The organism is Bacillus sp. H1a (genome assembly GCF_000633475.1).
Lineage (GTDB): Bacteria > Bacillota > Bacilli > Bacillales > Bacillaceae_G > Bacillus_A > Bacillus_A paramycoides.
In genome coordinates, this window is record NZ_AYMH01000070.1 from 1 (window position 1) to 57,671 (window position 57,671).

General features: G+C 35.0%; 62 protein-coding genes, 4 pseudogenes and 2 riboswitches (1 of these 68 running past the window's edge). Of the genes and pseudogenes, 16 read left to right on the forward strand and 50 right to left on the reverse strand.

Translation table 11 applies throughout. The features are described 5' to 3' along the window. Nucleotides 1-21 precede the first annotated feature (21 nt). Entirely contained in the window at nucleotides 22-1,116 is a 1,095-nt protein-coding gene (locus tag U860_RS0126825) for a nitronate monooxygenase (RefSeq protein ID WP_025150944.1), read from the reverse strand. Between the two features lie 112 nt (nucleotides 1,117-1,228). Here U860_RS0126825 and U860_RS0126830 point away from each other — a divergent pair, with 112 nt between their 5' ends. Beyond that, nucleotides 1,229-2,146: an LD-carboxypeptidase gene (locus U860_RS0126830; RefSeq protein WP_025150945.1), complete on the forward strand. Its 918-nt coding sequence runs from the start codon at nucleotides 1,229-1,231 to the stop codon at nucleotides 2,144-2,146. Nucleotides 2,147-2,173: 27 nt separating this feature from the next. Here the strand turns inward: U860_RS0126830 and U860_RS0126835 are convergent, their stop codons facing one another. The 3 genes from U860_RS0126835 to U860_RS0126845 form a co-directional block, all read right to left on the reverse strand. Next, nucleotides 2,174-2,572 carry an SseB family protein gene (locus U860_RS0126835; RefSeq protein WP_025150946.1) on the reverse strand — a complete coding sequence of 133 codons (399 nt, stop codon included), beginning with the start codon at nucleotides 2,570-2,572 and terminating at the stop codon, nucleotides 2,174-2,176. A gap of 79 nt (nucleotides 2,573-2,651) precedes the next feature. Further along, a complete protein-coding gene (locus U860_RS0126840; protein WP_025150947.1) occupies nucleotides 2,652-3,215 on the reverse strand; it encodes a cysteine hydrolase family protein in 564 nt (187 codons plus the stop codon). A 13-nt stretch (nucleotides 3,216-3,228) separates the two neighbouring features. Further along, the gene (locus U860_RS0126845) at nucleotides 3,229-3,639 is read right to left on the reverse strand and encodes a carboxymuconolactone decarboxylase family protein (protein WP_025150948.1); all 411 of its coding nucleotides are present in this window, start codon (nucleotides 3,637-3,639) and stop codon (nucleotides 3,229-3,231) included. A gap of 126 nt (nucleotides 3,640-3,765) precedes the next feature. On the opposite strand from U860_RS0126845, the gene U860_RS0126850 reads away from it, so the two are divergent. Together U860_RS0126850 and U860_RS0126855 are read left to right on the forward strand one after the other, a co-directional pair. Further along, entirely contained in the window at nucleotides 3,766-4,218 is a 453-nt protein-coding gene (locus tag U860_RS0126850) for an Lrp/AsnC family transcriptional regulator (RefSeq protein WP_025150949.1), read from the forward strand. Between the two features lie 101 nt (nucleotides 4,219-4,319). Further along, entirely contained in the window at nucleotides 4,320-4,502 is a 183-nt protein-coding gene (locus tag U860_RS0126855; protein WP_025150950.1) for a DUF3913 family protein, read from the forward strand. 29 nt (nucleotides 4,503-4,531) lie between these two features. Here the strand turns inward: U860_RS0126855 and U860_RS0126860 are convergent, their stop codons facing one another. The 19 genes and pseudogenes from U860_RS0126860 to U860_RS0126950 form a co-directional block, all read right to left on the reverse strand. Continuing rightward, nucleotides 4,532-5,545: a CPBP family intramembrane glutamic endopeptidase gene (locus U860_RS0126860; RefSeq protein ID WP_025150951.1), complete on the reverse strand. Its 1,014-nt coding sequence runs from the start codon at nucleotides 5,543-5,545 to the stop codon at nucleotides 4,532-4,534. A gap of 266 nt (nucleotides 5,546-5,811) precedes the next feature. Further along, the gene (locus U860_RS0126865) at nucleotides 5,812-6,588 is read right to left on the reverse strand and encodes an ABC transporter permease (RefSeq protein ID WP_025150952.1); all 777 of its coding nucleotides are present in this window, start codon (nucleotides 6,586-6,588) and stop codon (nucleotides 5,812-5,814) included. After that, on the reverse strand, nucleotides 6,588-7,490 hold the full coding sequence (locus tag U860_RS0126870; protein ID WP_025150953.1) for an ABC transporter ATP-binding protein: 903 nt from the start codon (nucleotides 7,488-7,490) through the stop codon (nucleotides 6,588-6,590). The genes U860_RS0126865 and U860_RS0126870 overlap by 1 nt, the downstream gene beginning before the upstream one ends. A gap of 14 nt (nucleotides 7,491-7,504) precedes the next feature. Further along, entirely contained in the window at nucleotides 7,505-8,296 is a 792-nt protein-coding gene (locus U860_RS0126875; RefSeq protein ID WP_025150954.1) for a hypothetical protein, read from the reverse strand. Next, the gene (locus U860_RS0126880; RefSeq protein WP_025150955.1) at nucleotides 8,293-8,991 is read right to left on the reverse strand and encodes an ABC transporter ATP-binding protein; all 699 of its coding nucleotides are present in this window, start codon (nucleotides 8,989-8,991) and stop codon (nucleotides 8,293-8,295) included. Before U860_RS0126880 ends, U860_RS0126875 begins: the two co-directional genes overlap by 4 nt. Continuing rightward, complete coding sequence (locus tag U860_RS0126885) at nucleotides 8,988-9,368, reverse strand: GntR family transcriptional regulator (protein WP_025150956.1); 381 nt, start codon at nucleotides 9,366-9,368, stop codon at nucleotides 8,988-8,990. Before U860_RS0126885 ends, U860_RS0126880 begins: the two co-directional genes overlap by 4 nt. Nucleotides 9,369-9,559: 191 nt before the next feature. Then, the gene (locus U860_RS0126890; RefSeq protein WP_025150957.1) at nucleotides 9,560-10,942 is read right to left on the reverse strand and encodes a putrescine aminotransferase; all 1,383 of its coding nucleotides are present in this window, start codon (nucleotides 10,940-10,942) and stop codon (nucleotides 9,560-9,562) included. Beyond that, a complete protein-coding gene (locus U860_RS0126895) occupies nucleotides 10,943-12,436 on the reverse strand; it encodes an aldehyde dehydrogenase family protein (RefSeq protein WP_025150958.1) in 1,494 nt (497 codons plus the stop codon). A 245-nt stretch (nucleotides 12,437-12,681) separates the two neighbouring features. Next, nucleotides 12,682-14,811 (reverse strand): sigma 54-interacting transcriptional regulator, encoded by a 2,130-nt coding sequence (locus U860_RS0126900; protein WP_025150959.1) that lies wholly within the window; start codon nucleotides 14,809-14,811, stop codon nucleotides 12,682-12,684. Nucleotides 14,812-14,963: 152 nt separating this feature from the next. Then, nucleotides 14,964-15,212: a hypothetical protein gene (locus U860_RS0126905; protein WP_025150960.1), complete on the reverse strand. Its 249-nt coding sequence runs from the start codon at nucleotides 15,210-15,212 to the stop codon at nucleotides 14,964-14,966. 27 nt (nucleotides 15,213-15,239) lie between these two features. Next, the gene (locus U860_RS0126910; protein ID WP_025150961.1) at nucleotides 15,240-15,530 is read right to left on the reverse strand and encodes an SAV0927 family protein; all 291 of its coding nucleotides are present in this window, start codon (nucleotides 15,528-15,530) and stop codon (nucleotides 15,240-15,242) included. A gap of 17 nt (nucleotides 15,531-15,547) precedes the next feature. Then, nucleotides 15,548-16,828 (reverse strand): Glu/Leu/Phe/Val dehydrogenase, encoded by a 1,281-nt coding sequence (locus U860_RS0126915; RefSeq protein WP_025150962.1) that lies wholly within the window; start codon nucleotides 16,826-16,828, stop codon nucleotides 15,548-15,550. Between the two features lie 130 nt (nucleotides 16,829-16,958). Beyond that, nucleotides 16,959-18,308 carry an APC family permease gene (locus tag U860_RS0126920; RefSeq protein WP_025150963.1) on the reverse strand — a complete coding sequence of 450 codons (1,350 nt, stop codon included), beginning with the start codon at nucleotides 18,306-18,308 and terminating at the stop codon, nucleotides 16,959-16,961. A 431-nt stretch (nucleotides 18,309-18,739) separates the two neighbouring features. Beyond that, complete coding sequence (gene nrdF, locus U860_RS0126925; protein WP_025150964.1) at nucleotides 18,740-19,708, reverse strand: class 1b ribonucleoside-diphosphate reductase subunit beta; 969 nt, start codon at nucleotides 19,706-19,708, stop codon at nucleotides 18,740-18,742. A gap of 97 nt (nucleotides 19,709-19,805) precedes the next feature. After that, a pseudogene (locus U860_RS0126930) lies at nucleotides 19,806-21,206 on the reverse strand (ribonucleoside-diphosphate reductase subunit alpha); the annotation flags it as partial. A 386-nt stretch (nucleotides 21,207-21,592) separates the two neighbouring features. Continuing rightward, a pseudogene (locus U860_RS0126935) lies at nucleotides 21,593-22,291 on the reverse strand (ribonucleotide reductase N-terminal alpha domain-containing protein); the annotation flags it as partial. Further along, a complete protein-coding gene (nrdI, locus tag U860_RS0126940; RefSeq protein ID WP_002170995.1) occupies nucleotides 22,278-22,637 on the reverse strand; it encodes a class Ib ribonucleoside-diphosphate reductase assembly flavoprotein NrdI in 360 nt (119 codons plus the stop codon). The pseudogene U860_RS0126935 and the gene nrdI, both read right to left, overlap by 14 nt. 486 nt (nucleotides 22,638-23,123) lie before the next feature. Then, nucleotides 23,124-23,441, reverse strand: a complete 318-nt coding sequence (locus U860_RS0126945) for a hypothetical protein (RefSeq protein ID WP_002170994.1) — start codon at nucleotides 23,439-23,441, stop codon at nucleotides 23,124-23,126. Nucleotides 23,442-23,466: 25 nt separating this feature from the next. Then, the gene (locus U860_RS0126950) at nucleotides 23,467-23,661 is read right to left on the reverse strand and encodes a hypothetical protein (protein WP_025150965.1); all 195 of its coding nucleotides are present in this window, start codon (nucleotides 23,659-23,661) and stop codon (nucleotides 23,467-23,469) included. Between the two features lie 261 nt (nucleotides 23,662-23,922). On the opposite strand from U860_RS0126950, the gene U860_RS0126955 reads away from it, so the two are divergent. Further along, complete coding sequence (locus tag U860_RS0126955; protein ID WP_025150966.1) at nucleotides 23,923-24,501, forward strand: GNAT family N-acetyltransferase; 579 nt, start codon at nucleotides 23,923-23,925, stop codon at nucleotides 24,499-24,501. 54 nt (nucleotides 24,502-24,555) lie between these two features. Here U860_RS0126955 and U860_RS0126960 read toward each other — a convergent pair whose 3' ends face one another. Next, nucleotides 24,556-25,158 (reverse strand): histidine phosphatase family protein, encoded by a 603-nt coding sequence (locus tag U860_RS0126960; protein WP_025150967.1) that lies wholly within the window; start codon nucleotides 25,156-25,158, stop codon nucleotides 24,556-24,558. A gap of 91 nt (nucleotides 25,159-25,249) precedes the next feature. After that, nucleotides 25,250-25,432, reverse strand: coding sequence for a hypothetical protein (locus U860_RS35705; protein ID WP_081806944.1), 183 nt, complete (start codon nucleotides 25,430-25,432; stop codon nucleotides 25,250-25,252). A 229-nt stretch (nucleotides 25,433-25,661) separates the two neighbouring features. Here U860_RS35705 and U860_RS0126975 point away from each other — a divergent pair, with 229 nt between their 5' ends. Continuing rightward, nucleotides 25,662-25,847, forward strand: coding sequence for a DUF2187 family protein (locus tag U860_RS0126975; protein ID WP_025150969.1), 186 nt, complete (start codon nucleotides 25,662-25,664; stop codon nucleotides 25,845-25,847). 54 nt (nucleotides 25,848-25,901) lie between these two features. On the opposite strand, the gene queF is transcribed toward U860_RS0126975, so the two are convergent. Genes queF through queC form a run of 4 tightly spaced genes read right to left on the reverse strand, consistent with a single transcriptional unit; the run spans nucleotide 25,902 to nucleotide 28,280 of the window. Continuing rightward, nucleotides 25,902-26,399, reverse strand: a complete 498-nt coding sequence (queF, locus tag U860_RS0126980) for a preQ(1) synthase (RefSeq protein ID WP_025150970.1) — start codon at nucleotides 26,397-26,399, stop codon at nucleotides 25,902-25,904. Nucleotides 26,400-26,417: 18 nt separating this feature from the next. Further along, complete coding sequence (gene queE / locus U860_RS0126985; protein WP_025150971.1) at nucleotides 26,418-27,134, reverse strand: 7-carboxy-7-deazaguanine synthase QueE; 717 nt, start codon at nucleotides 27,132-27,134, stop codon at nucleotides 26,418-26,420. Further along, nucleotides 27,127-27,618, reverse strand: a complete 492-nt coding sequence (gene queD, locus U860_RS0126990; RefSeq protein WP_025150972.1) for a 6-carboxytetrahydropterin synthase QueD — start codon at nucleotides 27,616-27,618, stop codon at nucleotides 27,127-27,129. The genes queE and queD overlap by 8 nt, the downstream gene beginning before the upstream one ends. After that, nucleotides 27,618-28,280, reverse strand: coding sequence for a 7-cyano-7-deazaguanine synthase QueC (queC, locus tag U860_RS0126995; RefSeq protein WP_025150973.1), 663 nt, complete (start codon nucleotides 28,278-28,280; stop codon nucleotides 27,618-27,620). Before queC ends, queD begins: the two co-directional genes overlap by 1 nt. Before the next feature lie 93 nt (nucleotides 28,281-28,373). Beyond that, nucleotides 28,374-28,417, reverse strand: a riboswitch (PreQ1 riboswitch). A 207-nt stretch (nucleotides 28,418-28,624) separates the two neighbouring features. On the opposite strand from queC, the gene U860_RS0127000 reads away from it, so the two are divergent. Further along, the gene (locus U860_RS0127000) at nucleotides 28,625-29,833 is read left to right on the forward strand and encodes an ATP-binding protein (RefSeq protein WP_025150974.1); all 1,209 of its coding nucleotides are present in this window, start codon (nucleotides 28,625-28,627) and stop codon (nucleotides 29,831-29,833) included. A gap of 9 nt (nucleotides 29,834-29,842) precedes the next feature. Here U860_RS0127000 and U860_RS36655 read toward each other — a convergent pair whose 3' ends face one another. The 4 genes from U860_RS36655 to U860_RS0127020 form a co-directional block, all read right to left on the reverse strand. Then, entirely contained in the window at nucleotides 29,843-29,959 is a 117-nt protein-coding gene (locus U860_RS36655) for a DUF6254 family protein (RefSeq protein WP_002170983.1), read from the reverse strand. A gap of 239 nt (nucleotides 29,960-30,198) precedes the next feature. Continuing rightward, nucleotides 30,199-30,732, reverse strand: a complete 534-nt coding sequence (locus U860_RS0127010) for a DinB family protein (RefSeq protein WP_025150975.1) — start codon at nucleotides 30,730-30,732, stop codon at nucleotides 30,199-30,201. Nucleotides 30,733-30,871: 139 nt separating this feature from the next. Further along, the gene (locus U860_RS0127015) at nucleotides 30,872-32,566 is read right to left on the reverse strand and encodes a M3 family oligoendopeptidase (protein ID WP_025150976.1); all 1,695 of its coding nucleotides are present in this window, start codon (nucleotides 32,564-32,566) and stop codon (nucleotides 30,872-30,874) included. 160 nt (nucleotides 32,567-32,726) lie between these two features. Further along, nucleotides 32,727-33,173 carry a MarR family transcriptional regulator gene (locus U860_RS0127020; RefSeq protein WP_002170980.1) on the reverse strand — a complete coding sequence of 149 codons (447 nt, stop codon included), beginning with the start codon at nucleotides 33,171-33,173 and terminating at the stop codon, nucleotides 32,727-32,729. 193 nt (nucleotides 33,174-33,366) lie between these two features. Between U860_RS0127020 and U860_RS0127025 the strand changes: the two genes are divergently transcribed. Next, nucleotides 33,367-34,863, forward strand: coding sequence for an ATP-binding protein (locus U860_RS0127025; protein WP_025150977.1), 1,497 nt, complete (start codon nucleotides 33,367-33,369; stop codon nucleotides 34,861-34,863). 29 nt (nucleotides 34,864-34,892) lie between these two features. Here the strand turns inward: U860_RS0127025 and U860_RS0127030 are convergent, their stop codons facing one another. Beyond that, nucleotides 34,893-35,174 carry an aspartyl-phosphate phosphatase Spo0E family protein gene (locus tag U860_RS0127030; RefSeq protein ID WP_025150978.1) on the reverse strand — a complete coding sequence of 94 codons (282 nt, stop codon included), beginning with the start codon at nucleotides 35,172-35,174 and terminating at the stop codon, nucleotides 34,893-34,895. A 337-nt stretch (nucleotides 35,175-35,511) separates the two neighbouring features. Here U860_RS0127030 and U860_RS0127035 point away from each other — a divergent pair, with 337 nt between their 5' ends. After that, nucleotides 35,512-36,282 (forward strand): divergent polysaccharide deacetylase family protein, encoded by a 771-nt coding sequence (locus tag U860_RS0127035; protein WP_025150979.1) that lies wholly within the window; start codon nucleotides 35,512-35,514, stop codon nucleotides 36,280-36,282. Nucleotides 36,283-36,346: 64 nt separating this feature from the next. Here the strand turns inward: U860_RS0127035 and cbpA are convergent, their stop codons facing one another. The 11 genes and pseudogenes from cbpA to U860_RS36090 form a co-directional block, all read right to left on the reverse strand. Beyond that, complete coding sequence (gene cbpA, locus U860_RS0127040) at nucleotides 36,347-36,970, reverse strand: cyclic di-AMP binding protein CbpA (protein WP_025150980.1); 624 nt, start codon at nucleotides 36,968-36,970, stop codon at nucleotides 36,347-36,349. A 124-nt stretch (nucleotides 36,971-37,094) separates the two neighbouring features. Further along, entirely contained in the window at nucleotides 37,095-37,724 is a 630-nt protein-coding gene (locus U860_RS0127045; protein WP_025150981.1) for a class II aldolase/adducin family protein, read from the reverse strand. A 241-nt stretch (nucleotides 37,725-37,965) separates the two neighbouring features. Next, nucleotides 37,966-38,199: pseudogene (locus U860_RS34350) on the reverse strand (leucine-rich repeat domain-containing protein); the annotation flags it as partial. Nucleotides 38,200-38,535: 336 nt separating this feature from the next. Beyond that, nucleotides 38,536-39,318: a DeoR/GlpR family DNA-binding transcription regulator gene (locus U860_RS0127055; protein WP_025150982.1), complete on the reverse strand. Its 783-nt coding sequence runs from the start codon at nucleotides 39,316-39,318 to the stop codon at nucleotides 38,536-38,538. Nucleotides 39,319-39,358: 40 nt separating this feature from the next. Next, nucleotides 39,359-40,542 (reverse strand): annotated as a pseudogene (locus tag U860_RS32090) (saccharopine dehydrogenase C-terminal domain-containing protein). Continuing rightward, complete coding sequence (gene phnW / locus U860_RS0127065; RefSeq protein WP_025150983.1) at nucleotides 40,539-41,636, reverse strand: 2-aminoethylphosphonate--pyruvate transaminase; 1,098 nt, start codon at nucleotides 41,634-41,636, stop codon at nucleotides 40,539-40,541. Before phnW ends, U860_RS32090 begins: the two are co-directional and overlap by 4 nt. A gap of 15 nt (nucleotides 41,637-41,651) precedes the next feature. Continuing rightward, nucleotides 41,652-42,446, reverse strand: coding sequence for a phosphonoacetaldehyde hydrolase (gene phnX / locus U860_RS0127070; protein WP_025150984.1), 795 nt, complete (start codon nucleotides 42,444-42,446; stop codon nucleotides 41,652-41,654). 21 nt (nucleotides 42,447-42,467) lie between these two features. Continuing rightward, nucleotides 42,468-44,225 carry a putative 2-aminoethylphosphonate ABC transporter permease subunit gene (locus tag U860_RS0127075; protein WP_025150985.1) on the reverse strand — a complete coding sequence of 586 codons (1,758 nt, stop codon included), beginning with the start codon at nucleotides 44,223-44,225 and terminating at the stop codon, nucleotides 42,468-42,470. Further along, nucleotides 44,226-45,227 carry a putative 2-aminoethylphosphonate ABC transporter ATP-binding protein gene (locus tag U860_RS0127080; protein WP_025150986.1) on the reverse strand — a complete coding sequence of 334 codons (1,002 nt, stop codon included), beginning with the start codon at nucleotides 45,225-45,227 and terminating at the stop codon, nucleotides 44,226-44,228. It lies immediately after the preceding gene. Nucleotides 45,228-45,246: 19 nt separating this feature from the next. Beyond that, nucleotides 45,247-46,323, reverse strand: coding sequence for a putative 2-aminoethylphosphonate ABC transporter substrate-binding protein (locus tag U860_RS0127085; RefSeq protein WP_025150987.1), 1,077 nt, complete (start codon nucleotides 46,321-46,323; stop codon nucleotides 45,247-45,249). Nucleotides 46,324-46,552: 229 nt separating this feature from the next. Further along, nucleotides 46,553-46,705: a hypothetical protein gene (locus U860_RS36090; protein ID WP_000240799.1), complete on the reverse strand. Its 153-nt coding sequence runs from the start codon at nucleotides 46,703-46,705 to the stop codon at nucleotides 46,553-46,555. A 100-nt stretch (nucleotides 46,706-46,805) separates the two neighbouring features. On the opposite strand from U860_RS36090, the gene U860_RS0127095 reads away from it, so the two are divergent. Next, nucleotides 46,806-47,189, forward strand: coding sequence for a DUF3905 domain-containing protein (locus U860_RS0127095; protein WP_050447513.1), 384 nt, complete (start codon nucleotides 46,806-46,808; stop codon nucleotides 47,187-47,189). A gap of 38 nt (nucleotides 47,190-47,227) precedes the next feature. Here the strand turns inward: U860_RS0127095 and U860_RS0127100 are convergent, their stop codons facing one another. From U860_RS0127100 to phaR, 5 genes are all read right to left on the reverse strand, one after another. Then, nucleotides 47,228-48,577, reverse strand: coding sequence for a TrkH family potassium uptake protein (locus U860_RS0127100; RefSeq protein ID WP_025150989.1), 1,350 nt, complete (start codon nucleotides 48,575-48,577; stop codon nucleotides 47,228-47,230). A 24-nt stretch (nucleotides 48,578-48,601) separates the two neighbouring features. Beyond that, nucleotides 48,602-49,795 carry an FAD-dependent oxidoreductase gene (locus U860_RS0127105; protein ID WP_025150990.1) on the reverse strand — a complete coding sequence of 398 codons (1,194 nt, stop codon included), beginning with the start codon at nucleotides 49,793-49,795 and terminating at the stop codon, nucleotides 48,602-48,604. A gap of 94 nt (nucleotides 49,796-49,889) precedes the next feature. Next, nucleotides 49,890-50,975, reverse strand: coding sequence for a class III poly(R)-hydroxyalkanoic acid synthase subunit PhaC (gene phaC / locus U860_RS0127110; RefSeq protein WP_002170962.1), 1,086 nt, complete (start codon nucleotides 50,973-50,975; stop codon nucleotides 49,890-49,892). An 82-nt stretch (nucleotides 50,976-51,057) separates the two neighbouring features. Further along, a complete protein-coding gene (locus U860_RS0127115) occupies nucleotides 51,058-51,801 on the reverse strand; it encodes an acetoacetyl-CoA reductase (RefSeq protein ID WP_000250412.1) in 744 nt (247 codons plus the stop codon). A gap of 153 nt (nucleotides 51,802-51,954) precedes the next feature. After that, nucleotides 51,955-52,437 (reverse strand): polyhydroxyalkanoic acid synthase subunit PhaR, encoded by a 483-nt coding sequence (phaR, locus tag U860_RS0127120; protein ID WP_025150991.1) that lies wholly within the window; start codon nucleotides 52,435-52,437, stop codon nucleotides 51,955-51,957. 198 nt (nucleotides 52,438-52,635) lie between these two features. Here phaR and phaQ point away from each other — a divergent pair, with 198 nt between their 5' ends. From phaQ to U860_RS0127160, 7 genes are all read left to right on the forward strand, one after another. Next, a complete protein-coding gene (gene phaQ, locus U860_RS0127125) occupies nucleotides 52,636-53,091 on the forward strand; it encodes a poly-beta-hydroxybutyrate-responsive repressor (RefSeq protein WP_025150992.1) in 456 nt (151 codons plus the stop codon). Nucleotides 53,092-53,133: 42 nt separating this feature from the next. After that, the gene (gene phaP, locus U860_RS0127130; RefSeq protein ID WP_025150993.1) at nucleotides 53,134-53,658 is read left to right on the forward strand and encodes a polyhydroxyalkanoic acid inclusion protein PhaP; all 525 of its coding nucleotides are present in this window, start codon (nucleotides 53,134-53,136) and stop codon (nucleotides 53,656-53,658) included. A gap of 101 nt (nucleotides 53,659-53,759) precedes the next feature. After that, the gene (locus U860_RS0127135) at nucleotides 53,760-54,203 is read left to right on the forward strand and encodes a MaoC family dehydratase (RefSeq protein WP_001067911.1); all 444 of its coding nucleotides are present in this window, start codon (nucleotides 53,760-53,762) and stop codon (nucleotides 54,201-54,203) included. A 240-nt stretch (nucleotides 54,204-54,443) separates the two neighbouring features. Continuing rightward, a complete protein-coding gene (locus U860_RS0127140) occupies nucleotides 54,444-54,629 on the forward strand; it encodes an alpha/beta-type small acid-soluble spore protein (protein ID WP_000241212.1) in 186 nt (61 codons plus the stop codon). A gap of 113 nt (nucleotides 54,630-54,742) precedes the next feature. Next, nucleotides 54,743-56,062 carry a TrkH family potassium uptake protein gene (locus U860_RS0127150; protein WP_025150994.1) on the forward strand — a complete coding sequence of 440 codons (1,320 nt, stop codon included), beginning with the start codon at nucleotides 54,743-54,745 and terminating at the stop codon, nucleotides 56,060-56,062. A 38-nt stretch (nucleotides 56,063-56,100) separates the two neighbouring features. Beyond that, a riboswitch (yybP-ykoY riboswitch) is annotated at nucleotides 56,101-56,274 on the forward strand. Between the two features lie 79 nt (nucleotides 56,275-56,353). Further along, nucleotides 56,354-57,148, forward strand: coding sequence for a TerC family protein (locus U860_RS0127155; protein WP_025150995.1), 795 nt, complete (start codon nucleotides 56,354-56,356; stop codon nucleotides 57,146-57,148). 209 nt (nucleotides 57,149-57,357) lie between these two features. Then, nucleotides 57,358-57,671, forward strand: partial view of a formate/nitrite transporter family protein gene (locus U860_RS0127160; protein ID WP_025150996.1) — the 5' portion only. It continues 538 nt past the right edge of the window; the window shows 314 of its 852 coding nt (coding positions 1-314); the start codon lies at nucleotides 57,358-57,360; the stop codon falls past the right edge of the window.

The following is a 57,671-nucleotide window of genomic DNA, read 5'->3' on the forward strand; positions in this document are numbered from 1 at the left end:
ACTTGACAGGGATAAGACCAATTACTCAAGTGGTCTTTTTCTATATACATTTTGTAATTGTTCAATTACGTTCTTCGCTTCTTTCATGACTCGCTCCACTACATGCCGGGCTGATTCTATTCGCGCCAATGATGATGCTTGTCCAGCCCAAAGAGACATATATTCTCCCTTATTTTGCTTCGCTGATTCTTGACGTATTTTTGAAGTTAATATGTTTTGCACTGGATACATAGGTAAGTTTCCTTCTTTCCCTTCGTGCTTTTCGATAAATGAATTACGAATCCCTCTTGCATATTTTCCAGAGAATGCTCTTGTTACCGTCGTGCTCGTATCTGTACTTTGTAACACTGCCTCTTTATATGCATCATGTGTAATGCTTTCTTCACTCGTTAAAAAAGCTGATCCCATTTGAACAGCTTCTGCCCCTAATGCAAATGCCGCAACAATGCCTTGTCCGTTCATCACGCCACCAGCTGCTACAATTGGGATATTTGGTATTGCTGCTACTAATTGCGGAATTAACGCAAACGTGCCAATCATTGCATCTTGTTCTTTACCGATAAACGTTCCTCTATGCCCACCAGCTTCACTGCCTTGTCCGACAATAATATCTACTTCTAATTCTGCGAGTGCTTTCGCCTCTACAACATGAGTAGCTGTTCCGATGACCTTTATTCCTTCCCTTTTTAGAGCATCTATTTCTTCTTTTTCTAACATTTGAAATGCAAAACTAACGACTGGTACTTTTTCTTCTAGTAATACTTGTAATTGCGCTTTATAGCTTTTCGGCAGCTTTAGCGCCTGTTCTTCCTCTATACCCAATTCTTTATTCACCGCCGCAAGTAATGCTTTCGCCTCTTTTATCTTTTCTTCTTCTATCTTCAACTCTTTTGTTAAAAGTAAATTAACACCAAATGGTTTATCCGTTAACTCCCTTATCTTATAAATAGCTTCACGAATTTGTTCTGGACTCATATAGCCAGCTCCAAGTGTTCCTAATCCTCCGCTATTACTTACAGCTGCAACGAGTTCTGGCGTCGTAATGGCACCGGCCATCCCCGCTTGAATGATAGGATACTTCACTTGCAATATATCTGTAACTCGGCTTGTAAACATCGTTTTCCCTCCTACTCTCCTTATACCTTCTTTATATCACATGAATTCCCCTTCTTTTACAAGGATTGAATCTTCATCGCTCGAATATATTGAAAGAGAAGGAGGGAAGACAATGATCTATCCAAATGCATTAAAACAAGGTGACACAGTAATGATTATTGCTCCATCAGGACCACCAACAATCGAAAATATTTTAAAAGGAGTGCAAGTATTAAAGGAACTGGGGTTATCTGTCCTAATTGGTAAGAGCGTATACGAGAAGTATGGCTATTTAGCTGGAAATGATCAAGTTCGTCTTGATGATATACATGAGGCATTTTCACGTCCTGACGTAAAGGGAATTTTTTGTGCACGAGGTGGTTATGGAAGCGCTCGTCTCCTCCCCCATATTCAATACGAACTTATTCGAATGAATCCGAAAGTCTTTTGGGGATATAGTGATATTACTGCTTTACATATTGCTTTTTCACGTCGCGCGGGGCTTGTAATTTTTCATGGGCCGATGATTGAAGAACTAGGAAAAGGTGTCGACTCCCTTTCTCTTTCTTCTTTTCATCAACTGTTTTCTCCGTATTCATCTATTTTATCTGCCTCAGAATGCATTGTAGCATCTGATTGTATAGTGACAGGTCCATTAGTTGGAGGGAATTTAACAGTTCTAACTAGTACAATTGGATCACCATATGAAATAAACATAGACAATAACATTTTATTAATCGAAGATATTGGAGAAGAGCCATACCGAATTGATCGTATGCTAAATCAGTTGCGTTTATCAGGAAAGTTCAATACATGCACTGGTGTTATTTTTACTAGCTGTCATGATTGTATGCCCTCAAAGCCTTCTCAATCCCTTCAATCAATCTTGTATGAATATTTCGCACCGTATAACATTCCTGTACTATTCGGTTTACCAATTGGACATATAAACCCAAATATCGGCATCCCTCTTGGTGTTCCGGCGACAATTAATACAAACAATAATACCGTTTCTATTTCTTCTGGCATAGCAATACCTTGCACAAATTAAAAAGGAAAAGCTATTTAGCTTTTCCTTTTACTTATAATAATTAAAAATCCGCCCAGATGCGATGTCTGCAATCTCTTCTGGAATAAATGTTTTAGTAATATCCGTACCGACATTTAATACTGCTGTTGCATCTTTATCGATGCTTTCAAATAATTCTTGACCACGGATCGTAATAAGGGGAGTTCCCTCTGGCAACACATCTTTTACAAATTCCAATTGTGTAAAGAACGGAACGATCCATCTACCCTCTCCTTGGAAATGGCGTAAACGAAGTGTCCCTTCTGTCGCCGCATCCTCTGCCTCTACCGATCCAGCAACATAAAATTGAGTTGTTAAGAGCAATTCATAAAATTCCTTTTGCTTTTGTTTATCGTTTTCTGCTAAAACAAGTACCGTTTCTATTTTCTTCACTGGAATTTGCTCCATATGCTGCCACCCCTATTTTCAAAATAATTATACTTAGATTATACGAAATATTCTTATTTTTTTCTACATAATTCTGCAATTATTTTATCGAAATAGTTTTTAACACTTCTTTCGTCGTAACGATGGTAGCAAATTCATCATGCAAGTTCACAAGCGTCATATTATGAATATCTTCTGCACTATATTCTTTACCATCTAATCCTTTACGGTTAAAAGTAGCCGTCGCATCACTCACTAAATATGTTGAAAAACCTAAATTACCTGCCATCCGTGTTGTCGTCTCTACACAATGATTTGTCGTTAATCCTACAATCACTACAGATTTGCAGCCTTTCTCTCGTAATTGCTCTTCTAAATTTGTCCCGATGAACGCGCTATTAACAGACTTTTGTATAATGATTTCACCTAGTATTGGCCTCACTTCTTCTTTAAAACGGACTGTTTTTGCATCTGGATGAAGCATTGACTCCACATTTTCTTTATTCACATGCTGAATATGAATAACTGGTAATTCCTTTCTTCTCCATTCTTCTAACAAACTTCTCATATTATCTTCCGCAAAAAGGGTATTTCTCATGCCCCAGTATGGCAAGTTGAATGCTTCTTGTACATCAATGATTATAAGTGCTACTTGATTAAGCATACTATCCTCCTAGTTAATTGGGCTGTAATTGAAACAGAAAACCCAGTTGCTGTGACGCAGTAATAAAACAAATATAAGCACAAAGCTCTACAATTTCTTTTTCTGTCCAATATTGTTTTAATACATGAAACATATTATCATCTATCGCCTTTCGGTCATGGACAAATGTATGCGAAAAGGTAACTGCTACACTAATCTCCTCTGCCTTTTGCACATCATCAGGTCTTCCCTTTGCCATGCAGTACGGACATTCATTCCCATACGCTAATGTTCTTCTCACTTGCTCCTTCAACTCTGCCGAAAGAGTCCCTGTATGATACAACGTCTCCTCTAACGTACTCCATGAATGTAATATATCTGGATTATGACCTAATAACTTTTGAAACTTTGTATCCCCTACATTTGATAATGAAATTCTCTCCATCATTTCCCCTCCTATTTCCTTCTATTTTATTGTAAAATAAATGAAGTTCACTTTACATTCCATATGAATCTTAATTCATATTTTTTCTTTACAAAAATCATCATTTTACTGGAGGTATACTTACAAATGCAACTAGATCGTGTAGATCGTAAAATTTTAAATGAATTATATAATGATAGTCGCCTTTCCATGCGTGAATTAGCGAAACGAGTAAACTTATCCGCTCCTTCTACTACAGAACGTGTTCGCAAGCTGGAAAATGAAGGTGTCATTCAGAAATATACAATTGATATTGATTATAAAAAAGCAGGCCTTGTATTAGACTGTATTTTAGAAATCACTTTAAAAAATGGTGATACAACACGTATGCAACAATTTATTCAGTCTTATCCATCTGCAGGTTTTTGTTACCGGGTAACAGGGAGCTTATGTTACATCGTTAAAATTTCTGTCCCTTCGCTCGTTGAACTTGAAGAATTTATCAATGATGTTTCTTCATATGCAACAACGGTTTCTCATATCGTATTATCAGAAGTATCTCTTACTCCTGATATTGAACATATTTTCCCAGAAGAGTAATTTTATTTTTATTCAAAATAACTTTAAAAACCCCTTACAAAAAGAATAAAAATGATTTATTATGTATTAAAATACATAAAGTTCGAGAAAGGGGCCTTACATTGAAAATCTGGTTTTATGAAAAAACAACACAATTAGATGATTTGCTTGGTATTTGGGACAATGTTCCGACCATCCCTCGAATTGGTGAAAAAGTTGAACTTCTAAAAACGGTTCGGATCGTTACAGATATTAAATATGTAAAGAACGGTAATAATTTTCGTGTAGAGATTATTACAAATTAAAAAGTAGCTCTTTAGGAGCTACTTTTTAATTATCTATTATGCGCTTTTTTTATAACAACTTTATCTTCCTCTACAGAAACTGTTACATAATCATTTTCTTCTAACCGAAGCTTATTTACAGCTTCATCAGGCAGTTCTACAGCCATCAATCTATCTGTTACTATCACTTGGCTATATGTTTCATTTTCTTCTGATGTATTCACTACTTTTTCTTCATTTATGAAACGAAGCGGTGGCACACCAATTTCTTTTACTGTACGCCATTGTTTCCAAATGTAAGGGATTAACCAAAGTAACCCGACAATCGCAAGCCCAATGCCCATCCATAAATTACTTTGTGCCTGCAATTCCGTAATAAAGATTGCGTCACTTCCATCTTCACCTACAAATTGCATACTCGTTGCAATCAAATTATTTAGAGCATGCACAGCAATATTCGTCCATATATTTTTTGTCTTTATGTATAGAAGGCACATAATAACACCGAACGTGAAAGCACCGATAACATCAAAATGCCCTAGTCCAAAAATAAGAGAGGATATAATAACCGCTCGTTTAATCCCCCATTTGTATGCCATTCGCTGTAAGAAAAACCCTCTAAAAATAACCTCTTCCATTATTGGGGCTAATACACATGCTGAAATGAAAGTAAATATCGTCATGTATATATTACTCGTATTAATTACATTTCCATCTTCTAACATGGTAACTAAGAAATTAGGTAAAGTATGTGCTAAAATATAAAATTGAATTTGGGATATACCGACTGAAAAAATCATTCCCATTATCGTTGCTAATACAATTAACCCCCAATGTAAACGTCTGGGCTTATCAAAAAAACTTTTAAAAACAACATTATTTTTACTTGTTTTTAAATATAGCCACAATAGTGGAAATACGAAAAATATTGATATTTGTGACAAGAACTCTATCGTATTGTCAGAAGCACCTGATAAACTTAATGGAATCATCGTTAGGAAAATCCCTATAATCATCCATCCAAAAAAACTACGTAACCTTATACGTGAAAATGCATATTGCATATTGAACACCTCCAGGGATGATATAAAGTGAAACTTTATTCATTGTTTTATGGGCAGCCCTTCTCCCACAAATGGCCGAATAACTAAATTATAATATGAATATAGTTGAAAATCTTCCTATTTTTCTCAAATGATTTCAAACAACATATCTCTTAAAATATATAGTGCATTTTATTTAAAATACCGTATCAATGTTCTTCCAGTTGAAATCTAGGAGAACGTTATGTAATAAAAATCCCCGTTTTTACAAGCGGGGATTTCTTTTATTATAATACGTCACGTTTTTGGAATAATACAGTTGATGCTACAAGTAATACAGCAAAGTATGCAACTACAAGTAATAATGAGGTTGTAAACGTAAATTCTGTAAATGGTGGTTCCATTCCACTGCTTACTAATTTATTGCTATCGTAAACACTTAAATTCAAATGGAAAAATACTACAAATTTCGCTACACCTTTTGCAAACATCATTAGTACCATATTAATTGCTCCTTGTAAGAAAAATAGGAACATCGTAATAATTAATGGTAATACAGACTTTCTAAATACGTTTGCTAAGAAAAATGCAAGCGTTGCAAAGAAAAATGGTGATAAAAGTTGATATAAAATTGTTTTCAATACAACCCCTAATGTTAATTCTGTTTTACCGCCGTTCATTACAATCCCGCCAATAATCATTACAGCCAACGTACTCGCAAATACGATAAATAGTATCGCTAATAACACCGTAATATATTTAGAAAATAAAACTGTAAGTCGTTTTCTTGGACGAATTAATAATTGTTTAATCGTTCCTTTTTGAAATTCATCTGTAATTGTACGAGATGCTGTTGTGATTCCAAAAATCGTTGCGAATATCATAATTAAGCCGACATCTGAACTTACAAAATCTAAGTAAGATCCACTCAAACTACCAGCTTCACCCCATTTTGCCATTACTACGGCCCCTAAAATCTCCAATAATGCGATCACACCGATTAAAATATACATCCCTTTTTTCGCATGTAACTTCAAAAATTCATTTTGAATTAATTTAAACATTACGCTTTCACTCCCCCAGTAATCGCTAAGAACTCATCCTCTAACGTTTTATTTTGAACAGTAACGCCATATACAAGCACATCATCATGCACAAGTTTTTTTACAAGTTGCGGAATTTCTTCTTTCATTACAGATGTCACAATTACATTCCCTTTTTCCTTACCTTTAATAATTTCATTTGCTTTCTGTACTTGGTCTACTTCAAATGCCACAACTACCGTTTCATCATGATTCGCTTGTTCATGTAAGTTATACTCTTGTACAAACTCACCTTGTTTAATAATAACAACGCGATCACACATTAATTCAATCTCACTTAATAAATGGCTCGATACGATTACCGCAATATTCTCTTCTTTCGCTAATCGTTGTAAATAATCACGAATTTGACGAATACCAGCTGGATCTAATCCATTTGTCGGTTCATCTAAAATTAATATTTTTGGCTGATGAAGTAACGCCTGTGCAATTCCTAAACGTTGTTTCATACCAAGTGAATATGTTTTCACCTTTTTATGAATCGCATGCTCTAATTCAACAAGCTTTACAATTTCAGCGATGCGCTCTTTACTAATAGGTGTAATTGCCATGTTTGCAAAATGCTTCAAGTTTTGCATACCAGTCATATAATCATATAGTTCAGGATTCTCTACAATCGCTCCAATTTGTTCTAACGCCTTTTCACGCTCTGTACGAATACTATGACCACAAATTGTAATATCGCCTTCTGTCATTGAAATAAGACCTGTCATCATACGAATTGTCGTCGTCTTACCGCTTCCGTTCGGTCCAAGGAACCCGTACACTTCCCCTTCACGAACCTCAAATGATAAGCCACGAATAATTTCTGTTCTACCGATCTTTTTTCGGACATTTTCTAATTTCACTACTACATTTCCCAATGATGATTCCTCCTTTAAACTTCTAGTTTTTTGTCGATTATGCGCCCCGTAACTACTATTAATACAACTAATAATAAAATGTTAAAACATAGATTAAGAGCTGTAATACCTTCACCAGAATAAAATGATGTATTTAAATAGCCATGTTGATCTATAAATCCAATATTCTTTATAGCAAACACATACTTTTCTATTTCCTGAAAAATATACGTCATCCCACCATAAAACGCACTCAAAGCAATAAATAAAACTATAAATACAATCTTACTTACTGATGATTTCACATTGAATAGTTTTATAATAACTATAATAAAATAGACAGAAACTAACATACTCATAAAATCTAGTCCCCATAAGAAAGTAGATAATATATGATGTAATATTCCATAATCATATAAACTATGGATCGCTTGCTGAACTCCTAAATCCGTCTTTCCGTTATAAATAGTTAACGAAAAGTAGTATAAGAATACAATTCCTATTCCTAACAAAACAATAAATAATAGTACAAAAAATAAAATATTTGCACATATATATTTTTGAGACGAAATAGCTGTGTAGCGAAGCATAGAGTTCTTGAGCATTTTTCGAAAAGATGATACGCCTGTTAGCAGTAGTGAAAATCCAGATATACTAAGTACGATTAAGAATATTATTATGATAATATCCTGCCTATCTGAAATTCTCACTCCGGAAATCCCTTTCATATTAAAGAAAAGAATTAGCGAAATAGTTATAAAGCCAAAGTAAATAATTGCTATCTTCTTCTTATTACAATTAAACAAATATCGAAAAAGCTGACTCATTTCTTATAGGCCTCCTTAAACAGCTCATGTACCGCCTTCCCCCTTTGAAATCGTAGTTCTTCTACATTTTCATACAAAATCATTTCTCCATCTTTCAAAAAAATCACTTCATCAAATATATTCTCGATTTCTTCTATTAAATGAGTTGAGATAAGCATCGTGCAATCTTCTCTGTAAAATTTAAGGATAAGTTCCAATACATGTTCTCTAGAAACAAGATCTATACCACCGAGTGGCTCGTCTAGAACATACAACTTAGCTTTTCGTGAAAATGTTAATATAATTTGCAGCTTCTCAATCATTCCTTTTGATAATGCTGTAATTCTTTCTTCTAGCGGTATTTTAAATTCAACTATCGTATCTACCGCTTTTTGAATATCAAATTCTTTATAAAAATCCCGATAGAAAAATAAAGCATCTTTTACAGTCATCCATTCTTCAAATATCGGCTTATCTGGCATAAATGAAACGATTTCTTTCGTCTCTAACCCAACTTTTTTACCGTTAATGGTAATGCTACCTTCAGAAGGATGTTGTAAGCCCGCAATCATTTTCAATAACGTCGTTTTCCCGCTCCCGTTATCTCCAACGAGCCCAATAATTTTCCCTTCTGTAATCTCTATATTTAACTCACGGATTACTGCTTTCAATCCATATTTCTTCCATAATTCTTCTATTTTTAATAGCTCTGTCATTCGCTCTCCTCCCTTTTCTCACTTAATGAAGAACGAAGAATCGAAAGAATTTCTTCTTCTGAAAAACCTAAATTGTCCATTCCATCTATAAAAGAATGAAGCAATTCTTTCGCCATATCTTTGCGCAGCTCCATAATTTTCTCCCCTTCATTCGTTACATATCGTCCCATTCCTCTACGTGTAACAACAACCCCATCCCGTTCTAGCTCTTGAAATGTACGCTGAATCGTATTCGGATTCACTTGTAATTCACTCGCTAATTCACGTACAGAGGGAATTTTATCACCAGGCAATAAATGTCCTGTTACAATTTCTTTTTTTATGTATTCCATTACTTGAATGTAAATTGGTGTATTTGGAGAAAACTCTATTTTCATTTCTTCCCTCCTGTCTTAGTGTATTAGTTAAATAGTACACTAAGACAAATTATATGTAAATACTTACAATATAAAATGTAATAAAAAGGCAGTGTAACTTTCGTTACACTGCCTTCCTTTAATAAAATATCAGTAAATCTATTCAATGATAGTTTCACTCGTTTGAATTCACATATAACCTTATGCGAAAATTATTTTACTTTCACTTGAGTTAGCACAGATTTAAACGTATTAATAACTGTATCTACTTCTTCATAACTAATTGTAAGAGATGGTTCAATACGAATTGTTTTTGAGTTAATTAATGTTCCAGCAACAAGAATACCTTGATCGAACATTGCCTTTGACACTTCATAGCCAATCTCGTCTTTATGGAATTCAATACCAATCATTAAACCTTGACCACGAATTTCAAAGATTTTATCATCGTGTCCTTCTGCTGCTTGTTTCAATCCTTTTAAGAAATACTCCCCAACTTCCGCAGCTCGTTCTGGTAATTTCTCTTCTAATAATACATGGATTGTTGCAATTGCAGCAGCACATGCAAGAGGATTTCCTCCAAATGTCGTTGTATGCATAAATGGATTTTCAAACCAACTTTGGAACACTTTTTCTTTCGCAACGATAGCTCCTGCAGGCATTACACCCCCACCAAACGCCTTCGCAAGACAAATAATATCCGGCACAACATCATATAATTCTGCAGCAAACATTTTTCCTGTACGTCCCATTCCAGTTTGCACTTCATCAAAAATAAGGAGTGATCCAAACTCATCACAAAGCTCTCGCACTTGTTTCAAATAATTTTCTGGAGGTAAAATAATACCGCCCTCTCCTTGAATTGGTTCTAAAATAACTGCTGCAACATCTTCTCCCACTAATGCACATGTCTCAAATGTTTTTCTCATCATATCAATATCGCCAAATGGAACGTGGCGGAAACCAGGAATTAATGGTAAGAATGGCTTACGGAACATTCCTTTTGCCGTTCCAGATAGGGCACCAAGACTCTTACCATGGAAGGCACGAGTTGTAGAAATGAAAGTTGTTCTTTCACTATACATTTTTGCTAGTTTTAACGCTGCCTCCACACTTTCTGTACCACTGTTTGTAAAGAAGGCGTATTTCAAATCACCAGGTGTAATCTCTGCTAAAATCTTTGCAAGAATTGCTCGAAGTGGATCTAATAAATCCTGACTGTGCAATGCTTGACGTTTTAATTGATCTGTCACAGCTTTTACTACTTTCGGATTACGATGACCAACATTGTAAATTCCGAATCCACCTAAACAGTCGATATACTTTTTACCATTAATATCCATAAAACAAGATCCTTCATCAGACCATTCTACTGCTGCAAATTGTCCATCTTTTGTTACTGTTTTTCTATAAGCAAGAAAACCAGGATTTACATGCTCTCTAAATCCATCTACTGTTTCTTTTTGAATCCAATTCGCCTCTTCTTCCGAGACTTTTTCTTTTTCAATTAACTGTAGTACTTTCGTAATATACTCATTTACATTTGAATCTTTTACATCTTGCTCATTCAATTTATTTTTCACGTTCGTTTCCATCTAATTCACCCCTACATTTTTTTTATTTGCAAACCAGCCAATAGGTTCTACTTCTAGATTTATATTAATCTGTTTAATTTCTTGGAATTCTTCTAAACCAAACGTTCCTAAGCTACGCCCAATACCACTTTGCTTATATCCACCCCAAGGTGCCTCATTGTATGTTGGATGATAACTATTAACCCACGTAATTCCTGCGCGAAGTTTACGAATCACGCGCATCGCTTTTGCACCATCAACTGTAAATACCCCTCCAGCCAAGCCATAATCTGTACCATTTGCCAACTCAATTGCTTCCTGTTCACCTTTAAACTTTTGAATTACTACAACAGGACCGAAAATTTCTTCTTGTACAATACGCATCTCCGGTTTTACATTGACAAAGACCGTTGGTTCAATAAAGAAACCATCGCCTTTTCCATCCTCTGTTATCCGTCTACCACCGCAAGCAATGTCTGCGCCTTCGTCTTTCCCAATTTCAATGTAGCTTAATACTTTTTCCATATGTTCTTGACTTACAAGTGGACCCATTTCTGATTCTGGATTATCACCAGGTCCAACGTTAATTTGCTGTGCTCGCTCTACAAAACTATTAACAAATTTATCGTAAATATTTTCTTCTACGAGGATTCTTGATCCTGCTGAACATACTTGTCCGCTACCTGCATAAATACCAAACAAAGCATAATCAATAGCAGTCTCAAAATCTGCATCTGCAAAAATAATATTTGGGGATTTCCCTCCAAGTTCTAACGAAATCTTTTTCATATTATCTGCCGCTGTTCTCATAATGTGTTTACCTGTTTTTGTTCCACCCGTAAAGGAAATCATATCCACTTTATGACTCGTTGCAATTTCATTTCCTACTATCGGACCTGCCCCCATTACCATATTGGCAACACCTTTTGGTAGCCCTACTTTTTCAAGAATTTCGAATAGCTTTGTTGCAGTAATTGGTGTTACTTCAGAAGGTTTAAACACAATTGTATTTCCAGCTGCTAAAGCAGGTGCAATTTTCCATACACTCATCAATAGCGGATAATTCCATGGAACAATTAATCCACAAACACCAACTGGTTCTCTTACAACCATCGCTTGTATCGGATCGGCTACATGATATGTTTGCCCATCTGGTTTTGTAATCAAGCCTGCGTAATAGCGAAAACAAGCCGCTGCATCTCCAATATCTCCTTCTGCCTCACGGTATGTTTTTCCATTATCCATTGTTTCAAGATACGCTAATTCTTCCATATTTTTATCAATTTCATCTGCTATTTTAAATAAATATGATGCCCTTTCAGCAGCGGATGTTTCTGACCAAATTCCGCTATCAAAAGTCTCTCTTGCCACTTCGATCGCGTATTTTGCATCCTCAATTGTTCCCTCAGGTGCATATGCTATACCCTTGCCATTCGCAGGGTTAATAATCGTTCTTTTCTCTTGATTACTAGACTCTCTCCATTCACCGTTTACATACATTTTTAAATCTAGCACTGTATTGAATCCCCCTTTATCGATCGTTTATATATTTATAAGCAATTTTCATGCCAATATATAAAGTGCACCAAAATCATACACAGACTGACTATTTTCTTAAAATCAACAAAAAATTTATGCATTTTCGCATACGTTATTCTATTTTGCATAAAACAGAACATTAATCACTTCTACTACCCACAAATATCAAAATTGCTCTACAAATTAACAAAAAGGAGAAGTCTATGTGACTTTCTCCTTTTTTAGGAATAAGAGATTATATCAGCCTCTATCCCTTTTTCGCTAACAATTTTTTGATATTTACGACTCACTGAAGATTGGCTGATTCCAAGAGCTTTTGCAGCCTTGGTCGTTGTTTTATACTGCTTCATTGCAAGTAAAATCAATTGTTCTTCTACAGAATGTAGTGCTTCTTGTAATGGTAATACTCTTGTAATAACTGGTTTTGATTTTTTAAAATCATAACCAGGTGTTAAAAACTTACTAACAAACTCCGCTTCAATTACTGGATCGTCTGCTGATACTACTAAACGTTCAATCATATTTTGTAATTCACGTACATTTCCTGGCCATGAGTAAAACTCTAGTAAGTTAAGCGCATCCGGAGTTAAATGATAATTTTTATTATACTTTTCATTTAACTGTTGCAAGAAATGAAAGGCAAGTACCGGAACATCTTCCATTCGCTCTCGTAGAGGAGGAACTTGCAATGGAATTACATTTAAGCGATAAAATAAATCTTCACGGAACGTTCCTGCCTCTACCATTTTTTCAAGACTCTTATTTGTAGCGGCAATAATTTGTACATTTATTTTCGTAGGTATTGTACTTCCAATAGGGATTACTTCTTGTTCCTGCAGAACTCTAAGCAATTTCACTTGCAAATGTAGGGGCATTTCTCCAATTTCATCTAAAAATAAAATACCTTGATCAGCTCGCTTAAAATATCCTTCTTTTCCATTTTTATCTGCTCCTGTAAAAGCACCTTTCGTATAACCAAATAGTTCACTTTCTAACAAAGTTTCTGGAATTGCACCACAATTTAATTTTAAAAATGGCTTTGCAGATCGCTTTCCAAGTTGATGAATTGCTTGGGCAATTACTTCCTTTCCGACGCCCGATTCTCCAGAAATAAGAACATTGGAAGAAAAATCTGCTATTTTTTTAGCTTGGTTAATAATTTGTTCCATTTTAGGACTACAGTAAATAAGCTTCTTAAGAAAACGATCTTTATTTTTAAAGTCATCTAACTCCTTCTTATATTGCTCTGATATCTTCTTTATTTCATGTAATTCCGTCTTCAACCTCGTTGCTTCGGTAATATCCCTTGAGGCAATAATAATTCTATGAAGCTCTCCGCTTTCATTAAATACAGGATTTCCGACCGCCAATATTTTCCTTCCAATTTTTGTTTCTTGTACAACTGATACCTTTTTTTGTTGTTCCAATACTAATCGTGTAACAGATGGACTAAATAATCCTTTCTTCTCTAAGTCTAAAAGATTTTTTCCTAAAAGATCTTTCAAATTACTCCCCCAAAAATCATTGATGACGGTTTCACTGTAACGAATTAATTCTCCTTTATGATTAACAACTAATATTTCATCATAAATACTAGACAAGATTGCATGTAAATCTTTATTTAAATCCTTTATATATTCAATTTCCATCGCCATGTCCTCAACCATCGGCAAATCTTGTACAATAATAACCATTCCTTCGATACTCTGATCAAAGTTTGGAATAGGACTATAGTCAACTAATACGCCCATCTCGTTTGTGATTTGTAATTGATTCAAAATCGTTTTTCCCGTTGCAAATACGTTATTAATATGTTCTTCATTAAAAATCTGTTCTGCTGATACATTCATAACTTTTTCAGGAGTCGATTTAATCATTTTCAAACCAGATTCATTGCAATTTACAATTTTTCTTTCACGGTCTACTACAAAAATCCCCATTGGAATAGACGTTAAAATAATTTTCAGTATATCAACACTCTGATTTTCTTGTTTAAATAGTTCTGCAAAAACATCCTCTCTTCTTATATATCCTGTTAACTCATCCATTTCATTTTTCACTATGGCAATCGGCGCTCCAATAATTTGAAAAAGAGCTGTTAAAGAAATATCTTTACTAAGATGACATATTGTATCTAGCGAAACAGCATTTGAAAGCAGTGCCTTGGAAGTTAACCCTTTACTGTTTGATAGCAGATCTTTAACGTGAACGTATGCAAATAATTTCTCTCCTCTTTTTAAAAATAGAAAAGATTCTTTTATATTTTCAAAATCTATATTCCATTCCTTTTCAGATTGATCGATAGGTAGAGAAACAATAGGTCTAATTTTTTTATGAGCAATGGAAAACATTCTGCTATTCCTCCTTTGAACTACTTAACTTGTATTGTATCATTAAATACTGATTTTTTTAATTAATCTGAAAATAAAACATTTCTTCCTTTGTTTAAAAAAAAAAAGGAAGATGAACGCTTCCATCTTCCTCATTGTTCTATCATTAATCATTAATCACTACCACTAACGAAAAGGTCTTCTTGAATATAAGCTAATACCATACCTGGAATTACTTTATCTCCTGCTTCTACTTCTAAAGATTGAACTTCTCCACTACATCCCATCTTAATTACTTCCAGTTTACCATTCATATCTTTAATAGAAAATAATGGCTCCCATTCATAAACTCGAGAATCCTTATCAATAGACACTTTTTCAATTGTTCCATAGCATGGGCTCGTAATAATATCATAGTACATAATCAATCATCCCTTTCTTTTATTCTATTAATATTGTTCTTCTAACCTTTGTGACTGAAGAATCATATGGAAAAAGCTTTGAAACTCTTCTATATCTTCTACCTCAATTCCTAGCCTTGGTGCCCAATATTGTTCCTCTCCAATATCTTCTTGACTTAATAAAATCATTCTCCCATTTTGAATAGAGGTAACCATTGCTTTTCCAAGAAACTGTTGTGAATACGTAACAGCTATATCATAACGATGACTATTCGACAAAATACAATAATAACCGATTTGTTGTCTCTCCACTTCTTCTAATAAAATATCCAGTTTCATTTGAGCCCTCCTTTAGGTTAAAAATGCAACCAACCTCTTAGGCGAGATACTTCTACAATCTTGCGAACCCCTTCAATGTAAGCAGCAATTTTCATATTTACTCCATAGCGTTTAGAAGTGTCAAGTACGCTAGAAAAACTAGAGGTGATTTTTTCCTTTAAACATTGATCAACATATTGCTCTGTCCAGTAATATCCTTGGTTATTTTGACACCATTCGAAATAAGAAACAATAACGCCACCAGAGTTTGCTAAAATATCTGGAACAACCAAAATTCCCTTTTCTTCTAACATGGTTATCGCTTCTTTTGTTGTTGGACCATTTGCAGCCTCAATGATAATCTTACATCCAAGCCTTCCTGCATTATGTTTCGTAATCACTCCCCCAATTGCCGCTGGAATGAGTACGTCACATTCTTTTTCTAACAACTCCTGATTAGAAATTGTTTTACTAAAGAGATTCGATACTACACCAAAAGAATCTCTGTTTTCTAGTAAATAAGGAACATCGAGACCGTCTGGATTATAAATTCCTCCTATAGCATCTGATACCCCAACTACTTTCACACCAATATCATATAAATATTTCGCCAAATACCCTCCAACATTCCCAAACCCTTGAATAATAACCCGCATATTTTGCAGCGGAATTTGTTTTAACTCACTTACTAACTGAAGTGTATACAATACACCTTTAGAAGTTGCTGTTTCCCGGCCCTGTGATCCTCCTAACATTAATGGTTTCCCGGTAATAAAGCCCGGAGAGTCAAACTCCCTTATATGATCATATTCATCTAGCATCCAAGCCATAATTTGTGCATTTGTGTACATATCAGGGGCTGGAATATCTTTCGTCGGTCCTACAATTTGACTTACTGCTCTTACATACCCACGACTCAGTAACTCTAGCTCTCTAAAACTCAGCTCCTGCGGATTACAAATAATCCCGCCCTTTGCACCTCCATATGGCAGTCCTGTCACTCCACATTTTAAGCTCATCCAACCGGCAAGCGCTTTTACCTCTTCTGCCGTAACATCTGGATGGAATCTAATACCGCCTTTTGTTGGCCCTGCTGCGTCGTTATGCTGAGCGCGATACCCTTGAAATACCTTTGTTGTTCCATCATCCATTCGAACAGGAATACTTACTTCTAAAAAGCGCATCGGTTTTTTCAGAAATTCGAATACTTCGTCTGGATAACGTAAAAAATGAAGCGCCTCTTTTAATATAGCTTGAAATTCCTCTAAAGGATTTTCAAGCTCAACCGTATTTGTTTGTTTTTCTGATTGAATTGGCACAATAACACCCCGCTTTATATTTTTACTAATTGTACAAAGCAATAATCGTGCCAAGTGAAAATACTATGTTAATCATATCGTGTCATCCCCCTACTTATGAATCTTTGAATGACTTATGCAATATTGCTTTTTATATTTCCTGTACTTCTTCAAAGTGCATTTGCGGAGGAGCTGAACGGAACATATTTGTAATATATAGAAGGTACCCAATCCCAATAGCAGCCCAGCAAAGTCCCAGAATAAGTGAATGAATATTGAGGTTAAACCATAGTACTGCTACAGTACCAGCACCTAAAATAGGCATAACTAAGAAATTTAAACAGTCTTTTATCGTTTTATATCTTTTTTTCTTAATGATATAGTAGGAAATTACAGATAAATTAACAAATGTAAATGCAATAAGCGCCCCAAAGTTAATAAGAGATGCTGCCGTTTCTAAATCCATGAATATAGCGGAGAGCGAAATAACTCCTACCAAAATAATATTATATACTGGAGTTCGCCAGCGAGGATGAATGTATCCGAATATTTTCTTCGGAATTACATTATCTCGCCCCATTACGTACAATAATCTGGATACACTTGTATGAGAAGCTAAACCGGACGCAAGTGTACCCATAAGCGTTCCTACTAAAAAGAAAGCTTGAAATAGTTTTCCACCAACATATAACGCAATTTCTGGAGATGCTGATTCTTGATCTTTAAATACAGATGTATCCGGAAAAAAAGATTGTGTAAAATACGTAGTAGTAATGAATAAAATCCCACCGATTAAAGCAGTAAGAAAAATAGCTCGAGGAATTGTCTTCTTCGCGTTTGGTGTCTCTTCTGCAAATGTAGTTACTGCATCAAAACCTAAAAATGAAAAACAAAGAATTGTCGCACCTGCAACTAACGGTGATATTTGTATATCTGATTGAAAAAACGGCTGAATGGAAAAAACTTCTCCTGTTCCCTCTCCCGCTAGTAAACCTTTTATAACTAGAAAAACAAACACGGCCATTACTAGCACTTGAAATATTACTAAGAACGTATTGAAGTTAGCAGTAACATTTACACTAATCATATTTATTAATGTAATCAGTAGAACAAAGCCAATGACCCATATCCAATTAGGAACACTCGGGAAAAACGCTGACATATAAATTCTTGTTAATAGTGCGTTCACCATCGGTAGAAATAAATAATCCAATAATGCTGACCATCCAACAAGAAATCCAAGCTTTGCACTAATTGTCTTCTGTGTATACGTATAAGCAGATCCTGCGGTAGGAAAAACCTTTACCATTTTGCCGTAGCTTGCAGCGGTAAACAACATCCCTGCTAATGCAATCAGATAAGCTCCTGGAACATGCCCACCCGTTTTTTCAGAAACGATCCCAAATGTATCAAATCCAACCATCGGTGTCATATACCCGACCCCTAGCATAACAATTGACCAAAGCCCTAATGAACGTTTTAGACCAACCACTTTTCCCACCTATCATTCCCCCTACTTTCTCTATCTAATTTCCATTTAAAGATTGACAGTCGAAAGGAAACGCTTTCAAATCACTACACATCACACCAAGTATCCCCCTTTTTTTCGTTTTTTAAATATTCATGCAATTTTCGAGCCAAAATTTCTAGAATTTAAAAATTCAATACGAAAAAGAACGTATAGGTGGAATTGGGCCTCATTTCTTCTCATTTTTTATTCATTTTGACATAAGTTATTCAATCTCTCATACCACTAAATATAAAAAACATAACTTTAATCCGTGGTTTTTTCTTTATTCCCACTGATTATAATTCCTCACAAATTGGGCTTTTATGGGATAAAAATATTTTTACGAAATAATAACATTATGTAAACTACTTATACAAAAAAGCTGTCTTTATAAAAAAGACAGCTTTTTCTATAACACTATATTAAAAATTGAATACGAAGTCATCATCCGATAACTTTTCAACATTTGTTGCTTTTACGTAACCATTTCCTTTTACAGAGAAGAAATCATGGTTTTTCGTATCTGTACGTAAACCATTTAAAACGATTGGGTTAATTTCTTCTTCCTCAAACTTCGGCTCAAGTCCTAGGTTCATAAGTCCTTTATTCGCATTGTAACGAACGAAACGATTTACATCTTCCACAAGACCGATAGAAGTATAAATTTCTTCTGTATATGCCATTTCAATTTCATACAGTTCCATTAATAACTCTTGTGTTTCTTTTTGCACTTCTTGTTGTTCTTCTGCAGAAAGTTCCGCGAAGATTTGTTGTGCTAAAATACCAACGAATACACCGTGAATTGACTCGTCACGAATTATTAAGTTAATAATCTCACCACTTGCAGTCAATTTTCCTTGCCCTGCTAAGTAAAGTGGATAGAAGAATCCACTATAGAATAAGTAACTTTCTAAGAACACACTTGCTACCATTGCCATGTATAACTCTTTTTTCGTTACTTCAGGCTTTAATAAACGACGATAGTAACTAGTAATAATACCAGCCTTTTTCTCAAGTAATGGATGATTATCTACCCATTCAAAAATATCATCAATTTCTTCTTCCGTAGCTAACGTTGTGAAAATATGACTGTAACTCTTCGCATGTACTTCTTCCATAGCTCCCATGAAAGCTAATACACTTTTCGCTTGTAAATTTTCAAGATGAACAAGTACAAGAGGCATCCCTTCGCCACCTTGTTTCGTATCTAAAAGTGTTAAACCACCTAATACACGCTTATACGCAATTTGCTCTTCTTTTGATAATTGCACCCAAGTATTTTTGTCAGAAGACACTGCGATTTCTTCTTCTGTCCAAAACTGAGCGATGTTTTGCTTCCAAAACATTAAACTAAAATCATCTTCTTTTTTGTTCCAGTTTACCGCACGCATTAAATCGCCCCTTCTCTCTAAATAAACATGAAAAATTGATAACTAAGCATGAGCAGGGTTCAGAAAAACCCTGCTCACAATGTCTCACTTTTTCTTATTAAACAGTACAAGCTACGCACTCTTCCACGCTTAATTTACGTGTTCTCGTATAATACAGACTCTTCAAGCCTTTTTTATGTGCATAAATGTAGTAACGTGCTAACTCACGTGTTGAAATATCACTATTAACATAAAGAATTGTACTAATTCCTTGGTCAATGTGTTCTTGAACTTCAGCGATTAAATCAATTAGTTTAAATTGATTCATATCATAAGAAGATTTATAGTACCAGAACGTATCTTTTGATAAATATGGCATTGGATAATATGTTGTCGCATTCGCATACGTTCTTGATTCGATTTGACTTACGATCGGCATTACACTTGAAGTTGCATTTTGAACGTAACTGATAGATTGTGTTGGAGCGATAGCAAGACGATATGAGTTATATAACCCATTCTTCTGCACTTGCTCTTTTAAACTTGTCCAATCTTCTTTTGTTGGAATATGAATTCCTTCAAATAGTTGCTGAACTTTCTCAGTTACTGGGCTATAATCTGTCGTTTCATATTTTTCAAAGTATGTGCCTTTTGCATAATCCGATTTATCAAAGTCTTTAAATGTTTCGCCTTTTTCTTTAGCGATCTCCATACTCTTCTCAATAGAATAGTAATTTAACATCATAAAGAATGTACGAGCGAACTCTTTCGCTTCTGCACTTTCATAAGCGATTTTGTTTTTCGCTAAATATCCGTGTAAGTTCATTGCGCCAAGTCCAACTGAATGCAGCTCGTCATTTGCTTTTTTCACAGTTGGTGCATTCGGAATGATCGTCATATCAGAAACAGCTGTTAAAGCTTCCATTCCCGCATGAACCGCTTCACGAATTTCTTTATTTTCCATTACGTTTACGATATTTAATGAACCTAAGTTACAGTTAATATCGCGGCGGATAATGTCATCCGTACCGTAATCATTTATTTCAGAAGTTTCTTGAAGCTGGAAGATTTCTGTACACAAGTTCGACATCTTCACAGTTCCAATATCCTTCAGTGGATGTTGGTTATTTGCATTAGATTTAAACATTAAGTATGGGTAACCAGACTCAAGTTGAATCATCGCAATTTTAATAAGCATATCACGCGCACTAATATCTAGTGGCTTCTTCTTCACTTTCGGATTGCTCATTAATTCATCGTACATTTCATCAATGTCAATATCATCTAAATGCTTTCCGTATTCTTTAAACACCGTATAAGGCGCGAAAACATGGAAAGGTTCATTTTTCTCAGCAAGCTCAAAGAACTTACTTGGAACGATAATCCCGATTGATAGAGACTGAATACGGCTCTTCTCATCGGCATTTATTTTTTTTGTATCAAGGAATTCAATAATATCCCAATGGAAAATGTTTAAGTATACAGCGCCGGCACCTTTTCGTTGCATATTGTTACTCCATATCGTCAAAACGTATGGGGGATAGTCATTTCTGCTATCCTCTCTATATCGCTATAGAGTTCAGACCATATCTTCTTCTCGCCCAATTCTTCATTTAACCATTTATCATATGTTTGATGCACATGAATATGGCATAAACTATAATAACTGTATACACCCTTTGAATTTGGTTGTTTTGAGAAGCCAGGTTCGAGCTACATAGTCACCTACATAGCCACTTGGTCGTTGAACCTTCTCCATATCTAATAGATTTAGGAGCTTGGCTGCTGATTTCCTGCAATCTTGGATTTTTAGGGGCCGCTACGTAATTTCTTCGTAGTATCCTACCTCGATATACTCAGGCGTTCCAGCAATTGACCCGGTTTTATAGTTGAGCCATAAAGTTAACCCAACTGATTCGCATATGAAAACGAATCTTCAAGCAATTTCATAACAGGTACTACACCACTTGCTGCGTTATCAATACCTTTAATTTGCTCACCACGTGCGCGTAGCTTAGATAAGTTTAAAGCTACTCCCCCACCGATTTTCGATAGCTGCATCGCAGTATTAATGTTAAAGCCGATTGAATTTAAGCTATCGTCCATCTCTAACAAGAAACAAGACACCATTTCTCCTCTTCTGCTTCTTCCCGCATTTAAAAAGGTTGGTGTCGCTGGTTGATAGTTTTGTTTTACAATCATGCTTGCGAATTGTTTTGCCTTCGCAACCTCACCGCGTCCTAAGTATAATGACACAATTGCTACACGATCTTCATAGCTTTCTAAGTATTGTTTTTGATCATTCGTTTTTAACGCATAATCTTTGTAGAACTTAGATGCTGCCATATAAGATTGGAACTCGAAGTTTTCACCATAAGCGATGTTATATACTTCTTCTACTTCCTCCAAGCTATACTCTTCCAGAACGTTGTAATAGTAATCGTGTTCTTTCATATACTCCATTCGCTCTGCCACGCTATTAAAATGAACGGTATTCTCTCTAGCTTCTTCCATAAAGACTTCTAATGCCTCTTTATCTTTATGAAGCTGATAAAAACCGTCCTGCATTTGCGTGATTTCATTATTCAGTTCAATGTGTCGCAATCTCCCGCACCCTTTCTTTAAAATATTCTACATCATTATTTGTTCCAGATAACTCAAATTTTGATACAATAGGCACTTCATATTTAGCAGAAATTTTGTCAGCACTTGCACCGAACATGTCTCCCCAGTTACGATTGCCGCTTGCAGATACGCCTTTTAATTTGTCATTATTGCGTTCTAAAAAGTCTAAAACACGTTCTGGTACATTGCCAAAACCTGTTGTATACGTAATAAGAATAAATTCTTCATCTAGTACTAGATCTTCATCAATTTGAACGGCCGGCATATTTAATTTGTGGATGAAACGCTTCACGTTTCCTGTCATAGAATCATATGCAACTAACATTTCCGACCCTCCCTCTCCAATCTATATTCTCTGTATGTCGTTTCTTGATTTCTCTATATATTGTATTACGTTTCAAAATAAGACACAAGATATATGTATAAATTCTTTCTTTTTTTAACTTTTACTTTTCGACATGACCGTCGATTTTTTTCAATACAATGACTATGAAACAACATTCTAAAACTCATGTCAATAAAGTGCTTTTCGAAAAAGTTGTCAACGGATTTAACCTTATTTTAAAAAAAGTTAACAATATTTTTTGTCATAAAACGGTAAATGCTGGAGGAATATATTTCTCCAGCATCACGCAAAAAAGAACAGACTTTAAACGATAATCTGTTCCAAAAAACGATTACATTTATCCAATTTACTTTATTAAATATTATACATATCCTCTTATTCCTCGTTACATACTAAAAGATAACTATTATAGAAAAGGATTATTATTATGGAGCTTCAATTTATTTATGAAAAAATTTTATATGTTTATTCACAATGTTCAATACGCAAAATATCTTTCACAAATATATGATGGGGATTCTCATCTTTATCAAGTAACGTACATACAGGAGCTTCTTCATCAAAGTATACGATCATTCCTTCTACGTACTGGTATGTACGCTGAACTTGTACAGTTACTTTAATCTCTGCCGCTTGCTCATATGCCCGTTTTATTTTCTGAAGCATTTTCGCTGAACACTTTCGTTTCTCTGGATACATAACCATTCCCATAAATCTATTCCCAGCTCTATCTTTCCACATATAATCCCAATGTGGTAATATGCCTTGTTTAAAATCGCCCATAATTCTCCTCTCCCTTATCTTCTATTTACGAACGTGGTGTTTCTGAATATGTATAAATCACCTGTCCACCACGCTGTGCGTTCCCAATAATATGTTTAAAATCTTCTCGATTTACAACAACTTCCCTAAACGTATAAAATACATCTTTCGTTGCAATATACTCCTTTATTTCACCATTTTTCAGCTGATCCAAAATTGTATTTGCTAATTGTTCATCCATGTATTTCACCTCTCTGCAATATTTTATTTTATCGCATCTTCTATAGGTCGACAACGGTAAAATTATCCCGTTACTATTATGTAATGCACTTTCATTATTTTTATAGCTATATCACTTTATTATATTCGCACTAAATATCATATACTAACATAGCTACTTCTCTATATCAAACTTTTTGACACCCTGTATAACAAAGTTCCAAATCACTGTTTGATATTTTGTTTTATGCTACAATATATACGTAGAACTAGGAGGGATACTATGATTCGGAAAGCAAAAAAGACAGATGCGGTAGAAGTAGCACCTTTATTGTATAACGCTCTGCACGAAATTGCTGAAAAAATCACAGGTAGCACAGTTGAAGCAAAAGTAATACTAGGACTTGAAACATGGTTCGCAAAAGAAAATAATCGATTGAGCTATGAAAACTGTTTAGTGGCTGAACAAGGCGGAAAGGTAGTTGGGGTTATTGTCGTTTATCACGGTAGTGACGCTGAACAACTTGATGCACCAATTGTACGCTACTTAAGAGAGTTACATGGAGATGAATCCATTACGTTAGAAAAAGAAGCTGAACTTGATGAGTATTATATTGACACGTTGTCAGTTTCAAGTATGTACAGTGGACGTGGTATTGGCTCTAAATTAATCGAGGCAGCTGAACTTCAGGCAGCTGAAAAAGGTCATGAAAGAATCGCCTTACTTGTTAACTTAGAAAACAAACGCGCTTTTTCACTATATGAAAAACTTGGTTACAAAGAAGATAAAACCGTTATGCTCGTTGGCGAACCATATGCCCATCTAATAAAGCCATTACGTATATTAGTTTCCATGTTTTAAAAAGAAAGAGGCTGCCAAAAAGTAGCTATTCAGCTACTTTTTGGACGGCCTCTTTTAAGTTAATTTTGTATTTAATACATTTCCATTCATCGCCTCATGAAATGTATACGCTGTACATCCCCACGGCTTACGATGAAAAATAGGAGGCCCAGACCACCCCATTGCCCTCAGTTCTGTACCAATCATCGTATTAAAATAACTATGGCTTACTAGCGCTATACGCCCGTGTACAAGCGCATAGCGATGTAACATGTTAGCAGCTTCTCTTGCTCGTTCTCTCGCTTCTTTATAAGACTCAACTTCTTTATGATATCCAACCATCCATAAAGCACGTCCAATGAAAAACCACGTCCCAGTTTTACATTTAAACCATGATGGTGCAAAAAAAGTCGATGGCACTTCTACTTCTCTAAAAAGTGAGCTTTGTATAAAAGACAAGGAATCCATTAATTCCGCTGCTGACTGCACAGCACGTCTTTGATCGCTCGATACAATCAACTTTGCTGATTCAATTGCCTCAATCGTTTCTATTGGTATGTTACATTCTCTGCTCCCATTATCTCCATCATACCTCTTCAGCCATTCATGAAATGAAGTAATTGTCATCGGTTCTATAGCACTATTCAAACGACCATGACGAATAAAAGAAATCCGCATTCTTTCCACTCTCCATTCATCACTTACGAACTATATTATGTACAATTTCTTACATTCATCATAACATGCTGAAAATGAAAGTTACACATTGCTACATATCACCACCACTATCATGTGTTACCGAAGCATGTATCCCATCCAGACCATCAAAATATGTAGTTGTTTCCTGATGACGAATTTTTTTCAACTGTATATAAGAAAATAAAAATAAAAATAACGCTATAAAACTCCCCACAACTTCAAACATCATTTTACCGCCCCTAGTTTCTCCCACTTTAATAGGTCATTGTACATCTTTATTATACTCCTATATAAAGATGTATGCATTTTTATCATTCCTCTTCTAACAACATGTTTTGTGCATATTCCCTTACAAAAGTGAATATTTTTCGAATTTTTACTTTGGAAACATTTACAAATTAGAAAATATAGTTCAAAATAAGAGGAAATAAAAAGCCCAAATTATTCTTTTTTGGGGAAAACTGTAACAAGGAGAGTTGCTTATGCAGATCGCAGAAACTGGAGATATCATTGAATTTAAAGGTGGAATGCAAGGCCGTGTTCAAAAAGTAAATACAAACTCCGTGATTGTTGATATAACTATTATGGAGAATTTTAGAGAACTAGATATGGAACCTCTTACAGTTGTAAGCCATAAAAACTATACTGTTATTAATCAACATGCATAATATAATAGAAAGAAAGGATCTGTATATCATACAGATCCTTTCTTTCTATATATATTAACGATTATCAATTGTTTCTGGATATAGATCGTGATTCATCATGCGGTAGTCTGCCATTTCCTCATACTTAGTTCCTGGGCGACCGTAGTTACAGTAAGGATCGATTGAAATCCCACCACGTGGTGTAAATTTTCCCCATACCTCAATATAACGTGGATCCATTAATTTAATTAAATCATTCATAATAACGTTCATGCAATCCTCATGAAAGTCACCATGATTTCGGAAGCTAAATAAATATAGCTTTAATGATTTACTCTCTACCATTCTTTGTTCTGGAATGTAGCTAATATAAATTGTCGCAAAATCTGGTTGTCCTGTTTTCGGACATAAACTTGTAAATTCAGGACAATTGAATTTTACAAAGTAATCACGGTTTGGATGGTTATTATCAAATACCTCTAAAATTTCCGGGCTATATTCAAATAAATATTTTGTATTTTGATTTCCTAATAATGTTACATCTTTTAAATCTTCATCTAATCTTCCTGCCATTTTAAACATCCCTTCTCGTTATACCCCTCGTTTATTTCCCCATACTAACGCATGAAGCTGAGGCAGTACTTTCGCATCATTCATTTCTTTACAGTGCACAGCTTTTTCAATAAGCCACTCATATTTTTCTAATAAGTTTTTAATAAGCATTGCATCATCCACTGTTTTCGTATCATCATTCCCTACTTGTAAGAAAAATGGTACATTTGGATAACGCTCGTGCATCTTGACTGCATATTCAAAATCTTGATCATCGAATACTACTACTTTTAAACTAAAATCTTTCCCTGCTAGTTTATGAATAATAGAATCTAACATCTGAAAATCTGTTTTCATCGTTGAACTTGGTGGTTTTGGAGAAATCGTTACCTCATCAATTTGAAGTAACCAATCTTGCCATTTACTCCCTTGCGTTTCTATCGCTGTTCGCATACCATTCTCTTTTAATATAGAAAGAAGAAATTGCATATTTTTCAGTAAAACAGGATTTCCACCTGAAATCGTAACATGAGAAAAATTATCTCCACCAATTGCTACAAGCTCACTCCAAATATCTTCCGGTGTCATTTGTCTAATTTGCTCTTTTGCTGACCCATCCCATGTAAAAGCGGAATCACACCAAGCGCAGCTATAATCACAGCCCGCTGTACGGATAAACATTGTCTTTTGTCCTACAACCATCCCTTCTCCTTGAATGGTCGGGCCAAATATTTCTAAGACAGGGATTTTACTCATCGAGCATCCACTCCCGTCTTACTTCCGCATAACTAGTCGGTGTTTCAAAAAGACGAACAAATTCAACACGAGCTCCCTTGTATTCGTTCACACGATTATCTTTTATTAATGCTTCTGCCATCTTTTCATAAATCCATACGACCATATTTTCAGCAGTCGTATTCATTGCTGGCAATGTTTCGTTTAAATAACGATGATCTAAATAAATTTCTATTTCATTTTTCCAAATTTCTTTTATATCTCCAAAGTCAATTGCAAGGCCTATTTCATTTACATATCCACTAATTCCAAACACGACTTTATATGTGTGGCCATGTAAATTTTTACATTTTCCTTCATAACAGTGTAAATGGTGCGCTGCATCAAATGTAAATTCCTTGCTGACCATTACTCTTTTATTATGATATTTGAGTTGTTCACGCTGAATATCCTTGTCCATTTTTTGCAAATTTTCTACGATGCGAAATCCAAAAAAGTTATCCATTAGTTGTTCGCTCCTTCGCGTTCTTGTAGATACGTATCTAATCCTGCTTTACGAAGTTGACATGCTGGACATTCACCGCAACCATCACCAATGATTCCGTTATAACACGTTAATGTTTTTTCTCTAACAAACTCGAATGCTCCAAGTTCATCTGATAATTTCCATGTCTCTGCTTTATCAATCCACATAAGTGGTGTATGAATAACAAACGGATAATCCATAGATAAATTTAATGTAACGTTTAATGATTTCACAAACACGTCACGGCAATCTGGATAACCACTAAAATCAGTTTCACATACACCCGTTACAATATGACGTGCTCCCACTTGTTTTGCTAATACCGCAGCAAATGATAAGAATAGTAAATTTCGTCCATCTACAAATGTCGATGGCAATTCACCTTCTTCATGTGTAATCTCCATATCCGTTCTCGTTAACGCATTTGGAGCAAGTTGATTTAATAGGCTCATATCTAGTACCGTATGTTTAATACCTAGCTCTTTCGCAATTTCTGCTGCACAATCAATTTCTAACTTATGACGTTGATTGTAGTTAAACGTTACAGCTTCCACTTCTGCGAACTGTTGCATTGCCCAAAATAAACATGTTGTACTATCTTGTCCACCACTAAAAACAACAACTGCTTTTTCCTTTTTCATTTTACTCATTCTCCTTCTCTACTACGAATAAGAAGAAAGAACGTTCTTGAACTGTCACAATAAAAAAACAAAACAATACCTAAGGATATTGTTGTTTCCATAGTTTTTTATAGAGGGAGTTCGCGAACCTCTCCCATGCAGTGCACGGAATTTCTTCTTTCATTGACAAAGATTATTGTAACATATTGTATACTACCAGAAAAAATTTCTGATTTTTCCGCTATTTCATATTTCATTTCTTTCATTTTATAGTATGATTAATTTAATGTTAGAAGAGAGGAGGCACCCCACTGAAGCTCTTTATTATTTACCTCTTTTTAAATATATTATCCATTCTCGTTACAATGCTTGTATATCATTTATTTTGGAATCAGAAAGGGAGACGATCTCCTAAATTAAATTCAGCTATATTTATTGTATTGTGTTGCCTCGCTACCATACTATGTATCACTTTTGCAGCAAAAACAAATAATGGTTTTCAATTTGATATGCGTCATATCGTATTAATTGTCGGCACATTAACAGGAGGACCTATTGCTGGGGGTTCTATTTTAGTTGTATTAAACATATATCGCTTTTTATTAGGAGGAATAGGTGTTTTTCCATCCTTTATCGCTTCTATTCTCCTATTTATTGTTCTACTATTGACATACAAACTTTTTAATCGAAGTTCTAATCATGTAAAAATAACACTTGCTATTTTTTACAGTCTCACATACGGGTTTGGTTGGATACCTTTCTTCCTTTCAGAGGTTACAAATAGGGCAGATTATATACCACATATCATTGTATACGAACTATGTACGATGGTTGGCACGATCCTTATTTTATATTTACTACACATATTACAGACGCAAGTTCGTCTCCAAAATGAACTTATGAACGCCGAAAAATTTCATTTAATCGGTGAAATGGCAGCTTCCATCTCTCATGAAATTCGCAATCCTTTAACTTCAACGAAAGGATTTTTGCAACTTTTACAGTCGGATACATGTTCTGAGGAAGAGCGAAAATTATATATCGACATAGCCATTAATGGTATCGAACAAGCAAATCATGTTCTTACCGACTACTTAACTTTTGCGAAACCGAGTATTGAAAAAGAACAACGATTACAAGTAGAAGAAGAATTACTTCATGCGTTGTCTTTGATCACACCTCTCGCCAATTTAACAAATGTTCGTATACATTATATAAAACAAAGTACCTCTTTCTTTATCGCTGGCGAAAAACAAAAACTGAACCAATGCTTATTAAATATTTTTAAAAACTGTATTGAGGCTATGCCTACAGGTGGTGACCTTATTCTTACATTAGTTCCAGACCATAAACATATACAATTATATATAAAAGATACAGGAGTTGGTATGGATCAAGAACAAGTAAAACGCCTTGGGTCACCTTTCTACTCAACAAAAGAGAAAGGGACCGGACTCGGAATGATGGTCGTCTTCAGTGTCATTCAAGCAATGGATGGAAAAGTTGATATTATAAGTGAAAAAGGTACAGGTACAACCTTCTTATTAACTTTCCCGCTCATACAAAAAACGTGATGGAGTTCATCACGTTTTTTCTGTTCCTTCAACTAATTCTGCAAAAGCTTTCACTTTCCCATGTGGCTTTTGATTTTCTTTTCGAGCTTTCCAGGCGCGCTCTTCTTCTCTCTTTTTCCTTGACATGTTTTTCAACTCCTTCTTTTCTTTTCTCCATGTAGTATTCCAAAATGTGAAAGAAAACTATGCATAAATAAAAAAGAAAAGAAGCGGTTCCCCACTTCTTTCACTTTATCCCGCTATTTGTGGGCAGTAAGACTCCCACCTCAAAATTCGGATGTAAAGCTAAGAAGTTAGAGTGAAGTCGGGCTGCCCGTAAATGCCCGATTGATGCGGAATGCCTCCCCAATGATTAAAGTTTCACTTTAACGCTGTAAAATTGCATATTTCGCTTCTTTTAGTTGTGTAAGATGTCTTTGCTCATGCAAATCAAGAAATTGAACCCATTGGTATAAATTCAAATCATTAAAAACAGGATGCTTTAATCCGTTTTCAAATAATTCTTTTTCATCTATTACGCTATGCAGCGCGTGTAATAATTCTTGTCGTGAATGTTCTAGTAATTGAATGCCTTGTAGTTTTTTCATTAATGTTTCTGTTGGTTTCATTTGTTGAGGAGCTTCTCGTTTATGTGTGCGATCAAGCGTAAGCTGGAGGTCTTTAAATGGAGCAAATTTTCTTTCTTTTTTTTGCAAAGCATATACAAGGGCAGATGTGACAGACTGTTCAACTAAATGTAAGTGATGCAAAATTTGAATAATACTCCATTTATCACGGCGTGGCTTTACATTCACCTCCGTATCATTTAACATTTCAATTTCTGATAACAGCGTGCTTCGTGTAGACTGTAATGAGTGCACTAAAGTTTCTAAACTAACATCCATATTAGATTGAAGCATAATTCTTTCCCCCCTTTTGTTGGTGAAAAGAGGTGCTCCTTATTAGAAACACCCCGTTGATAATTCTGAATTTTCTTTTATTATCTCATCATTTTTCCATTATGTCGATGTTAAACATGTGAAAAAAACGCATGTTTTTTTACAATTTTGTGTCGTCTACTGCGCGTAACCATGCTTCAATTTCTGTAATTACACTTTTTACACAATCTTCAGCAAATGGCGATGTTAAATTTGCAACTTCTACTAATTCTAAGAATGACTTACTTCCACCTTGTTGACAAAGATTCACATAATCTTCCCATGCCTCTTGTCTATTATCTCTCGCACGTTTCCAAAATTGTAGTGCACAAATTTGAGCTAGCGTGTAGTCAATATAGTAGAACGGTGAACTATAAATATGTCCCTGACGTTGCCAGAAACCACCGCGCTCTAAATAATCATTATCTTCATAATCACGATGTGGTAAATACTTCTTCTCTATGTTACGCCATGCTGACTTACGCTCTGCTGGCGATGCTTCTGGATTTTCATATACATAATGCTGATACTCATCAACAGATACACCGTACGGTAAGAATAGAAGAGCTGAACTTAAGTGTGAGAAATAATATTTATCTGCATCTTCTTCAAAGAATAACTTCATCCATGGCCATGTAAAGAATTCCATACTCATAGAATGAACTTCACACGCTTCATATGTTGGCCAATTATACTCTGGAATTTCATATTTACGACTTTCATATACTTGGAAAGCATGGCCCGCTTCATGTGTTAGTACATCAATGTCACCAGACGTTCCATTAAAGTTTGAGAAAATGAACGGCGCTTTATAATTCTCGATATATGTACAATATCCGCCACCAGCTTTTCCTTTTTTCGCAACTAAATCTAATAAATCGTTATCTAGCATAAAATTGAAAAATTCATCTGTTTCAGCTGATAACTCTTTATACATCGTTTTCCCATGATTAATAATCCAATCCGCATCTCCTTTTGGCGTTGGGTTACCTGTAGCAAACTCAAAGTTTTCATCATAATAAGCGAGCTTTTCTACACCGATGCGTGCTTTTTGTCTATTTCTTAACTCTGTTGCAACCGGAACTATGTAATCCAATACTTGCTGACGATAGTTCGCAACCATTTCAGCATTATAATCTGTACGATACATTCTTGCATATCCTAATTCAACAAAGTTCTTGAAACCAAGTGATTTCGCGATTTTCGTTCTCACTTTAACAAGCTCATCATAAATACGATCTAATTCTCCCTCATTCTCAGCTAAAAATCCGTAGTATGCTTCACTTGCTGCTTTACGTTCGCCTCTTTCTTTTCCTTGCATAAAAGGAATAAGTTGCGATAACGTTCTTTCTTCTCCTGCAAAGTCAATTTTTGCAGATGCTAATAACTGTGTATATTGTGAAGACAATTTATTCTCTAATTGTAAATCTTTCACTACTTCATCTGAATATGTTTTTAAATCACATTCAGCTAAAGCAAATAATTGCTTCCCATAATATGCTTCTAATTCTTCACGGAATGGAGAATTAATTAACGCTTTATAATACTTCGTTCCATAACCTTGTACAACTGGAGAGTATTCATCAAAGAAATCTTGTTCTTCCTTATAAAAGGCATCTGTCGTATCCACAGAATGACGAATGTAACAAAGATTCCCCATTGTACCAAAATTATTGCGAATTTCATTAATTGAATTGATCACTTGTTTTTGTTCTTCAATCGTTTTTGCATTATCGAATTTTTCTAAAGCAACAGTAAATTTCTCTTTTATTTCTTCAATATTTGGCCGTTTATATTCATAGTCTTTAAATGACATGAACGAGCCCCCTCTCCGTTATATGTATCTTTACTATAATTCAATGCTTACTTACGAATCTCCTCTTATTCTTCACCAAAATTCGGTAGTTACTGTCCTGATTATATGCAAACAAAAAAGCTTTGGATTTCTTTATCCAAAGCCCCTTTGGAACATAACATCATTTTTCATACTTTCCGATTTTTTTCAATAGATCAAGTAATTCATCCTTCTCATCCTTCGTTAGCATTTCAAAAGACTGATGTATAACTTGCTTATGACCTGGAAAAATAGAAGCAATAAAGTTCTCTCCAGACTCCGTTAATTGTGCATAAATTACACGTCTATCATTTGGACATGGAATTCGCTTTACAAGCCCTTTTTTCTCTAGCTTATCTACAACGTATGTAATGCTACCACTAGCTATTAAAATACGCTCACCAATTTGCTGAAGTGGTTGGCCTCCTTTATGATATAGGAGTTCTAATACAGCAAACTCAGTTGGATTTAATCCGTTACTTTGAATGGATTTATTTGTAATATCCATAACAGAACGATGTACACGGGATAATGCAATAAATACTTTTAAAGATTGAGAAATATCTTCTCGCTCATTATTTGATGTCATACCATTTCAACCCTTCACTTAAATTCTCCGCAACAAAAAGAAAAGCAATGTAGTACTTCATTACAATTTCCGAATGAACATTCACTCATCCCTTTTCCTTTCCCTAATATAATGCAAATGATTCTTAAATAAAAACATGACAATTTTAACATAGTTTATATATAATGATAATAAAAAAGAAGGAGTACCAAATTTGAAAGTCAAATTACAAAGCATAGTTTGTTACATACTGCTTGTTATACTGCCAACGATAGGGATTGGTACCACATTTTTTTCGTATCACACTTATCAAATGAAACAGGAAAACAAACTATCTGCTCATACTGTTCTCTTTTTATATAGAGACTATTTGGACCATCACCTTGGTGAAGCTATTTCTGCCTTAGAAATGCTCGCGAAAGTTGTAGGAACCGAAACAGGAAACATAAATGGAATTAAACAGATTGTACACGATACAGATGGAAATGATGAACGTTTTTCTGGTCTATATTACGCTACGACAGATGGGATAATTACACTCGCATCCGAAGGTGAATCAACGCACGTTGATGTCTCTGACCGCCAGTACATTCAAGATGCATTACAATCTAAGAAAACAACTGTATCATCAGTTATAACAGATCGCGTCCTTGGGCATCAGGCTATTATGATTGCCTCTCCAATATTTAATAAACAAAAGGAACTCTCTGGATTATTGTTAGCTAGTTTACGCTTTGACTACATTTCATCCTCTTTAAATGCTATTAAACCACAATATCATTTCGAAGTGACTGATAAACATGATGTAGTTTTTCTAACCGATGATAATAATGAAACAAGCGATGAGCATTCTAATATGCTTACTATCCCACTCCAAAGATTAAACTGGAAGGTCTCTGTTTCTCCGTTACCTATTCATCAACAAACCTTATACCGGTTAGTTTCAATAGAATGTACAGCTACTTTATTTTTAATGTCTATTTTATTTTTACTTGTTCAATATATGTTATTAAAACGGCAAACAAAACTAGAAAGACAACAAAATGAACTACAAAAAATTGAATTGGTTGGAACTTTTGCGGCTAGTACAGCTCACGAAATCCGTAATCCTCTTACTGGAATTAAAGGACTCGTTGCTCTATTAAAAGAGAAATATAGAGATGAACAGGATCAGTTCTACTTTTCAGTGATTGAACAAGAAATAGAACGTATTAATGAGATTGTAAGCGAATTTCTTATTTTTGGGAAGCCAACTGCCATCATTGAACAAACATATGATGTAAGAACGATTCTTAATGAGGTAGCAGTAATTATTCAATCTGAGGCGAATTTGCATAATATTATATTCCATTTACATTTGCCAGACCATCCTGTTCATATACGTTGCTCAAAAGACCATATGAAACAAGTGGTTTTAAATATTACCAAAAATGCAATTGAAGCTATGACTTCTGGGGATACATTAACCATTGTAGTAACAAACAATGAAAAACACGCACAATTGCAAATTATTGATACCGGAAAAGGAATTCCAAAACATATTCAAAAACACCTCTTTCATCCGTTCTTTACTAATAAAGATACTGGAACAGGTCTTGGACTTGTCATATGTAAACGAATTGTAGAGATGTACAATGGGCACATTTTTATTGATAGTAAAGAAAGCAAAGGAACGACAGTTCATATCGAGATTCCATTACACAGAGTATAATTATCCTTATCCCAAAAGGATAATTATACTTATTTCATAAAACCAGCCACAAGCATTCGCCAAAAATTACTCGATTTTCCTTCATACCCTATTTGAAAAATAGGTGCCTTTATAATTGAAAACCATTTCGGTGTTTGTTTTTCTTTATAACGCTGATACTGTAAAATAAGCTTGTCCAATTCTTGACTAACTTGAATTGTCTCCATACTATTTAATCCACTTGTCAATCCTGATTGAATCATTTCTTCACGTTTCATATGAATATCATGCGAAAGCTTTTCTAATGTGTACTTCCTTTTTACAGTAAACATCCATATCCCCCTTAGTATTCTTCCATGCTCTCAACTTCACTTCTACATTGATCTTTCAACTTCTTAATCACATTCAAATTTGAAGAATCAGAAATTTTAACATTTTCTCCCTGTAATTTACAAATCTTTACCCTCACTTTGAGAATTATTACAAATTATTCTATCTTTGTAAATACATTCGCAATAATAGACATTTTTTTCATCTTCTTTTTTTATAAATACCAAGTAAACAGTGGGTTCTCTATTTTCCATATACTTTTCTTCGACATTTTTTGTTTAATTTATATAAAAACGCAAAACATAATGATGATTTATAAAATAGAAAGGAAATACTTATATGCGCAAATACACTATTACATTGCTCGTTTTTACCCTGTTCGTACCCTTCTTCTTATTTCCTATTCAAGCAAACGCCCATACGAATAAAGTTGCTATTGTCATCGATGATTTCGGCAATAATATGAAAGGGACGGATAAAATGTTATCACTTCCTATTCCACTCACTATTGCTGTTATGCCATTTCTGCCTTCCACTAAAGAAGATGCGATAGCAGCCCATAAAAAAGGTCATGAAGTTATTATACATATGCCAATGGAGCCAATTAAAGGAAAGAAAGAATGGCTTGGACCAAAAGCGATTACAACAGATTTAAGTGATGAAGAAATAAACAATCGACTCGAACAAGCAATTCAAGAAGTGCCGCATGCAATTGGAATGAACAATCATATGGGATCAAAAGTAACCGCTGATGAAAGAATTGTACGTCTTATACTTTCTGCCTGTAAAAAACACGGTTTATTTTATTTAGATAGTAAAACAAACCCTAATAGTGTTGTCCCAAAAATCGGTAAAGAATTAGGGGTGCCTATTATTGAAAACCAATTATTTTTTGATGATGTATATACGGCAGATCATGTTTCAAGACAAGCCCAATTACTCATAAAAAAAATTCAAGAAAAACCCATTATGGTAGCTATCGGACACGTTGGCCCTCCAGGGGAAATTACATCACGTGTTATCGAAACTTCTATTCCTAAAATTCGCGAGCATGCAGACTTCATCTTTTTATCTGATTTAGCATTATCTCCACCACCCGTTTCGAAATAAAATTCATATACCCTACTAAAAAAAGGTACTCATCTACACATAGTAGATGAGTACCTTTTTCAATTTAAATATAATCTACGTGACTCACCCGAAATCCCTTTTTCTCTATTCTTCCAATTAATTGCTTTAATGTTTTTTCATTTAACTCATCTGATATATTTACGATAACACGGCGAATATATTGATCACCGTTATCTAAAGTAAACATTCCACCGATATTGTATGCCTTTAACAATGTCCCAATTTCTTTAATCGTTCCCTTACAATCTTGTGTTGCAATCGTTAATATATACCCACCTGTTCGCATACCAAACGAATCTTCAATAACATCAAATACATTAGAATGTGTTAAAATACCAACAAATTCATTATAATCATTTAAAACCGCTAAAAATGGAAGACGACGAATAACATAAAAAGCTCTGAAAAAAGAATCCTTTTCAAAAATAAACGCATATGAATCTTCCAGCACATCTCCCGTACTTACATGTTCTAATCCGCTATTACACTTCTTTTCTAAAAGGTCTACTTTATAAATAATCCCTGTGAATTTCTTCTCATCTTCTGCTAATACAGGGATTGCTCGAAATCCCGTTTCATTCATAATTTGCAATGCCCGTTCACCGGAATCATTCATTTTGCAAAAGGTAACCTGCTGTTTCGGCAGAAAATGATATTTAACTCGCAAAATATGTTCCTCCTTACATGTCAACATGTAATCTATATATAATAAGGAGACCTATATTTTATGAGTAAAATTATTTTTAAAACGCTTTCATTCATTTGAAATGATAACCATTGTTAATAAATTTTTATATCACAGAACTTTTTGCCCCTTTTATCATTAAAAGCTTTACGTGATAGTTCATTAAATACTCTATACCTTCCAACCATTTTTTCGTTTCTTCTGGAGTTTTCCCCCACACAATCATTCCGTAATTATGAACAAGAACTACCCCTCCGCCTTCAACAAAATTCGGAACATTACTTTCTAATAAATTAGCGAATTTTTTTTCATCTTCTACAATTGGAATTGTCATTTCTGTAATACCTTCTTTTCCAAAAACACGTTCCACGCTGCGTTTCTCAAATGTTACTTCTCCTTCTTTCCCATATAACTCTGACATTAAATGGCTATCTACAGTTTGCACTTGTAAAATACATTCCGCACTGCTTTTTTTATAAATATCCGCGTGCATAAAAGATTCTGAAGCTGGTTTTTCTTCGTTCTCAAATACTGGCTCACACATGCAATTTACAACGATAAAATCCTCTTCCGAAAATAACCCTTTATCTCTTCCTTCTACATTCACTAAAAATGTTAATGGCTCTTTTGACGTACACATCGATAAACTAATTTTTGTGCCATAAAACCAATCGCGAAGTGCCAACTCTGCTTTCACATCTTTTAATTCATTCCATTTCTTCAGAAAAAATAACATTTCGTCACCCCCGGCGTAATATTAATATAATGTTCAAATCCTTTCTATGTAAAAGGATTATTTTTTGATTATTCTAAAAATTTAATTGAATTATCACATGAGAAAGCCTTTTTGTCAATACGGTTTCACCACTCTTCGTAAAAATAGGCGACTCACATGTAAACACTCCTGTCTATTACCTACTTAATCTTGTACATATAAAAAATACGTTATTCTTCTTATTAAAGAATAACGTATTTTTCTCATTATTAGGTAAATCTAATACTTTAAGATGAGTCATTTTAGCAAGTGGTGTCACATCTTCAAGTTGATTTTTCCCGATCCATAATTCATCTAATTGATTCATTTGATCAATGCCCGATAAATCTTTAACGTTATTACGTGTTAATACTAAATCTTTTAAAGGTAATGAGTAGAACAGTGTAATATATTCAATTTGATTACCTGCTAAAGTTAAGTATGTTACATTTTTTAATTACATTAAATTTATATTTCCGGCTATAAAAAATAAAAAGCCCTTTATTCAAAGGGCCTTCTTACCTATCGTATGAAGAATTTCACTTTTTTCTTTTTCATTAATAACACCGATTTTTTGCAAAATATTCGTGTACAATACAAGTTTATTATATATCCGTTCCGACATTCCCGTCCCCTCTTTCCTCCAGCCAACTTTTTTTCTATTGGTAAATTATATGAAGGAAATGAGAAAATGTGTCCACTTTTTGCACGAATACAAATCTTTTCTCCCACTATTCAAAATCATATCAAAATTTATGTTAAGTGATTCCAACTATCCATAAAAGCTGGATGGCTAGCAAACAGTCCATTGAATGTTATGCTTTTTAGCTTCTTCTTCAAAACTACATGGCATTTTCTTATCACAAATGACATGTTGAATACGAGAAAATCCCGCTATTCTATAATTCCCTTTTACGCCTACCTTTGTATGATCACATAAAATATATGTTTTCTCAGCTAGTTTAATCATCGCTTCTGACAGTTTCGCTTTTTCTAATTCAAAGCTGGAAACCCCAAAACTTGGTAACAATCCATCAATCGAAACGAACGCTTTATGAAAATGAAATTGATGGATAACTTGCTGGGAAATAGATCCTGACACACGTGAATGCTTTGGAGATACTTTTCCGCCAATAAATAGAACTTCACCATGAAACATCTTTTTATTAATAGAAGAAATTAATTGTGTTGCTACTGGAAATGAACTTGTTACAATTGTTAAGTTTTTGCGATGAACAAGGTATGGAACCATTTGAAGTGGTGTGCTCCCATCATCAATAGCAATGACATCACCATCTTCCACAAATGTCGCTGCTTTATAACCAATTCTTTTCTTCTCTTCTATATGCAGCATCTCTCTTTCTAACATCGGTGCCTCTACCCCAGCTCCTGGAAGTTGAACAGCTCCTCCATACACTTTCTTCAGCTTTTTTTCACGATCTAATTCTTCTAAATAACGGCGAATTGTTTCTGTTGATACTGCAAACTCTCTCGCTAACTCCGAAACTTTCACTTTCCCTTTAAACTCTACCTTTTCAAGAATGGTTCGCTTTCTTTCTTCTCCTACTACAGACATAGCTTCACCCCATTTATATCTACCTCATGAAATTCTTTGCTTATACCAAGTTATAATTCTCTTTTTCAGTAAAAACCTCTTCATGAATATGAATACCGCGCTTTTCTAGTTCATCAAAAATTATTTGTGGATTTTCGAAAGCCTCTTCGGGCGTTAAAACACCGACTTTATTAACAACACCCTTTGCCATTAACTCTGTAGCAATCCCAAATGGAATACCGACGTTCCTCGTATAGGCTCTTAATTCTTCCCATCCTTTGATTGATCCATCAGATAGCGGGTGTGTATGATATAAAACATGTCGCTGTTTCTCATTATTTTTCATACCTATTACTTCTACATGAAGTGCATAACCATAAATTTCTGTTTCTTGTCCTTCTTTCGATTGTAGTAAATATTTCGAAATACAATCCATAATACCAATTTCTTTACCGTCTATTTCAATCTGATCATTACGTAAAATACCATAATCATATAAGGCACGTACGAGCTGCATATTTTGCTTTGGCCAAGTTCCTCTTGTTTCAATCAGTTTGACACCTTTATTTTCTAGTGCTTTTGCTAACGTAATCGTTTCAGAATGCGGGATTATATACTGTGTTGTTTTACCGTAAGGCGCTGGCAATTCAATTTCTCTTGGGCGCGCAAACGGAGGCACTTGCTTAAACTCACCGTCTTCATACACTGTACGCGATGGTAAATGCGGATCATATTCATATGTCGTTGTCTCTGTAATTGATGCTGAAAAAGCAATTGGACGATACGAACCGTGACTTACACGAACTGACTCTACACTATCTAGCTGGTTTGCTGCATGCATTGCCATCATTTGCGTTACACCTGGCGTCATACCAAAACCAGGTAAACATTTTTTTCATTTTGAACAAATATAGAATGGGATTCATTTTCTTCACCAAATCCATTCAAGTTCACACCGTGACACCCAGCTTCCGCAATACAGCGAGTAGACAGTCCATTTAACTTTATCGTCGTGCCATCCATTACAATGTCATAGCCTTTCATTTTTGCGACCGTATCCTCATGATTTGTCACATCGACTTTCACAAAATCAACACGAGGATCATTTAACCACTCTACTACTTTACGACCCTCTTCTTCATTAAAATCGGCTACTGTAATCTTCTCAAATGATGAAAATTGAACTAAATCCAAAATTGCTTCACGACATATTTTACCTGCTCCACCTAAGCAAAATACTTTCAACCTATAACAACTCCTTTAGCAATACTATCAACTAAACGATTAATATCTTCTTCATGTACATCACCGATATTTCCAATGCGGAACGTATCTACTTTCGAAATTTTCCCAGGGTAAATAACAAAGCCATCACGCTTTAATTCGTTATATAATCGTTGAAACTCGAATTCGCCTTCTGGATAAATGAAAGATGTAATAATAGGAGATTGATATTTTTCATCTACTAGTGGCTTAAAGCCGATTTCTTTCATTCTGTTCACTAATAGTTTTTGATTGTTGTAATAGCGATTGTAACGTGCTCTAACTCCGCCTTCTTCTTCTAATTCAAGTAATGCTTGATAAAAAGCACGTACAATATGAGTTGGTGAAGTAAAACGCCATTTCCCATTTTGTTCTTCCATCGTTTCCCACTGATCGTATAAATCTAATGATAATGAGCGTGCTTGCCCTTTACACTTTAACAATTCCTCACGCTTTGCGATAACAAAGCCGAATCCAGGAACACCTTGAATACATTTATTCGCACTACTAATTAAAAAATCAATTTGCAAATCAGCAATATCTATTTCAATACCGCCGAAACTACTCATTGCGTCAACCAGTGTAACTTTTCCGTATTGCTCCCCTAATTTACATACATCTACAATTGGATTAATAATACCTGTTGTTGTTTCACAATGAACAACTGCAATATGAGTAATCTCTTTATCTTGTTGCAATAACTTTTCTACTTCTATAATATTAGTTGGCTCCCACTCTTCTGTTTGACTGACCACCACATCTATATGTAACATCTCTGCCATTTGCACAATTCTCTTACCGTACGCACCATTTGTACAAACGAGAAGCTTTCCGTTTTTAGGAACAACAGAACCAATTACAGATTCAACTGAAAACGTACCGCTTCCTTGCATTAAAACCGTTGTATATTTCTCTTCTTCCTTTGTTGCCAATGATACAAGTCTATTTCTTACATCTTGTACCATCGTATTATATTCAACATCCCACGTACACCAATCATATAACATTACTTCTTTTACAGTTTTTGTTGTCGTTAATGGTCCTGGCGTTAGTAATAAATAGTGATTTTCATTCATGATCCCGTGCCCCTTTTATGAAATAATAAGTTCTTGTTTCTCGATATGTTCAATTACGTTTTCGAGTTCCTGCATCGTTTCGATCGTAAAGTGTGCCCCGTTATCAATGAAACGATTACGAACCACTTCCATTTTTTCGCGAAGCTCTACCGGATTCATATTTTCAACTTCCTCTTCCGTTAAACCGAGCTCACTACTGCCAAGAATTACACCAACTGTCCACATTCCAGCATTTCTTCCCTCTTTCATATCTGATACCGTGTCTCCAACTTTCATCATATGATTCATTGGATATACACCAAGTTCCATCGCATTTTTATAGCACATCCACGGGTATGGACGACCTGCTGGAACATCATCTGGCGTAACGAGAAAATCAGGTTTATATCCTTGTAATGCTGCTCCCTTTGCTACAATGTCCATCATTTCTCTCGTATAACCAGTTGTTGAACCAATTTTAATGCCTTTTTCTCGTAATGAAGCAATCACTTCTTTTACTCCATTAATCGGCGACGCATAGCGCGGTAAAATGGCGAAGAGAATTTCTTCAAATTCTTCATACATCTCATGAATGTCTGCTTCTGCTGGTAATTGTCCGAAGACACGATTCCACTCACTCGCAATACGAGGCATCTCTGTTAGTGCCCTTACATGATCTATTTTTAATAATCCCATTGGCTTACGAGCTTCTTCAGCTGTAATTTCAACACCACGTTTATGAAAAATCTCCATAAATACTTCCAGTGGTGCAAAACATCCGTAATCAACTGTCGTACCTGCCCAATCAAAAATAACTGCTTCCATTTTCATTTTATCCATCACCTTTCTTACTTATCTTTTTTGCCATTGCGACGTTCGGTTACGAAGAGCTTTCGTTCCCCATTCATATAAAACTCTCACTACAATATTTGTAACAACAATGAGTACGCTCATCGCAGCCGCTGGTGCCACATTTCCTGCATCATCCATATTTACAATTGATACAGCAGCTAGTTTAAAATCAGCTGCATACAAGAAAACAACTGCCGATACGGTTACCATTGAATTTACAAAGTAGTACATAACCATTTCTAAAATTGCTGGTAAACACATCGGGACTGTTACTCGAAGGAATGTTTTATAAAACGGAATGCCCATAGACTGCGAAACAAGTTCAAACTCTCGATCTAGTTTCTTTAAAGCGGTCGTTGCCGTAACGAATGTTACAGAGTAAAAATGAATGATATTTACTAATACTAAAACAGCAATTGTGCCATATAAGGAATGAAACGGATTCGTTACTGAAAGTCCAAGGATTTGAATCGTTGGTTGACTAAAGAAAAAGACGTATCCTAACCCAAGCACTAAACCTGGAATCGCCAAAGGTACGATAGAGAAAAAGTAACCTGTTTTCCGGAAAAATTGTAGCTGATCTATTTTCTCAATTGCATATGCGAATACAAATGTTAAAATCGCCCCAATAACCGCTGTAATTGCTGAAACAATTATGCTATTTTTAAACGCTTCAAGTCCATCTCCTGTTAAACTTGAAAAATTAAAATGCTCAAATGTAAAGCTCATATTATATGGCCATACTTTCACACTTGCAGCAATACCGACTGCAACAAACAAAAGAATAATCATAAGAGTAATTACACTACAATATATGAATGAGATTACATCTCTTTTCTTATTAGCTGTTATTCTGTATGGTACTGCTTTTGAAGATAAGAAATTCGCCTGCTTTCTTTGCGTAATACGATCAACTGCAAAAGCAAAAATAGCTGGGATTAATAAAATCATTCCGACAGTTGCACCCATCGGCATATTTTGCTGCCCAATTACTTGCTTGTATACGTCAGTAGCAAGTACATTATATTGCCCACCAACAATTTTTGGTGCCCCAAAGTCAGTGAAACTAAGTGTAAACACAACGAACATTGCACTAATTAATCCGTACTTTACACTAGGTAAAGTAATAGTGAAAAACTGCTTTGTTTTACTCGCTCCTAACATATTAGAAGCTTCATATAAACGATAATCGGAGCCTTGAAAAGCAATTAATAATATAAGAAACGCTTGTGGAAATGTATACATGACTTCAGCCATTACAATTCCTACTGGGCCATATAAAGGGATTTGTATACCTTCAAATAAACCAAACATCCCTTTCGTTACTAACCCTTGATTACCAAATAAATAGGTAAGCGCAATACCATGCATCATCGTTGGCGCGAATAATGGTAATAATGCTACGTATTGAAATACACGCTTTCCAAAAACATTTGTACGAGCAACTGCATATGCATAAGCGAAAGCTAATGCAACTGAAATGATTGTTGTAGCGCCCGAAATCCATACGGTATTTTGTAATGACTGAACTAAAGTTGGTGTTGTGAAATATTTACTGAAATTCGCTAAACCAACGAAAGCTCCATCTTTATCATAAAAAGCTTGTGTAAATAGTTGTAATAGCGGTAATACAAGTATGATAAGAAAGGAAAGAATCATGCCAATAATTACGAGCCTTTGGATCCATTCCTCTTTTCCTATACTTCTCTTAATCTTTTTTTTCGTACTTTCTACCTTATAGTTTTCTAGCATCTCCATCTATACAATGACCTTCTTTCCATATGACAACATATGATTTTCTGAGAAAGAGATTTGAATGGGCTTTCCTTTTCTAATAGCCTTTGCCTCTACTTCCGATGCCAATATATCCAATACAATTTTCTCATTATAAAGATGTGTTTTCTCTTCTATAACCCGCACTTCCGTCCGGTATACAGATCCACGAAACTCCATACTTTCCACAACTGTCTTAATTCCATCCTTTTGTACAACTGTTACATATTCAGGACGAATTGCATGTTCTTCGTTATTTTTCGAAAAGAAATTAATAGAACCAATAAAATCTGCCACAAACGGGTTGGCTGGTCTTTGATAAATCTCCTCTGGTGTTCCAATCTGCATAATTTCCGCATGATTCATTACAACAATTTTATCAGCCATCGTTAATGCCTCTTCTTGATCATGCGTTACCATAATAGTTGTTACTCCTACTTTTTCTTGCAAATCACGCATTTCTCTACGCAATTTTTCACGTACTTTTGCATCTAAAGCAGATAACGGCTCATCGAGTAACAAAATATCCGGAGACAGAGCGAGCGCACGTGCAAGTGCTACTCGCTGCTGTTGTCCACCAGACATTTGGGCAGGATATTTATCTTTTACATTCAGCAAATCAACAAGTTCTAACGCAGCTAGCGCTTTCTCTTTTACTTCTGCTTTTCCATATTTTTTTGTCTTTAAGCCGTATTCAATATTTTCAAGTGCTGTTAAATTCGGAAATAATGCATATGATTGAAAAACCATTCCGAAGTTCCTCTTTCCAGGCGGCAATGCTGTAATATCTGTTCCATTCACAGCTATACTACCTGTTGTTGCCTCTTCTAGCCCCGCTAAAATTCGAAGCAACGTCGTTTTCCCACAACCACTCGGGCCTAATAAACAAACAAACTCATTTTTTTTCACTGTAAAAGAAATATCTTTTAACGCTGTAAACGCATCAAATTGCTTTTGAATGTGTTGAATTGATAAATATTCGCTCATTTTTCTCTCTCCCACTTACTTACTTTTTAGGTTCTGCTTTTTGGCCAAACTCTTTTTCCCAGCGTTCTAAAATTTTGTCACGATTTTCTGCTGCCCATTTGAAGTCATTCTTTTTGTATAACTTTTCTGTTACATCTTTAGGGAATCCATCTGGAAGTTTATAATCATTTTTAATTGTCGCAAATCCGTTTTTCTCGAAGTATAACTTCATTACATCATCTGTAATTGCCCAGTCTAAAAATGCTTGAGCTAATTTATCATTTTTTGCATTATCTTTCTTAATAAGTGCGTTCGCTTCTACTTCCCAGCCTAATCCTTCTTTCGGTAAAACAACTTCAACAGGTGCACCTTTTTGTTTCTCTTTCAAAGCACTATAAACCATCGATACGCCAACTGGATATTCACCTGCACCTGCTAATTTCGCTGGTTTTGAACCTGAATGAGTATAAGTTGCCATATTATCATGAAGTTTCTTCATGTAATCCCAGCCCTTATCTTCTCCCATAATTTGTAGCCATGCAGAAACCGTTAAAAATCCTGTTCCAGAAGAAGCTGGATGTGGCATAACAAGCGTTCCTTTATATTCTGGTTTCGTTAAATCTTCATATGATTCTGGCATCGGTAAATTTTTCTTCTTTAACTCTTCTTTATTCACTGCAATTCCCGTCATAAATGCAGTATTACCTACCCATTTTTCTGGTTTCTTATCATCTTTAAATTGCGGAAGAACACGATCCGCTCCTTTAGGAGAGTACTCTTTTAACATATCTTTTTTCTCTAAAGCTAATAGACTAGACGCCGCAGTTCCCCATACAACATCTGCTTGTGTATTTTTTCCTTCAGCTAGCAATTTCGCTGTAATAACTCCTGTTGAATCACGAACAATATTCAACTTCACATCTGGGTATTTCTTTTTGAAGGAATCAAGATAAATTGGTACAAGCTCTTCTTCAATCGCTGTGTAAACAGTTAATGATCCAGATAATTTATCATCTTTCACTTTTGCTCCAGCACTTTCTTCTTTCTTTGCACCACACCCCATTAATAACGAAAATACCATTCCAGTTGCTACAGCTTTAAAGATTGTTTTTTTCACTGTTTCTCTCTCCTTTTACAAATCTTATGTACAACTCAAATATATACAACTAGTGTAAAAGCAGTATTAAACCAACATTAATCTTTTGTTTGTTGTTTGTTTTTGTGTAATACGTTGCTACTTCTATGTTTTTTCACATTTTTCTGCCATTAATAAATGCGAAATTTACAAATAATTAAAAAAACCTTTATAATCCCACAAAAAAATGAGGCGTTTGTAAAAAAACGCCTCATTTTTGTTTACCTTTTTTTGAATTACGATTAGCATACTTTGCACTATTTTCTCCTTCATACTCTAATGCAAATTCTGCATCTGGTAAGCTTTCTTTCGGAGTTTTATTATTATTAATTGCTGCATTTTGTTTTACTTTTCTTTTTACCAACGTACTCACCTGCTCTCACTAAATAACTTTCTATTCTAGTTTGATACAACTTAAAATAATTATTACTGGGAAGTGTTAACAAGTACATAAGAGCTTATAGATGGAAATACTACATACGAACAAATCATTACAAAAAGGAGCGATTACTTTGAAGGAGAAAGAAACGATCCAATCGCCAATTTTAGACGAAACGCTCCCGCATCAAATGAATTTCCCATCATTTAAAGGAACGGGAAAACAAATGCAACAACCTTTTGTAAATCAATACGACGTTGTTATTGGTGATAGTAAATATAATTCTGAAAACAGCCCTCTTACTAATTGGAGTGATGAGGTAGATCCTGCCATTATGGCTGGGAAAGAATGGATACACCCTACAAATGATATTGGGTGGATTTCAGAAGAAAATCAAGAACTACTAAAAAACGAAGTTGATAACAAAAATGATGCCTTTATGCATCCTCAATTTGGAATTAACGACTAAAAAACCATTCTACCTAACATAGGTAGAATGGTTTCATACTATCCAATAATAATTCGCTCTTTCGGATACTTATAGCGAGGTGGTTGTTCTCTTCCACCACTAGCTAAAATAAATGTCAAAATACCGACGCGTCCGATAAACATAAGTACGATTAATACAAGTTTACCAGCAGTTGTTAAATCTGGAGTAATACCTGTTGATAATCCAGTCGTCCCGAAAGCAGAACAAACTTCAACTATTAAGCTCATAAGTGGTACATTTTCCGTAATGGATAAAATAAAGAGCGCTGAGGCACATAATAAAATCCCCATCGTCATAACAACAGATGCTTTCAACACATCCTCTTCATGTAGCTGACGTTTGAAAACTCGGACTGTTCTTCCGCCCCTTGCAAATGTATATAACGATAATATACTAACAGCAAATGTCGTTGTACGTATCCCGCCCCCAACTGAACTTGGAGATGCTCCTATGAACATTAATATACTCATAAATAAAAGCGTTGGTTGTGACAATTCACGTATATCCATTGTAGCAAGCCCACCACTTCGCGTCGTCACAGATTGGAATAATGTATAAAATACAGTTTCATGCCATGACTTTCCTACTAAGAAATGATTTCGTTCTAATAGAAAAATCATAATTGTTCCAACAATAACAAGTGCAAAAAATGTTGTTGTCGTCAATTTTGTAAATAACGAAAAGCGAAATAGTTGCTGTCTCCTCTTACTCAGGAATTGCTTTACTTCCATTAACACTGGGAAACCAATAGCACCTAAAATAATAAGTAACATATGAATCATCTGAACAATATAATCTTTTTTGTATGGAATCAGTGATTGTCCAGTTAAATCAAATCCTCCGTTCGTTGTTGCACTAACAGCGGCAAAAAAACCGTGAAAATACGCTTCTTGCCAAGTCGGAAAATACATTAGAAATCTTGTACCTAACAGTAACGCTCCAATAAGTTCTATTGAAATAATTACAATTAAAATGGAACGCATCAATTCCACAAGACCTGCCAAATTTCCTTGGTTATGGTCTGCCATAATTAATCTTCTTCTTTGCAAACCAATCTTTTTCCCCGTTATAATCCAAACGAATGTACCAAGTGCCATAATTCCTAGTCCGCCTAATTGTAAAATAAGGGCTAAAACAATAATTCCTGCCGTTGTAAACGTATCTGAAATAGTAACAACAGAAAGCCCTGTCACACTTACAGCACTAACAGATGTAAACAGCGCATCTATAAATGTCCATTTCACACCAGGCTTCGTAACAAATGGTAAACTAAGCAAACTTACCGATACAACTACCGCTAGTAAATAAAATAAAACGATAAGCTGCACGGGACGTAATTTTTGTAAAAACTTTTTTATCTTTCTCATTCCATCACTTCGCTACCTTTTTTTCTATCGATTAAATAAAGAAAAATCATCACTTTCTTTATTTGTAAATAACTGCTGAAATAGTTTCGCAAATACCATTCCGTATACAGTTCCATTTCCCCCATACGGCAGTGCGTAATATAAATTATGTATCTTTTTATCTTCTTTTAAAATAGGAAGACCGTCATGACTACCACCAAATGCCGCTGCCCAATAATATTCTGCCTGTATATTATTAAACTGTGGGAACATTTCTTTTACAATGTTAATAAGGATATCACGCTTATGCAATAATTTCGTATCACCGATATTTTGAATTTTCAGTGCCTCATCTAATCCGCCTACAATAATGCGATTTTGATACGTTCGAAAATACAAGTATGGACGTGCTGTTTCCCAAATTAATGATTGCTCATGCCAGCCTTCAAATTGATCTATCTTATTTGTCACAACCGCATAAGACGTTTCTACTGTTGTGTTTTTTTCTTTCTTGCCAAAAAGCGGTTCATAACCTGTCGCCATAATTATATTCTTTGCTACGATTTTATTTCCTGTTTTCGTGTAACAAATTAAATCATTTTGGATTTGTTTAATATGTAATGCCTCTGCATGTTCATATATAGTAGCGCCCATTTGTTTCGCTTTATGCAAAAGACTATGCGCTAATAAATATGGATTCACTTCTGCATCACCGCTTGTATATAACGCTGCTTGTTTTGCAAATGAATAACGTTTTTTAATATCAGACTCTGTAAAATATTCAACCGGAAATCCATAATGGTGTAACGTATTATATTCTTCTTGTAAAAATGAAACATCCTCATCTCTACTAGCATAATACAAACTCTTTCGCGGAATAAAATGGGGATCAATATCGAGAGTTGGCACAACCTTCTCCATTGTTTGCAGCGCTTCATAACAAAGTCTATATGCTCGTACCCCTTTCTCTTCACCAAATGTATGAATAAGAGAGGTCAACGATTTATCATGAACAAATTGTAATAATCCTGTATTTGCAGCTGTGCTTCCACATGCAATTGCTCTTTTTTCAATGAGCATAACACGCATTCCAATTTCCGCTAACAAATACGCTATATGAGCACCCGCTTCTCCACTTCCAATTACAAGCACATCACATATCATATCATTTTCTAACGTTGGATAACAAGGTACAGAAACTCCATCACTCCAAAACAACTTACCAGTCATAAGCTTCATAATTATACTCCTACAATGTAATTTTCTCCTTCCTATGTTTCGTCATTTTTCATAAAAAAATCCAACTAACATATGCTAGTTGGATTTCTTTTCTTTAATTAGAACGCTCTTCAAGCCAATTTCCAACTGTCGGATATGTTTGCTTTACAGCTGTTCCACCATACACAATAGACATATGTCCTGTCGGTAAACATACATACTGTTTATCTGTGCTAGAAATATGATCAAGTAAAGCCTCTACTTGACATGGCAGAGCAATATGATCACGTTTCGCGGAAATATTTAAGACATTCGCCTTAATATTTGCAAGGTCTACCTTCTGTCCGCGAATAACGAGTTCACCCTTCACTAATTTATTATTTTGATAAAAATCACGAATCCATTGTCTATATGATTCACCTGGGAATGGAATACCGTCACCAACCCACTTTTGAACTAACTTCCAGCTTTCGACGAAGCGCTCATTTTCTGAACGATCGACTAAAGCAACATATGGACCAACAAAGTTTGTAATTGGTTTTAACATCTTATTTCCGAAATCAATCATTTCAGGTGGAATATTTCCGAATGTATCAACCGCTTTATCTAAATTGAAATACTTCTCATCTAATAAAGGACCGTATAATCCTGTTTCAGAGAAATCAAAAGGACTTGTCATAAAAATCAAGTTACGAATTGGCATGTCCGGATGAAGCGCTGCATAAATAGATGTTAACGTTCCACCCATGCAATAACCAAGTAAAGAAATCTCGTCCGATTTTGCAGTTCTCATTACTTTTTTCACTGCTTTTGCAATATAATCGAACACGAAATCATCAAATTTCAAATGACTATCTTCTAAACCAAATGTGCCCCAATCAAGCATATACACATCAAAACCACGATCTACTAAATATTCCACTAAACTATTTCCTGGAGTTAAATCCATAATATACGGTTTATTAATAAGAGCATATATTAATAAGATTGGAACCCTCTGTGTTTTTTCTTGTTTTGGAATGTAACGATAAAGCTTCGTTTTATTCTTCGTCCAAATAACCTCTTTCGGTGTTAAACCAACTTGTGGTTCTGGTTCGCGTAATAAAATTTCGCTCGCTCTTTTCACACGGCGATATGCTTTGCGATATTCTTCTGGGTACAACTCCAATTGTTTTTCCCATTCTGTTACGAATGTAGTCATTTTTTTATCTCCTTTTCAGTCGATTTCTTTCTAAAAAAAGAAGTGCATTCCTGCTATGGATATGCACTTTTTTCTTACCTTATTACATGTATAATCCACCGTTAATGTTTAATTGCTGACCAGTGATATACGCACCATCACGGCATAGATATACTACACCTTTTGCAATTTCATCAGCTTGGCCAAAGCGTTTTTTCGGGATTTTCGCAACGATTTTTTGACGTACTTCTTCTGGTACCTCTGCTACCATTTCAGTATCAATAAACCCTGGGCAAATTGCGTTTACAGTTACATTTGTTTTTGCAAGTTCTAACGCTAATGATTTTGTAAATCCTAACATACCTGCTTTTGCTGCTGAGTAGTTTGTTTGTCCAAATCCACCAGCTTGACCAATAATAGAAGAAATACTAATGATTCTTCCTTCTTCTGCTTCCGTTATGTATGGAAGTACAGCACTTGTCGTATTAAATACGCTGCTTAAGTTCACGTCAATTACGCGCTCCCAGTCTTCACGATTTAACTTTTTGAATGTACGATCTCTTGTAATACCAGCATTATTAACAAGAATATCAACTTTACCAAAATGATTCACAGCTTCTTCTACAAGTCGGTTTGCGTCTTCTACTTTAGAAACATCCGCTTGAACTGCATAAACGTCATGCCCTTCTTTTCCTAGTTCATTTACTAAGTTTTCAGCTGCTTCTTTACTGCTGTTATAGTTAATAACAACTTTTGCTCCCTCTTGTGCTAATGCTACTGTAATTGCTTTTCCAATTCCTTTTGCCCCACCTGTTACGATTGCTACTTTGCCATTTAATTGAACCATTTCTTTTCCCCCTTAAATGAATTTGTGAGCGATTGTTATAAATCATTTTGGTACTCATACTAATAGAGTCCATATATTAATTATGTTTCGTTGTTTATACATGAAAAAGGGATTCTCCCTCTCTCTTTTACACGTTATAAACAAACGCTATTATCATTTTTTATTTTCTGGCTTATTCGCAGGTTTTACCTCTTCTTTTACAGGTACTTGTAGTTTAGCTAGTACTGCATTTTGCTTTTCTAGCAATTCTAAAATTTGATCAACTTTCGTTTCTAACGTGCGAATATCTTGTTTCACTTTCGTAACATCACGCCTTAATGTAGGAGCTTGTCCTAATGAATCCACTTTCTCTTCTAGAACTTCCTCGATGTTATCAACTTTATTTTCTAAGTTAATAACAAGCGTAGCTACTCTAGCGATATCCTCTTTCGTTGGCACGTTCACTTGTTCTAAATAACTTTTTGTTGTATCATTTAATGCTTTTTGATAAAACAAATTCAAGTCTAGAACGCTGCCCATCCAAGCAGAATATTCTTCTGTTTTAATTGTTTCATTGAGCGCTTTTCCCCAAAATGTTTCGGTTTGTTCATAAGCATTTTTCCATGCTTGCAATGGATCGAATTTTTGATCAATCACTTCGCCTACACTCCCTTTTTCGTTTTTGAAACAATTCAACCTATTCACTATTTTCTAATATTCCGAAAAAAACTTCAAGTCTATATTTTATTTTTCTTTATTTTCCAACAAATGTATTGACATTAAAAACAGATAGGTGTAAATTGCACTTATAAGCAAAAAATTCCATCTAACTGATTCATGAGGTGATGCACAATCATGCTACATAATGAACCAGAACAACGCGAAAGTTTGGAAAACAACCAAACGAAACAACCAAACTCCATGCCAAAAAACTTCTTAGTTCCCTTCTTACTTCTCTGTCTAAAAGACTGGAGTCTTCATGGTTACAAACTTATTCAAATGCTAATGGATATCGGCTTTTCTTCTGTAGACCAAGGTAATGTATATAGGACACTACGCAAATTAGAAAAAGAAAACCTTATTTCTTCTACTTGGGATACAAGCGAAGGAGGGCCAGCAAAAAGAATTTATTCTTTAACTGAATATGGAGAGAAATATTTAGCAACATGTGCAACTTCTTTTGAGCATTACCAAAATATGCTGCGGACGTTTTTCACGTTATATACGAACGCTTTCTTTCCATTTGCCACTACTTCTCCAGAAAAGGATGAAAAGGATTCTTCATCTTCACCTGGTGGTACAGCAGAGTAATCTGCGTTCACAATATGCAAAAAAACATTTGGAGGTCAAACAATGGAAACTAAACCATACGAATTGGTCGATGCATTTTGGAAAAACTGGTCTCAATCTCTTTCCCTCTTCTCTTCAGCTGGGAAACAATTAGAGCAACTTACTTTAGAAACGTTAAAACAACAACAAGACGCTTTGCATAAATTAACATCAGGAGTAAATGAACTAGAAAAAGAATTACAACAATTCACAGCTCAGTTCAATAACCAATATACAGATTACGTGAAGCAATTAACTGGAAACTCCTTAAATGATCAAATTAACGAGTGGCAAGAAAAATGGAATGAACTTTCTACTCAAATGCACCAACTTACTGTTTCTCCTACGAAAACATCTTTGTCTATTCTTACTCAAACTAGCGGTCAATTTGAAGAAACAACAAAGCACTTTATCGAGCAACAACAGTCGCAACGTGAAGAGGTTCAAAAACAGTTAGAAGTTTTTTTGGGAGAGTTCAAGTCCAAACAACTAGAACTCGCAAAGCAGTTCGAGGAAAACTCAAAAAATCTATTTACTTCCATCAAGTAAGAAAAATGTGGCAACTAACTGCAGCACAAACAAAACTCTTTCTTCCTCCTACTACATCAAGATGGCTTACATTTTTCGATATGGAAAAGAAGGAGGACAAAATGAATCCATTTCAAGAAGCACAAACTGTTCCGGAGCTTCGTTACGATGAGATTCAAGTCGGTGATCAAGCATCACTAACAAAAAAAATTACGGATGAGGATGTTATCAATTTTGCAAAATTGACTGGAGATGTAAATCCTATTCATATTTTAGATTCTTTTGCAAAAACGACAATGTTCAAAGAACGTATTGCCCACGGCATGCTCGTTTCGAGTTTTATTTCTACCATTCTTGGAACGAAACTCCCTGGCAAAAATACGATTTATTTATCACAAAACGTTTCATTCCGTGCTCCTGTCAAAATCGGAGATACACTTCGCGTTGTGGCAGAAGTTATTAAAAAACGTGACGATAAAAAAATCATTACATTGCAAACAAACATATATAATCAATCCGATGATATTGTCGTGGAAGGTACAGCGACAATACTGAAAAAAGAGTAGCAAATTTGCTACTCTTTTTTCTATCCAAGAACTTCTAATCACACCGATTACTTCCGTGTATGAGTACGTCGTTTCCACATAAAATAACGGTACCAGTTTATATAGCACTTAAATAAAGTGAAGCTTTAATCCGTGTAATTTGTTTATCACCACTGATTATTAGCCTTCACCAATCGAGCTTTTATAGGCAGCCCGCCAATAGTGGGATAAACTGGACTACTAAGAAGGATGTGTATCAACATGGTAAAAACAAACAAATTATTAGTTCCAGGTGCAGAACAAGCACTTGAACAATTTAAATATGAAATCGCTCAAGAATTCGGTGTAAGCTTAGGATCAAATACAGCATCTCGTTCTAACGGCTCTGTTGGCGGTGAAGTAACGAAACGTCTTGTTGCTTTAGCTCAGCAACAATTACGTGGATAATCATATAACATATGGCTTAGAGGCAGATATTCTCTGCCTCTTTCTTTTTTAACATACATAATAATGCTTTTTCACATACTAGTAAGAACAAATTGAAAGGAACGATATGTAACATGAAACGGATTAACATTAGCATGAGTCCTCCCCGTGTTCTTACTCTATCTTTTATCACGTTATCCATCATCGGTACATGCTTATTAAAATTACCCATTGCTACAACGACGTCTATTTCATGGCTCGATGCCTTATTTACAACAGTTTCTGCTTGTACTGTTACAGGACTTGGTGTTGTGGACACGGGAAAAGTATTTACCTTGTTTGGACAATGCGTCATTTTAACACTTATACAGGTTGGCGGACTTGGTATTATGAGCTTCGCCGTTTTAATCGCAATTATGCTCGGTAGAAAAATTGGTCTTCAAAATCGGATTTTATTACAACAAGCATTAAACCAAACAAATGTCGGCGGAATCATCCGCCTTGCAAAAGCATTATTTATATTTTCTTTTACTGTAGAATGTATTGCCACTTTACTTCTCTCCTTTGAATGGGTACCAAAGTACGGGATTGCCAAAGGAATATATTATAGCTTTTTTCATTCTATCTCAGCCTTTAACAATGCTGGTTTTTCCGTGTGGAGCGACAATTTAACGTCCCACTCCCATAGCATTCTCGTCAATCTCGTTATTTCTTCCCTGATTATTTTAGGAGGGATCGGTTTTACAGTTATCGTAGATATAAAAAGAAAGAAAAACTTTAAAAACCTTACTTTACATTCAAAACTTATGCTCACTTCTACTCTTATCGTAAATATTATTGCTACAGCTTTTATTTTTATATTCGAGTTCCATAATTCACTTTCTATGAGAGGTTTTACCCCATTTGAAGAAGGTATGGCTGCTTATTTTCAAGCGATTTCGACGCGCACTGCCGGATTTAATACTGTGGATATCTCTGCATTATCAAGGCCTTCTCTTTTATTAATGATGCTTCTTATGTTTATTGGTGCTGGCAGTGCTTCAACTGGTGGCGGAATTAAGTTAACGACTTTTTTAATTATGTTTTTTGGCGTATTTAAATTTTTGCAAGAACAAGATGATATTGTCGTGTTTAAAAAATCCATTAAAGATACGCTCATTGTCAAATCATTAACCATTACCATTATTTCAATTTCGTTTATTTTCCTTTCCATTTTAATTCTAAGTATTACTGAGCGAGTTCCTCTATTAATGAGTGCTTTTGAAGTATTTTCAGCATTTGGAACTGTCGGCCTTAGCATGAATTTGACGCCACACTTAACAATTATCGGTAAAGCAATTATTATTTTTATGATGTTTTTTGGAAAAATGGGGCCTTTAACATTAGCTTTTTCATTTGCACGTAAAAAGCAAAGAAAAATAAAATATCCAAACGAAGATATTTTAACAGGTTGACAACCGTATAAATTATCCATATAATGAAAATACAATAACATATCTCCAAAGGGGAGTAGCGTCCAAGAATATTTCTTGGAAACAAAGTCGTCATTACGTAGAACATAGTTCTTCCGGCTTTGTTGGCATTTTCATTACATATGTCTAGCAAGACCTTTGCCTATCAACGGCAGAGGTCTTTTTTGTTTTTACTAATTCCTTCCACCGTTGATGCGCGGGAGTATGGGGAATCTAAACAGTGGGGAAATTCTTCACTTGTTTAAAATTTAGAGAAATGAGAGGAGAATGTACATGGATGTATCATTATTATTGGAGTATGGTTGGGTATTACTCATCCTAATTGCACTAGAGGGGATTTTAGCAGCTGATAACGCCCTTGTTCTTGCAATTATGGTAAAACATTTACCAGAAGACAAACGAAAGAAAGCACTATTTTACGGATTAGCAGGAGCGTTTGTTTTCCGCTTCGGATCGCTATTTATGATTTCATTCTTAGTCGATGTATGGCAAGTACAAGCGATTGGTGCAATTTACCTTATGTTTATCGCTGGTAATCACTTATTTAAAACGTACGTTAAAAAGAATACACATGAAGAAACAGAAGAAAAAGAAACAGAGAAAAAACAAGAGAACTTTTGGTGGACTGTATTTAAAGTCGAAGTTGCTGATATCGCCTTCGCAGTTGATTCAATTTTAGCGGCTGTTGCATTAGCAATGACATTACCGAAAACAGGATTAGGTACGATTGGTAGTCTTGATACTGGGCAATTCGTCGTTATCTTTGTAGGTGGACTTATCGGATTAATCATTATGCGATTTGCAGCATCTGCTTTCGTACAAATATTAAAACGTAAACCAGGACTTGAAACGGCAGCATTCTTAATTGTAGGCTGGGTTGGTGTAAAATTAGCAGTTTATACGCTAGCACACCCTGCTTTAGGTGTCCTTCCGCACTCATTCCCAGAATCTACTCCGTGGAAACTTACATTCTGGAGCGTATTAGTCGGAATCGCAGTTTGCGGTTGGTTCTTCTCAAAAGAGGTAGAAGTAAAAGTCGAAAAGAATTTAGACGAAAAAGCGCTGTAATTATAGCGCTTTTTCTTTTTCTCTCGTTTCAAACTCCTCACTATTTTTAGAAAAAATTCCATTATACCGCCTTTTGTAAACGCTCCCTTCATAGATGTATGTCCTTTTTGTGAAATATTGAACAAACTTATTGAAACTGAGAACAAATCCATGTACTTTATTCATATAAAGAGTATTTATAGACGATGTATTAAAGGAGCGTATTACTCATGCTAGAACAAGGATTAGACTACGTTGTAAAACTGGCTAAGAGCAAAAAGCAAATGCTAGATACAAATCCAATGCAATATTTCATTCGCGCTGCACTTGCGGGCGTTTATATCGGTTTTATTATTGTACTATGTTTTAAATTAGGTAACTTTTTTCATATTGCAAATTCACCAGCAACTTATTTAGCTGCATCCATGTTTTTTGGAATTGCTCTCGTACTTATTATATATGGCGGTGCTGAGTTATTTACTGGCAATACAATGTACTTTACAGTGGCAACTTTAAGAAAAGAAACAACTATTTCTGATACACT

Coding starts and splice junctions, on each gene's coding strand:
- U860_RS0126825 (WP_025150944.1), bottom strand. CDS start 1,116: ATGTTTACAAGCCGAGTTACAGATATATTGCAAGTGAAGTATCCTATC.
- U860_RS0126865 (WP_025150952.1), bottom strand. CDS start 6,588: ATGTTTAAATTAATTCAAAATGAATTTTTGAAGTTACATGCGAAAAAA.
- U860_RS0127015 (WP_025150976.1), bottom strand. CDS start 32,566: ATGTCATTTAAAGACTATGAATATAAACGGCCAAATATTGAAGAAATA.
- U860_RS0126830 (WP_025150945.1), top strand. CDS start 1,229: ATGATCTATCCAAATGCATTAAAACAAGGTGACACAGTAATGATTATT.
- U860_RS0127155 (WP_025150995.1), top strand. CDS start 56,354: ATGGATGTATCATTATTATTGGAGTATGGTTGGGTATTACTCATCCTA.
- U860_RS0127095 (WP_050447513.1), top strand. CDS start 46,806: ATGGAAATACTACATACGAACAAATCATTACAAAAAGGAGCGATTACT.
- phnX (WP_025150984.1), bottom strand. CDS start 42,446: ATGAAAATGGAAGCAGTTATTTTTGATTGGGCAGGTACGACAGTTGAT.
- U860_RS0127135 (WP_001067911.1), top strand. CDS start 53,760: ATGAATCCATTTCAAGAAGCACAAACTGTTCCGGAGCTTCGTTACGAT.
- U860_RS0126950 (WP_025150965.1), bottom strand. CDS start 23,661: ATGGATGAACAATTAGCAAATACAATTTTGGATCAGCTGAAAAATGGT.
- phaP (WP_025150993.1), top strand. CDS start 53,134: ATGGAAACTAAACCATACGAATTGGTCGATGCATTTTGGAAAAACTGG.
- queC (WP_025150973.1), bottom strand. CDS start 28,280: ATGAAAAAGGAAAAAGCAGTTGTTGTTTTTAGTGGTGGACAAGATAGT.
- U860_RS0127000 (WP_025150974.1), top strand. CDS start 28,625: ATGCTTGTATATCATTTATTTTGGAATCAGAAAGGGAGACGATCTCCT.
- U860_RS0127055 (WP_025150982.1), bottom strand. CDS start 39,318: ATGTCTGTAGTAGGAGAAGAAAGAAAGCGAACCATTCTTGAAAAGGTA.
- U860_RS0127105 (WP_025150990.1), bottom strand. CDS start 49,795: ATGAAGCTTATGACTGGTAAGTTGTTTTGGAGTGATGGAGTTTCTGTA.
- U860_RS0127100 (WP_025150989.1), bottom strand. CDS start 48,577: ATGAGAAAGATAAAAAAGTTTTTACAAAAATTACGTCCCGTGCAGCTT.
- U860_RS0126955 (WP_025150966.1), top strand. CDS start 23,923: ATGATTCGGAAAGCAAAAAAGACAGATGCGGTAGAAGTAGCACCTTTA.
- queF (WP_025150970.1), bottom strand. CDS start 26,399: ATGGCAGGAAGATTAGATGAAGATTTAAAAGATGTAACATTATTAGGA.
- U860_RS0127140 (WP_000241212.1), top strand. CDS start 54,444: ATGGTAAAAACAAACAAATTATTAGTTCCAGGTGCAGAACAAGCACTT.
- U860_RS0126910 (WP_025150961.1), bottom strand. CDS start 15,530: ATGAAACTGGATATTTTATTAGAAGAAGTGGAGAGACAACAAATCGGT.
- U860_RS36655 (WP_002170983.1), bottom strand. CDS start 29,959: ATGTCAAGGAAAAAGAGAGAAGAAGAGCGCGCCTGGAAAGCTCGAAAA.
- U860_RS0127020 (WP_002170980.1), bottom strand. CDS start 33,173: ATGACATCAAATAATGAGCGAGAAGATATTTCTCAATCTTTAAAAGTA.
- U860_RS0126905 (WP_025150960.1), bottom strand. CDS start 15,212: ATGTACTATGATATTATTACGAGCCCATGCTATGGAACAATTGAAAAA.
- U860_RS0127030 (WP_025150978.1), bottom strand. CDS start 35,174: ATGTTTACTGTAAAAAGGAAGTACACATTAGAAAAGCTTTCGCATGAT.
- U860_RS0126945 (WP_002170994.1), bottom strand. CDS start 23,441: ATGGGCGATTTTAAACAAGGCATATTACCACATTGGGATTATATGTGG.
- U860_RS0126900 (WP_025150959.1), bottom strand. CDS start 14,811: ATGTTTTCCATTGCTCATAAAAAAATTAGACCTATTGTTTCTCTACCT.
- U860_RS0127045 (WP_025150981.1), bottom strand. CDS start 37,724: ATGTTATTTTTTCTGAAGAAATGGAATGAATTAAAAGATGTGAAAGCA.
- U860_RS0126890 (WP_025150957.1), bottom strand. CDS start 10,942: ATGGAAACGAACGTGAAAAATAAATTGAATGAGCAAGATGTAAAAGAT.
- queE (WP_025150971.1), bottom strand. CDS start 27,134: ATGAGTAAAATCCCTGTCTTAGAAATATTTGGCCCGACCATTCAAGGA.
- U860_RS0126960 (WP_025150967.1), bottom strand. CDS start 25,158: ATGCGGATTTCTTTTATTCGTCATGGTCGTTTGAATAGTGCTATAGAA.
- U860_RS0126875 (WP_025150954.1), bottom strand. CDS start 8,296: ATGAGTCAGCTTTTTCGATATTTGTTTAATTGTAATAAGAAGAAGATA.
- U860_RS0126845 (WP_025150948.1), bottom strand. CDS start 3,639: ATGGAGAGAATTTCATTATCAAATGTAGGGGATACAAAGTTTCAAAAG.
- U860_RS0127080 (WP_025150986.1), bottom strand. CDS start 45,227: ATGAGCGAATATTTATCAATTCAACACATTCAAAAGCAATTTGATGCG.
- U860_RS0127075 (WP_025150985.1), bottom strand. CDS start 44,225: ATGGAGATGCTAGAAAACTATAAGGTAGAAAGTACGAAAAAAAAGATT.
- phnW (WP_025150983.1), bottom strand. CDS start 41,636: ATGAATGAAAATCACTATTTATTACTAACGCCAGGACCATTAACGACA.
- U860_RS0126860 (WP_025150951.1), bottom strand. CDS start 5,545: ATGCAATATGCATTTTCACGTATAAGGTTACGTAGTTTTTTTGGATGG.
- U860_RS0127010 (WP_025150975.1), bottom strand. CDS start 30,732: ATGCTTCAATCTAATATGGATGTTAGTTTAGAAACTTTAGTGCACTCA.
- nrdF (WP_025150964.1), bottom strand. CDS start 19,708: ATGCGTGCGGTAAACTGGAACAAAAAAGAAGATGATTTTAGTTTAATG.
- U860_RS0126975 (WP_025150969.1), top strand. CDS start 25,662: ATGCAGATCGCAGAAACTGGAGATATCATTGAATTTAAAGGTGGAATG.
- phaC (WP_002170962.1), bottom strand. CDS start 50,975: ATGACTACATTCGTAACAGAATGGGAAAAACAATTGGAGTTGTACCCA.
- queD (WP_025150972.1), bottom strand. CDS start 27,618: ATGGATAACTTTTTTGGATTTCGCATCGTAGAAAATTTGCAAAAAATG.
- nrdI (WP_002170995.1), bottom strand. CDS start 22,637: ATGTTAGTTGCATATGATTCTATGACAGGAAACGTGAAGCGTTTCATC.
- U860_RS0126840 (WP_025150947.1), bottom strand. CDS start 3,215: ATGCTTAATCAAGTAGCACTTATAATCATTGATGTACAAGAAGCATTC.
- phaQ (WP_025150992.1), top strand. CDS start 52,636: ATGCTACATAATGAACCAGAACAACGCGAAAGTTTGGAAAACAACCAA.
- U860_RS0127150 (WP_025150994.1), top strand. CDS start 54,743: ATGAAACGGATTAACATTAGCATGAGTCCTCCCCGTGTTCTTACTCTA.
- U860_RS0126850 (WP_025150949.1), top strand. CDS start 3,766: ATGCAACTAGATCGTGTAGATCGTAAAATTTTAAATGAATTATATAAT.
- U860_RS0126885 (WP_025150956.1), bottom strand. CDS start 9,368: ATGAAAATAGAGTTTTCTCCAAATACACCAATTTACATTCAAGTAATG.
- U860_RS0127035 (WP_025150979.1), top strand. CDS start 35,512: ATGCGCAAATACACTATTACATTGCTCGTTTTTACCCTGTTCGTACCC.
- U860_RS0127115 (WP_000250412.1), bottom strand. CDS start 51,801: ATGGTTCAATTAAATGGCAAAGTAGCAATCGTAACAGGTGGGGCAAAA.
- U860_RS0126880 (WP_025150955.1), bottom strand. CDS start 8,991: ATGACAGAGCTATTAAAAATAGAAGAATTATGGAAGAAATATGGATTG.
- U860_RS0126835 (WP_025150946.1), bottom strand. CDS start 2,572: ATGGAGCAAATTCCAGTGAAGAAAATAGAAACGGTACTTGTTTTAGCA.